At 59.5% G+C, this 51,971-nt stretch carries 36 protein-coding genes and 1 pseudogene; 17 read left to right on the top strand and 20 right to left on the bottom strand.

All coding sequences use genetic code 11. The features are described 5' to 3' along the window. Positions 1 to 401 precede the first annotated feature (401 nt). On the bottom strand, positions 402 to 2,159 hold the full coding sequence (locus JNB88_RS31650) for an ATP-binding protein (protein ID WP_220358925.1): 1,758 nt from the start codon (positions 2,157 to 2,159) through the stop codon (positions 402 to 404). Between the two features lie 180 nt (positions 2,160 to 2,339). Between JNB88_RS31650 and JNB88_RS31645 the strand changes: the two genes are divergently transcribed. Beyond that, positions 2,340 to 2,615 carry a DUF4242 domain-containing protein gene (locus JNB88_RS31645; protein ID WP_220358924.1) on the top strand — a complete coding sequence of 92 codons (276 nt, stop codon included), beginning with the start codon at positions 2,340 to 2,342 and terminating at the stop codon, positions 2,613 to 2,615. Positions 2,616 to 2,702: 87 nt separating this feature from the next. On the opposite strand, the gene JNB88_RS31640 is transcribed toward JNB88_RS31645, so the two are convergent. From JNB88_RS31640 to JNB88_RS31600, 9 genes are all read right to left on the bottom strand, one after another. Then, on the bottom strand, positions 2,703 to 2,861 hold the full coding sequence (locus JNB88_RS31640) for a hypothetical protein (protein WP_220358923.1): 159 nt from the start codon (positions 2,859 to 2,861) through the stop codon (positions 2,703 to 2,705). 50 nt (positions 2,862 to 2,911) lie between these two features. Continuing rightward, positions 2,912 to 4,087, bottom strand: coding sequence for an adenylate/guanylate cyclase domain-containing protein (locus JNB88_RS31635; RefSeq protein ID WP_220358922.1), 1,176 nt, complete (start codon positions 4,085 to 4,087; stop codon positions 2,912 to 2,914). 263 nt (positions 4,088 to 4,350) lie between these two features. After that, positions 4,351 to 5,346 (bottom strand): Ldh family oxidoreductase, encoded by a 996-nt coding sequence (locus tag JNB88_RS31630; RefSeq protein ID WP_220358921.1) that lies wholly within the window; start codon positions 5,344 to 5,346, stop codon positions 4,351 to 4,353. 1 nt (position 5,347) lies between these two features. After that, on the bottom strand, positions 5,348 to 7,333 hold the full coding sequence (locus JNB88_RS31625; RefSeq protein WP_220358920.1) for an oxidoreductase: 1,986 nt from the start codon (positions 7,331 to 7,333) through the stop codon (positions 5,348 to 5,350). Positions 7,334 to 7,508: 175 nt separating this feature from the next. Continuing rightward, complete coding sequence (locus JNB88_RS31620; protein ID WP_037137474.1) at positions 7,509 to 8,585, bottom strand: quaternary amine ABC transporter ATP-binding protein; 1,077 nt, start codon at positions 8,583 to 8,585, stop codon at positions 7,509 to 7,511. Then, positions 8,578 to 9,465, bottom strand: a complete 888-nt coding sequence (locus tag JNB88_RS31615; protein ID WP_037137476.1) for an ABC transporter permease — start codon at positions 9,463 to 9,465, stop codon at positions 8,578 to 8,580. The genes JNB88_RS31620 and JNB88_RS31615 overlap by 8 nt, the downstream gene beginning before the upstream one ends. A 99-nt stretch (positions 9,466 to 9,564) precedes the next feature. After that, positions 9,565 to 10,566, bottom strand: a complete 1,002-nt coding sequence (locus tag JNB88_RS31610) for an ABC transporter substrate-binding protein (protein WP_220358919.1) — start codon at positions 10,564 to 10,566, stop codon at positions 9,565 to 9,567. Between the two features lie 67 nt (positions 10,567 to 10,633). Further along, positions 10,634 to 11,428, bottom strand: a complete 795-nt coding sequence (locus JNB88_RS31605; RefSeq protein WP_220358918.1) for a pyrroline-5-carboxylate reductase family protein — start codon at positions 11,426 to 11,428, stop codon at positions 10,634 to 10,636. A 7-nt stretch (positions 11,429 to 11,435) separates the two neighbouring features. Beyond that, on the bottom strand, positions 11,436 to 12,065 hold the full coding sequence (locus JNB88_RS31600; RefSeq protein ID WP_220358917.1) for a TetR/AcrR family transcriptional regulator: 630 nt from the start codon (positions 12,063 to 12,065) through the stop codon (positions 11,436 to 11,438). Between the two features lie 144 nt (positions 12,066 to 12,209). On the opposite strand from JNB88_RS31600, the gene JNB88_RS31595 reads away from it, so the two are divergent. Genes JNB88_RS31595 through JNB88_RS31580 form a run of 4 tightly spaced genes read left to right on the top strand, consistent with a single transcriptional unit; the run spans position 12,210 to position 16,644 of the window. Beyond that, positions 12,210 to 14,246 carry an NADH:flavin oxidoreductase gene (locus JNB88_RS31595; protein WP_220358916.1) on the top strand — a complete coding sequence of 679 codons (2,037 nt, stop codon included), beginning with the start codon at positions 12,210 to 12,212 and terminating at the stop codon, positions 14,244 to 14,246. Between the two features lie 24 nt (positions 14,247 to 14,270). Continuing rightward, the gene (locus tag JNB88_RS31590; RefSeq protein WP_220358915.1) at positions 14,271 to 14,888 is read left to right on the top strand and encodes a dimethylsulfoniopropionate lyase; all 618 of its coding nucleotides are present in this window, start codon (positions 14,271 to 14,273) and stop codon (positions 14,886 to 14,888) included. An 18-nt stretch (positions 14,889 to 14,906) separates the two neighbouring features. Further along, positions 14,907 to 15,668 carry an electron transfer flavoprotein subunit beta/FixA family protein gene (locus JNB88_RS31585; protein WP_220358914.1) on the top strand — a complete coding sequence of 254 codons (762 nt, stop codon included), beginning with the start codon at positions 14,907 to 14,909 and terminating at the stop codon, positions 15,666 to 15,668. Between the two features lie 25 nt (positions 15,669 to 15,693). Beyond that, positions 15,694 to 16,644, top strand: coding sequence for an electron transfer flavoprotein subunit alpha/FixB family protein (locus tag JNB88_RS31580; RefSeq protein WP_220358913.1), 951 nt, complete (start codon positions 15,694 to 15,696; stop codon positions 16,642 to 16,644). On the opposite strand, the pseudogene JNB88_RS31575 reads toward JNB88_RS31580, so the two are convergent. From JNB88_RS31575 to JNB88_RS31560, 4 genes and pseudogenes are all read right to left on the bottom strand, one after another. Next, positions 16,641 to 17,130 (bottom strand): annotated as a pseudogene (locus tag JNB88_RS31575) (DUF1643 domain-containing protein). The gene JNB88_RS31580 and the pseudogene JNB88_RS31575 overlap by 4 nt on opposite strands. 58 nt (positions 17,131 to 17,188) lie before the next feature. Beyond that, positions 17,189 to 18,463, bottom strand: coding sequence for a M24 family metallopeptidase (locus JNB88_RS31570; protein ID WP_220358912.1), 1,275 nt, complete (start codon positions 18,461 to 18,463; stop codon positions 17,189 to 17,191). A gap of 51 nt (positions 18,464 to 18,514) precedes the next feature. Then, positions 18,515 to 19,603, bottom strand: a complete 1,089-nt coding sequence (locus JNB88_RS31565) for an FAD-binding oxidoreductase (RefSeq protein WP_220358911.1) — start codon at positions 19,601 to 19,603, stop codon at positions 18,515 to 18,517. Next, complete coding sequence (locus tag JNB88_RS31560) at positions 19,593 to 20,846, bottom strand: aromatic ring-hydroxylating oxygenase subunit alpha (protein ID WP_220358910.1); 1,254 nt, start codon at positions 20,844 to 20,846, stop codon at positions 19,593 to 19,595. Before JNB88_RS31560 ends, JNB88_RS31565 begins: the two co-directional genes overlap by 11 nt. A gap of 108 nt (positions 20,847 to 20,954) precedes the next feature. Between JNB88_RS31560 and JNB88_RS31555 the strand changes: the two genes are divergently transcribed. After that, positions 20,955 to 21,845 (top strand): LysR substrate-binding domain-containing protein, encoded by an 891-nt coding sequence (locus JNB88_RS31555; RefSeq protein WP_220358909.1) that lies wholly within the window; start codon positions 20,955 to 20,957, stop codon positions 21,843 to 21,845. 84 nt (positions 21,846 to 21,929) lie between these two features. Here JNB88_RS31555 and JNB88_RS31550 read toward each other — a convergent pair whose 3' ends face one another. The 5 genes from JNB88_RS31550 to JNB88_RS31530 are packed head-to-tail and all read right to left on the bottom strand — an operon-like array spanning position 21,930 to position 26,833. Beyond that, a complete protein-coding gene (locus JNB88_RS31550; RefSeq protein WP_220358908.1) occupies positions 21,930 to 23,393 on the bottom strand; it encodes an aldo/keto reductase in 1,464 nt (487 codons plus the stop codon). Positions 23,394 to 23,398: 5 nt separating this feature from the next. Next, positions 23,399 to 24,364 carry a branched-chain amino acid ABC transporter permease gene (locus tag JNB88_RS31545; RefSeq protein ID WP_220358907.1) on the bottom strand — a complete coding sequence of 322 codons (966 nt, stop codon included), beginning with the start codon at positions 24,362 to 24,364 and terminating at the stop codon, positions 23,399 to 23,401. Continuing rightward, entirely contained in the window at positions 24,361 to 25,272 is a 912-nt protein-coding gene (locus tag JNB88_RS31540; RefSeq protein WP_220358906.1) for a branched-chain amino acid ABC transporter permease, read from the bottom strand. Before JNB88_RS31540 ends, JNB88_RS31545 begins: the two co-directional genes overlap by 4 nt. After that, the gene (locus JNB88_RS31535; protein WP_338111066.1) at positions 25,269 to 26,027 is read right to left on the bottom strand and encodes an ABC transporter ATP-binding protein; all 759 of its coding nucleotides are present in this window, start codon (positions 26,025 to 26,027) and stop codon (positions 25,269 to 25,271) included. Before JNB88_RS31535 ends, JNB88_RS31540 begins: the two co-directional genes overlap by 4 nt. Beyond that, positions 26,024 to 26,833 carry an ABC transporter ATP-binding protein gene (locus JNB88_RS31530; RefSeq protein ID WP_220358905.1) on the bottom strand — a complete coding sequence of 270 codons (810 nt, stop codon included), beginning with the start codon at positions 26,831 to 26,833 and terminating at the stop codon, positions 26,024 to 26,026. Before JNB88_RS31530 ends, JNB88_RS31535 begins: the two co-directional genes overlap by 4 nt. A 108-nt stretch (positions 26,834 to 26,941) precedes the next feature. Between JNB88_RS31530 and JNB88_RS31525 the strand changes: the two genes are divergently transcribed. The 4 genes from JNB88_RS31525 to JNB88_RS31510 are packed head-to-tail and all read left to right on the top strand — an operon-like array spanning position 26,942 to position 30,371. Continuing rightward, positions 26,942 to 27,700: a GntR family transcriptional regulator gene (locus tag JNB88_RS31525; protein ID WP_051977203.1), complete on the top strand. Its 759-nt coding sequence runs from the start codon at positions 26,942 to 26,944 to the stop codon at positions 27,698 to 27,700. Next, a complete protein-coding gene (locus tag JNB88_RS31520) occupies positions 27,693 to 28,052 on the top strand; it encodes a TIGR04076 family protein (RefSeq protein WP_220358904.1) in 360 nt (119 codons plus the stop codon). The genes JNB88_RS31525 and JNB88_RS31520 overlap by 8 nt, the downstream gene beginning before the upstream one ends. Before the next feature lie 10 nt (positions 28,053 to 28,062). Continuing rightward, entirely contained in the window at positions 28,063 to 29,115 is a 1,053-nt protein-coding gene (locus JNB88_RS31515; RefSeq protein WP_220358903.1) for an aldo/keto reductase, read from the top strand. A gap of 23 nt (positions 29,116 to 29,138) precedes the next feature. Beyond that, a complete protein-coding gene (locus JNB88_RS31510; protein WP_420832237.1) occupies positions 29,139 to 30,371 on the top strand; it encodes an ABC transporter substrate-binding protein in 1,233 nt (410 codons plus the stop codon). A gap of 138 nt (positions 30,372 to 30,509) precedes the next feature. Here JNB88_RS31510 and JNB88_RS31505 read toward each other — a convergent pair whose 3' ends face one another. Further along, on the bottom strand, positions 30,510 to 31,328 hold the full coding sequence (locus JNB88_RS31505; RefSeq protein WP_037137520.1) for a helix-turn-helix transcriptional regulator: 819 nt from the start codon (positions 31,326 to 31,328) through the stop codon (positions 30,510 to 30,512). A gap of 183 nt (positions 31,329 to 31,511) precedes the next feature. On the opposite strand from JNB88_RS31505, the gene JNB88_RS31500 reads away from it, so the two are divergent. The 7 genes from JNB88_RS31500 (at position 31,512) to JNB88_RS31470 (ending at position 51,834) form a co-directional block, all read left to right on the top strand. Next, positions 31,512 to 32,603, top strand: coding sequence for an ABC transporter ATP-binding protein (locus JNB88_RS31500; protein ID WP_220358901.1), 1,092 nt, complete (start codon positions 31,512 to 31,514; stop codon positions 32,601 to 32,603). Between the two features lie 22 nt (positions 32,604 to 32,625). Beyond that, entirely contained in the window at positions 32,626 to 33,789 is a 1,164-nt protein-coding gene (locus JNB88_RS31495) for a polyamine ABC transporter substrate-binding protein (RefSeq protein WP_220358900.1), read from the top strand. A gap of 75 nt (positions 33,790 to 33,864) precedes the next feature. After that, the gene (locus tag JNB88_RS31490; protein WP_037137526.1) at positions 33,865 to 34,731 is read left to right on the top strand and encodes an ABC transporter permease; all 867 of its coding nucleotides are present in this window, start codon (positions 33,865 to 33,867) and stop codon (positions 34,729 to 34,731) included. Beyond that, positions 34,731 to 35,543 carry an ABC transporter permease gene (locus JNB88_RS31485; protein WP_220358899.1) on the top strand — a complete coding sequence of 271 codons (813 nt, stop codon included), beginning with the start codon at positions 34,731 to 34,733 and terminating at the stop codon, positions 35,541 to 35,543. The genes JNB88_RS31490 and JNB88_RS31485 overlap by 1 nt, the downstream gene beginning before the upstream one ends. 13 nt (positions 35,544 to 35,556) lie before the next feature. Then, positions 35,557 to 36,318 (top strand): SDR family NAD(P)-dependent oxidoreductase, encoded by a 762-nt coding sequence (locus tag JNB88_RS31480; protein ID WP_220358898.1) that lies wholly within the window; start codon positions 35,557 to 35,559, stop codon positions 36,316 to 36,318. Positions 36,319 to 36,808: 490 nt separating this feature from the next. Further along, a complete protein-coding gene (locus JNB88_RS31475; RefSeq protein WP_220358897.1) occupies positions 36,809 to 49,972 on the top strand; it encodes a peroxidase family protein in 13,164 nt (4,387 codons plus the stop codon). A 116-nt stretch (positions 49,973 to 50,088) separates the two neighbouring features. After that, positions 50,089 to 51,834 (top strand): type I secretion system permease/ATPase, encoded by a 1,746-nt coding sequence (locus JNB88_RS31470; RefSeq protein WP_220358896.1) that lies wholly within the window; start codon positions 50,089 to 50,091, stop codon positions 51,832 to 51,834. Positions 51,835 to 51,971: the final 137 nt, after the last annotated feature.

Here is a 51,971-nt window from a genome sequence, read left to right as displayed (position 1 = left end):
CTTGACCGGCAGACGCCGGATCAGGCTTACTTCAACGCGCTGACGCCAATGATGGTGGCGGCATAATCGAGGCGGAAATCCACTTAGCGAAACGCCCCAATCTGTTCAGACAAACCGAACCAGCTCTCCCACTGTGCTCAAGTAGTAGTGAAGCCACCCGCGCAATTGTCCGCCATTCCAGATGCTTATCCTGTGGAGATCCTGTGAATTGAGAGTGGATGGTCGCAATATCGAGACAACGTTCAGCATTGGTTGCGCTTCTGCCACTCCTAAGCCTGTTCAAGCTGAATCACCGGGCCACCACCTAGCTTAGCTAGCACGCTCCGGCAAACGGCATCATCGACAACGTTGGCATTACCGATCGCAGTTCTTGGGAAAGAGCGCGAACGAGCCGGCTCCCGCTATCGGATGTGACTACGCAGCAACGGCACAGTGGACGAGGTGCCATTGATCGATTTGTTTGTCATATGATTCTGCACCAACTTGAGATAAGTCGGCATATGCGCCCGTGTGGCCAACTGTATCAGATCTGACGCGTAGCGTTCGGTGCGCTCTTTTTGCGCCAACTTCCGGCTTAACTGCAATTGGTCGGAGACAATAGTCACCAAAAGCGCGGCATAGGAGTCGGTGCCCCGAGCGGATCTCGAGCGCGCCTCGCTAAGCCAGTTGGCCGCGAGCTCAGGCTCATCTGTCGCCATGTATGTGAGAGCAATAGTGCGCGCAGAAATGCCCTCCCAGCACGGATCTTCAATTCGGCAACTCAGCGCAAAGGTATCTTCCAAACCAAGCCTCAACGCCTTGGGATCATGCCGCTGCCTAAGCCTGGTCTCTGCAAGGAGCGCTGCCGGCCACGGCCTAAATGCCACCCATCGTTGTTCGTCGATCATTGCGAGTGATTTGACGAGCCAGCTCTCAGCAACGTCGAGCCTGCCTGCTCCAAGCAAGCCCCATGCTCCTAGAGCGAGCGACCAAATTTCACGCCGGCTGCTTCCTGCGGCACGTGCTTGGGACAGTGAGGTCTCATAGTGCCCGAGACCCTCTTCGATACGACCCCAATCGACGAGGTTGAAACCGAGGACAGAATGAAGGCCTGACAGGCTCTCGGTATCGTCGGCAAGTTCAAGGCCACGCTGGAGGAAACGGGCGGCCGAGGGTCGGCGACCGGCCAGCGCATCGACATAACCTAGCTCTCTCAAAGCCTTCGCGGCGATGACTTGTGCGCCGCTTTCTTCCGACAGTTTCACTGCTTGCCTTAAGTATAGCGCGCCCTCGTCGTCGTAACTGCGAATAGAATGTACCAGCGCAGTTCCAAGCTCGAAGGTTGCTGCGGCCGTAAGGTAGCGATCGGATATCCTTTCTGCGGTGGCGACCGATTGCCTGAGGCTATCGATCCCGGCGTCAACCGCTCCTGCAGACAGGGCCGCCAGTCCCGAATCCATCAAAGACTTCACAACTGCTTGAGGCCGAACGGTGGCGGGAGGAGCTGTGACACTTCGCCGAGCAGCACTCCAAAGCGCAGAGGATGGCCTTTCGCCCAATTCCGCAACGAAGGTACGTTCAACCTTCTCAATGTGCTCGCACGCGGCAGCGTGACGACCCGCGTTGGTGAGGCTCCGCACAAGCAAAATATGCGCACTCTCATCATAGGGCCTGCGCCTTGCCCCGATCTCGGCCAATCGAACTGCAGATCGATTATCGCCCAGTGAAAGCGCCTCGAGTGTTCGCTCTCGGATCAATTCTTCAATAGCGCCCGCTACACGTTCGCGCTCGATCAACAGCCACGTGGAGAACTCCAGACTGCAGCGCGGATCTATCCCCTCGAGAAAGACGCCGACATCCTGCACGGCAAGATCGGCGTGGTGAAGCTGCAAGACATCGATCTCCGTGTCGTCCGGCAGACCGGGGATGACTGGATCTCCCGTTAGGCATTTGTCCCTGCCAATTGCCTTGCGAATGGAACCAAGACACCAGCGCAACGCACCTAAAGGATCAACCACATCCGGGAATAGCTCACGAGCGAGAACGCCCCGCTCCAACGGGCGCTTGCTGAGCAAAACCCGTGCGAGCAGTGCCCAGGCTTGGTGTCCACGCAGCGATTGCTCGCCTCCATCCGCCCGGGTGATCGCCGGCTTCCCGATAAGACGGATCTGCAATGGCATGTCGACCCCTTTCCAGAAAATACCCTGAAGATGCCGAGAATACGTTTGACCCAGCGTGAGAGGGATATTTCACCGACACCTAAACTGTCTCACGGTTCGTCACACGTCGAGGTCGTTTACTTGGGGAGCAAGTGAAGACCGCAGCGGACGAACATAATTCACACCGAAAGGAAAGCAAACGTGCGCCAATTCATCATCGAAAGAACGATCCCTGGAGCGAGCGAGCTCAGCAAAGAAGCCCTCCAACAGATCTCAGCGAAATCCAACGACGTCGTGTCTGGGCTGGGTGAGCCGTACAAGTGGGTGACCAGTTACGTCGCCGGAGACAAAATTTACTGCATCCACGAGGCGGAGAACGCAGAAGCGGTTTATCGCCACGCAAGGGAAGGCGGGTTTCCGGCCGACAGTGTAACTGAGGTCAAGTCGACTATTGGGCCGCAGACTGCTGTTAGCTGAAGGTCATCGGCGGTTTGGCGGGAACACCATTCCCGCGCCGCCTTTGAATGGAGAAGCCCCACTCCGGCCGGGGCTGCTCTGTTACGATCAGGCATTGAGGCCGATCTGCGTCCATCCAGCGCCGGGTTCGATCGGGCGGTCATGGAGGATGCGAAAGGCACCATCGCTGAATGAAGCGCAGTCGAGAGCGCCGTCAATGTCGTTCTCGTCATTGTCTCTACAAGCAGCACTAAGATCGCTTGTCATAGACCCCAACCTGCCGGGTCAGGGAGCATTGGCCCTTCCGACATCAAATCTCATGTAGGCAATCCATAAACGTCGGCGGGCTTCGAAACGCCCTTCAACGAGAAGCTGCCAAGTCTTTCGAAGTCACCCTGGACGTTTGACGCAAACGAACCGGATGCCAGGAGACTGCGTCCTATGGAATCGCAAAGCTTCTCGATGCGCGCTGCTTCGTTGACCGCCTTTCCGATCGCCGTAAAATCCAGACGGCGCGTGGAGCCAACGTTCCCGTAGAAGACCTCGCCGACATGGAGGACAATATCGACCATGATTGCCGGCTCGCCGGCTGTCACTCGTTTCCGGTTGAGCGCATTGTTCGCATTCATAGCCATTTTGGCCGACGCCAAGGCACGTTCACATGCGTCGGAAGGGTTATCGATCCCTGTCGGAAAAATGGCAAGCAGGCTGTCACCCATGAATTTCAAGATCTCTCCGCCGGCCTGCTCCACCGGTTGCCCTATCGCCTCAAAATGTTGGTTTAGCCAGACAACGATGCGATCCGGTGCATATTGTTCATTCAGCGATGTGAAATTCTTAAGGTCAGCAAGCAGAATAGCGGCGTTTATAGCCGTTCCGTCGCCACGCTGCGTTTGCCCATTTAGTATACGACCACTTGTATGGCTACCGGTGTAAACTGCAAGCATATCGACGGCGATGCCCAATGCGGCAATGCGATAGCAGGCAAGTGCAAGAGCGGGCAGAAACCGGTCGAGATCGGCAATCTGCTTCTCCGAAAAGCCGTTGTGCCCGATACCGGCCAAGGAAAACCCGACGCCGCCAAGAGCCGTTCCTTCCGGAAAGGCAACAAGCTTCATCACGTAATCGGTAGCGCCACCGCCCGCTAGCTCCTGCAGCAGCGGGAAAGATTCCGTCCCGTCTTCAGACGGCAACCTCCACCGACCGTACAAAAGACCGTTCGAAAGCAGGTGCGAAATCGGCGACCTCAGAAACATCTCCTGGCCCGCGCCGTCGTGCCCCTGGATCTCCACCGAAATGCCCGACGACGGTGCCCATGCGACTGAGAAACCTCGCTGTAGCGGGTCGATCGAAGGCATGGCGATCGAAGCTCGAACAAGTGGATAGCCCATCCCGAGCAATCGCTCCGCAACGCCGGCGAGGATCTCTTGGATGCTGTCCGACGAGAGGCCCATACCGATGATCCAATCGACTAGCTCTTGCATCTCCTGCATTCTGGACATTCCTATCGGGGTTCAAACTTGAGCGATCGGCCGCGACCATCCTTCGCCCGATCGCCGAACGCAGCGCTCGGACGCGATGAGCCGACTGAATGAAACCTCTTCGAATTTAGTACACCGATCAAGTCACTGAGGACTTGGGTGGGCCCTGATCGTCGGCCAGTTGTCACCATTTTTTGTGGAGTAGGGGCCTCTGTCGCTGGTCTTGTCTCCGACCCATTATGATTCAATTGTGCGAGGGACGCTACGCGCTTTGGCTAATTGGCAATGGCGGCGATCTTTCGATATACGCCACGAGGGATGGCAAATTCTCCTGAAGTCTTATGATAGTCAACGCCCGTAACGCCCGGTATGTGCACGTCTTTTTCACGTAGGCGGCGTACTTGGCGAAGTGCCCGATCGATCCGCCCCTCAGTTCTCGCACCAGGCATGATTGCGATTACGGTTAGGCCAACAGCAGGCGAGGTGGTCCCTGAACGGAAATCCGGCGTATCAAGAGACCACGGCCCACCCGAAAGGCCCGCCGAAAGCATCTCCACCAATAGCGCGACATTTGCGCCCTTGCGGCCGCCGAAGGGCAGCAGGGCCCCTTCCAACGCCTTTTCTGCATCCTGAGTCGCGTTACCGTCAGCGTCGACAGCCCAGCCCTCGGGGAGCGCGTTTCCCTCTTCGGCTGCCCTGACTATATTGACGAATGCCGTGGCGCTGGATGCTTGGTCGATAATGATCGGTGGCGTGTCCTCGCCAAGCGGAAACCCGAATGCCATCGGATTTGTGCTATAGACGACCGGGCCTCCAGCTTGCGCGACCATCATTGCATTTGCGTTGGTTGCCGCCAGGCCAATAACACCCTCATGACAAAGCCGGCGGACGTAGTATCCAAGTTCACCAGTCGTGTAGCTGTTGGTCTGTGTAAAGACGGCGACCCCAAAGTTGCGAACAGCGTCGAGGAGCTCTGGGAATGCGACATCGAAGCCCAACTGTGCAATCCCGCGATCCGCGTCCGAGACGAGAAAAGCTGGAAAGGCCCGAGCCAAATGCGGCCTTGGCTTGCAATTTATTCGGCCCTCGCGAAAGCCTTCGAGATAGTCCACGAGGTGGGGAAATCCGAGAGTAGGTGGCCCGTAATTCGCCGCCGAAAGCGTAGCGTCCACGAGAGACCGTGCGCTAGAGATTGCAGCACCACACGCCAGGCATGCTTTCATGGCGAGCGCCTCGGCCTCCTCCTTTTTGAGCACGATCTCATCCGGCATATCAGATCTCCAATCCCGCTTTTCTACCTTCGTAGAAGGCATACGGTGCTTGCCGTGGTGCTGCGCAATCGCCTATCTGTCGTGCAGGAATACCGAGTTCGAAGAGGCTCGGCATCAGCCAGTCCATCGGTCGATTGGTTGTTGCCATGACTAGGCTGTCGGCCTCCAGGAAGTTGCGTTCACCGGTGTTGTGGTCCAGAACCGTGGCGCCGTTGCCGTGCCATTCGACGATGCTGACCTCCGTCGTCCACTGTACGCCGAGCTTTTTCAATGCCTGCCGCAGAGGAACATCGGCGGCTGTTCTTTGAAGCTCTTTTCCCACGAGAGGATCGGGCGTGGCGATTGTAACCTGGTGGCCGTCCTCGGCGAGCTTCCATGCCGTCCCGCAGCCCCGCCAGCCGCCACCTTCGTCGAGGAGAAGGACTCGCTTGCCTGGTCTTGCCTGCCTTGCCATGATTTCCTCGACGGTGAATACACCGCCTTTTTCGAGCCCAGGCATCACGTCAATTGTCGGTAGAGCCTTCTGAAATCCGGTCTCGGGGGAATAGGAACCGGTGGCTACAATCACCACGTCCACCTCCGACGGGTCGATGTCGTTTGCCTCCACATAACTGTTCAATCTAATGTCGACGCCGAGCTTCTCGAGTTGTCGCTCATACCAGGCAAGCAGATCGAGGATCTGGGCGCGCCTCGGTTGAAGCCCCGCAAGCAGAAAATTGCCCCCAAGGCGCGTGCCAGCTTCCGAAAGGACAACCCCATGGCCGCGTTCGGCCGCCGTCCTTGCCGCCTCCAGCCCAGCAGGACCGCCGCCAATGACAAGCACGCGCTTTGGATCAGATGTCTTGATAAAACGGTCGCCATTCCATTCAAACTCACGTCCGGCCGAAGGATTGATCAGACAGCTTATCCAGTAATCCCGGGAACGACGCCCCCAGCACATCTGGTTGCAAGATATACAGCCGCGAATGTCTTCAGGACGACCTTCGCTGGCCTTGCGTGCCAGGTGCGGATCGGCAATCTGTCCGCGAACGATCGACACCAGTTCTGAGGCGCCTTCGCCGAGGACCGTCTCGGCATTCTCAGGCGTTCTGATATGGCTTTCCGCGATAACGACCGCAGTCCTCACGACCTTCTTGAGACATGCGGCAAGATCGACGCCGAGTTTTTCAGGATAGATGAATGTCGGCATGAGTTTGTAAAAGTCGAGATACCCGCCCGACCCGCACGTGACATAGTCGATCAGTCCAAGCGCGTCGTGGAGCTGTACGATCTCAGCAAGTTCGTCCCTCTGCAGCGCGGCTTTGACATCCGGCTCGTCGCTGACTGCGAGCCCGATGATGAAATCATCCCCACAGCTCTCTCGTATTCGCGAAAGAATCTCGCGAGACATGCGTGTGCGGTTTTCGAGCGAGCCTCCCCACTCGTCTTCGCGCCGATTGCTCCATGGCGTCCAGAATTGATCGATCATCCCCAGGTAGGCTGCCCATATTTCGACACCATCAAAGCCGGCCGCGCGACATCGGCGCGCTGCCGCAACAAAGCCGTCGATCGTCTCCCAGATCTCGGCTTCGCTCATCGGATGCGACCCGTCGCTGTCGTGGTAGCTCGGCAAACCGGACGGCGACCAGTGCGGATGGAACGAGTTGTCGGAATCACCGTTTGCGCCAACGTGATAGAGCTGCTGGATCGCGACAGCCCCATTCTGCTTGATGGCTCGAACAAGCTTTTCAAAGTGCGGTATGACGGCATCGTCGGAATGACGGAAATTTCTTTGCGTCAGAACAGCGGCAGCATGGACAGGCATCGGTTCAACAACAATCATCGCCGCGCCGCCCATGGCTCGCTCCGCATAGTAGGCAACATGCCGTTCTGCCGGCACACCTTCGACGGCCATGTTTGCTGTGTGAGCACCAAAGACGATGCGATTGCGGAGAGTGTGTCCACGAATTCGGAGTGGACTAAAGAGGCGGGGGAACTTTTGAGACATCGTCACTCCCGGATGCAAGTTGTCTCTGGGATTAAACTGGGATGGTCTTCTCGGTGCCAATAAATAGTGGGTACGCCATTGGGCGTTTGGCGCCGCGACGCTAAGAACGCCAGGGAGCATAGGACCGCGCGATGAGGTCCCATGCCCGCGTCGAGAACATCAGCGCCGCAAAGCCTTAATGGACGAGCGCAATGGTATCCTCTCGTGTTGCGGCGATATCCGAATTGACCATCGCGCTCGCGAGCTGTCGGAAGGTGACCACGCCGACCGGGCGGGATCCTTGGCCGATGACGGTAACATCGCCATCGGGAACCGACGCCAGCAGGCGAACGGCCTCTTCGACAGTCGTCGTAGCATCAACAGTGATGCCGCTGACGGCAGCTCCTGGCCGCATTGGCCTCATGATCGCGCTGACCTGGACCACACGGCCGCGGTTGACCTCCTTTACGAAATTGGCGACGTACTCATCTGCCGGCCGCAATACGATATCCTGGCTGCTACCCTGCTGGATCACCTCACCATCGCGCAGGATGGCAATCTGGTCGCCCAACCTGAGAGCCTCATCGAGGTCGTGGGTAATGAACACGATAGTCTTCTTGATCTCCCGCTGGATGTCGAGAAGTACCGTCTGCATGTCCGTGCGGATCAACGGGTCGAGCGCGGAATAGGCTTCATCCATTAAAAGAACGGGCGCGTCATTTGAAAGGGCTCGCGCCAGCCCGACGCGCTGCTGCATGCCGCCTGAAAGCTGGTTCGGATATCTCTCCTCAAAGCCCTTGAGCCCGACGCGCTCCAGCCACCGCATGGCAACGTCGACGGCCTTCGAACGCTCCACCCCCTGGACTTCAAGGCCGAAGAGCGTGTTGTCGAGTACGTTGCGATGTGGCAGGAGCGCGAACTTCTGAAACACCATTGCCGTCTGGTGCCGGCGGAATTTGCGCAGCTCTGCCTCATCCATCTTGACCACGTCCACGCCATCGACCAGCACTTCGCCGGCGGTCGGGTCGATCAGTCGGTTAATGTGACGAATGAGCGTCGACTTCCCGGATCCGGACAGACCCATAATGACCTGGATGGATCCTGATGGCATTTCGATATTGATATCACGCAACCCGAGGACGTGAGCGTGTTTGAGGTTTAGTTCGGACTTGCTCATTCCGTTCTGAACCGCCTCGACATACGATCTCGCTTGGGGACCGAAGATCTTGAAGAGGTGGCGGATCTTGATCCCGCCGAAATTATGGTCAGCCATGAACGATCTCCCGATGCTTCTGGAGCCGTTTGCCATATGCCTGGCTGACCCGATCGAAGATGATGGCGATGCCGACGATGGCAAGGCCGTTGAAAATGCCCAGAGTGAAGTACTGATTGGCGATAGCCTTCAGGACCGGTTGCCCAAGCCCCTGGACGCCTATCATCGATGCCACCACGACCATTGCCAGCGCCATCATGATTGTCTGGTTGATCCCAGCCATGATGGTCGGCAGCGCGAGCGGCATCTGTACCTTGAAAAGCTTTTGGGAATTTGAAACTCCAAAGGCATCGGCAGCCTCAAGGACATCCTTGTCGACAAGCCTGATGCCAAGGTCGGTCAATCGGATCATCGGCGGAATGGCATAAATCACGACAGCGATGAGACCGGGAACGCGGCCGATTCCGAGCAGCATGACGACGGGGATAAGATAGACGAAACTCGGCATGGTCTGCATGACATCGAGGATCGGATGAACAACGCGCTGAAACCGGTCAGATCGCGCCATCAGAATGCCGATCGGCAAACCGAGCGCGATGGATAGGACCGTGCAGACGAAGATCATCGAGACCGTCCGCATCGTGTCTTCCCACATGTCGAAATAGCCGATGAGCAGCAGTGTCACGAGACAGCCCAGAACGATCTTCAGGCTGCGGCTCCCGAGCCAGGCAACAATGAGAACCATGACGGTAATGATTGGCCACGGCGTCTGGGTCATGAACCGGTCGACGGCAATCAGGAAATGCTGCAATGGGGAAAAGAAGTTCTCGATTGAATCGCCGTATGCCCTCGTGAAGGAGCGAAATCCATCGTCAATCATCTTCTTGAGGTCGCGAAGACTGTCGTCATTCATGTGCGGAAATTTGTAAAACCATTCCATTCGGTTCCCCTTTCTCTGAAAGAGCCGTGACAAGTCTTCTGGTTATTTTCCGGCTTCTGAGTTGGCGGCGCGTGTCAAAACGCGCCGCCTGTTCAACAATCAAAGCGAGGCTTCGATTTTCTTTGCAGCGTCTTCCGACACCCACTTTGTCCAGATGTCTTTATTTTCCTTCAGGAAGTGCTTTGCACCATCCTCGCCGCTCGCCTGATTGTCCGTCATCCATGCCATGAGCTTGTTGACGGTATCATTGCTCCATGAGCGCTTCTCGAGGTAGGCCATCACATCTGGCCCGGCCTTTTCCGAGAAAGGCTTTGCTACCAGTGTTACGATCGTGTCGACGGGCCATGCGTTCGGTTTTGGATCGGGGCAATCAGCAACCGTGTTGCAGCGTTTCCATTCAGCCGCATCTGCCGGAACGCCCGCTTCAAGCTTCACCATTTCATACTTGCCAAGCAGTGCGGTCGGGGCCCAGTAGTAGCCCACCCAAGGTTGCTTGCGCTCGTATGCTTTTGCGATTGACCCATCGAGGCCGGCGCCAGAGCCGGTGTCCACCAGCTTGAAGCCTGCTTTTTCACCGTCGAACGCCTTGAAGAGCTGTGACGTAACGACCGTACCACCCCAACCCTGCGGTCCGTTGTAGACTGCGCCCTTTGAGGAATCTTCCGTGTCCGGGAACAGTTCCGGGTGCTTGAGGACGTCAGGAATTGTCTTTAGATCAGGGTGGGCGTCCGCCAGATATTTGGGAATCCACCAACCTTGAATGCCACCATCGGGAAGCGGCGAACCAACCTTGATGATGCGCCCCTCATCCGTGCCCTTCTTCACGACCTCAGGAAGAAGGTCGACCCAGGCCTCCGGAGCGATGTCGGGCTCACCTTTCTCGGCCATTGATGTGATCGTCGGAACGGTATCGCCGACAGTGATTTCCGCCTGGCAGCCATAGCCTTCGTTGAGGATGATCTTATCGAGGTTCGACAGAACTTCGGCACTTTGCCAGTTCATGCTTGCGATCGTGACGTTGCCACATTCTGCAGCATTTGCGTATGAGGCTGCTCCCAGCAGCCCAAATGCCATGCACGTAGAAGCCAATAACTTGCTCATTATCGTTCCCTTTTTTTAGCGGCATGTATTTCTGAGCGAACCGCCGCGAAGCCCGCTTCAACGGTCGTTAGGAAGCATCTCCCATACTCACCGATTTCTTGAAAGCTGCGTCCAATCCATTGGAAACAGCCTCGTCGAATCCCGACGCGCGCATCGCCTCGATGCCGGCCGCGGTCACGCCGCGATATTCGAGAAAGCGGTCTACGACCTCGGTCGGACTATCCGGGTGCCGTTCCAACAGGCGCCCGGTTCCAATCAGCATCGTTTGGACAGCTCTCTGAGCAACCTCGGCAGACAAGCCTTGACCGATCGCGTGCTTCATCAATGCTGCGGCAAGGAGTGCGGGAAAAGCGGGTCCGGTGCCCGACATGCCCGTGAGGTAATCGATGTCCGATTCATTAGCCACCTCGTCTTCGATACCACAGGTGCAGAAGATCTTTCGGACCAGAGTGCGGTCATCAGCGGTGACGGCGGCCGTCGCCATCCAAGGTGTGTAGGAACACGAGACTTCGGCGGCAGCATTGGGGAGGGCCCTTACAACTCTTTCGGTCGCATGCCTTTCGATAAGCGCCGAGGCACGAATACCCGCCATGACCGAAATCAGCAGCTTTTGCTCCAGGTTTACACGAACCGAGCCCCAGTCTTCGGGTCGGACAGACAGGATTACGACATCTGAACGGTCAACAAGGAGTTGATTGTCCGTCGTCCAGTGCGAGGTGGCGAGGCGATCTGGCCAAGTGCGGCGATAGGAGAGCGTGAGGTCATCCGGATCGGCAAGGCCCGCGCGAAGGATAGACTCTGCGATGGAACCGCCAAGCCAACCTGCGCCGCCAATGATCCCGATCCGTACCTTTCCGTTCATCTCGTTCCTAGCCTGGTTTGTAGCCATGTCTTGCAAAGAACCGGTCAAGTTCTCGCTGCTGCGGCGTTTCCCCTGTGTAAATCGCGATATATTCGGGGATGCGTTTCATGCGCACACTCGTACTCTCGTTCGATTGCATCGAGATATAGCCGATCTGAACGAGGTAGGTCGTCCGGGCGCGGACGTCTGCGGTGATCTCGGTGTGCCCGAAACGTTTGAACATAGTGGCAAGCGCGTCCATCCGCTTTCGGTCCGCCTCATGAACCTCGCGAAGAATATCTTCAGACTGCAGGGCCCAGCTACGCACGGCAAACTCGAATTTGCTGTCAAAGAGCCGACTGTCCAGCCAGCAGTCGAAGACATTCAGCATCGCTTCCGCCAAAGTCTCGGCGTAGGCTTCCGACTGCCGTACGATTGAACCTGTATTCTTGTCCCGCCAGCGCGAGACCAGTCCGTCCAAGAGCTCTTCGCGATCCTTGAAGAACCAGTAGAAGCTTGTGCGCGACAAGTTGAGCTTCTTTGCAAGGGGCAGGATTTTTACGGAATCTATTCCGGACTCCAGCAGGGAGTCATAGGCTGCCTCGAGCCATCCCTCCTGCGATCCACGCCAGCCACTATCGCTCAAATTTTGATCCATACTCAATTCCTAGCAAATGGTTAAGGCCGGCACAATCGAAAATGTACATAGATGTCATCAAAAATGACTTCTCTGTTTTCGTTGTTGACACATGTGTACATTCCGCCTAGCGTTTCGGCCAATTCCCAATTCGGAGCACGACCGATGACGAACGATCCCCTGCTGCAGCCGTATCAGCTCAAGCATCTGACGTTACGCAACCGCATCATCGTGACATCCCATGAGCCGGCCTATCCCGAGGATGGCATGCCGAAGGGGCGTTACCGGGCTTATACGGTCGAGCGAGCCAAAGGCGGCGTCGCCATGACAATGACGGCGGGGTCCGCAGCCGTATCCAAAGACAGCCCGCCCGTATTCAACAACCTCCTGGCATACAAGGACGAGATCGTGCCCTGGGTAAGGGAGATGACGGACGCAGTCCACGAGCAGGGCGCTGCGATCATGATTCAGCTCACCCATCTTGGCAGACGAACGCGCTGGGACAAGGGGGACTGGCTCCCCGTGCTTGCGCCATCTCACCATCGCGAAGCAGCGCATCGCGCATTCCCGAAGAAGCTGGAAGATTGGGATATCGAGCGCATCATCAATGATTTTGCCGACGCCGCCGAGCGCATGAAGGCCGGAGGGATGGACGGCGTTGAGCTCGAGGCATATGGCCATCTCATCGACCAGTTCGCATCGCCGCTTACAAACGAACTCGATGCCCCTTATGGCGGATCACTCGAAAACCGAATGCGCTTCTGTATCGATGTCTTCAAGGCGATGCGCAAGAGAGTGGGCGACGACTTCATCCTCGGCGTCCGCTACACGGCAGACGAGTGTCTTCCTGGAGGTACCGGTCAGGCAGAGGGAATTGAAATCTCCCGCAGGCTACGCGACAGCGGCCTCATCGACTACCTGAACGTCATCCGTGGACATATCGACACTGATCCGGGTCTGACGGATGTCATTCCAATTCAGGGCATGGCCAACTCGCCCCACCTCGACTTTGCTGGCGAAATCAGGGCAGCAACCAACTTCCCGACATTCCATGCGGCAAAGATCCCAGACGTCGCCACGGCTCGACACGCAATTGCGGCGGGCAAGGTCGACATGGTCGGCATGACGCGTGCACATATGACCGATCCTCACATCATCCGAAAGATTGTAGAGAAGCGGGAAGAAGACATCCGGCCTTGCGTTGGTGCAAACTACTGCCTCGACCGCATCTATCAGGGCGGCATGGCGTTCTGCATTCACAACGCAGCAACGGGGCGCGAGCAGACGATGCCGCACATCGTTCCAAAGGCGGAGGTACGCAAGAAGGTGGTTATCGTGGGCGCGGGACCGGCAGGTCTTGAGGCTGCCCGCGTCGCAGGCGAGCGTGGTCATGAGGTGGTTGTATTTGAAGCCGCCAACAATGCCGGCGGCCAGATCAGACTGACCGCGCAGAGCGAACGCCGTCGCGAAATGATCAGCATCATCGACTGGCGCATGAGCCAATGTGAGAAATACCATGTGAAGTTTCACTTCAATACGTGGGCCGAAGCTGAGACAATCACAGCGGAAAACCCGGACGTCGTGATCATCGCGACGGGCGGATTGCCGCACACCGACGTGCTCAAGAAGGGAAACGAACTTGTCGTTTCCTCCTGGGACATCATCTCGGGAGACGTGAAACCCGGTTCCAACGTTCTTGTGTTCGACGACGCAGGCGACCATGCCGGTCTTCAGGCTGCCGAGTTCCTGGCGAAGGCCGGGGCCAAGGTCGAGATCATGACGCCGGACCGGTCGTTTGCTCCGGAAGTCATGGCAATGAACCTGGTTCCGTACATGCGCTCACTGCAGAAACGCGACGTGACGTTCACCGTTACGTTCCGCCTTGAATCGGCCGAGCGCAACGGCAACCAGATCGTCGCAAGGGTGGGGAGCGACTACGGCGGAGTGGAAAAGGAGAGGGTCGTCGACCAGATCGTCGTCAATCACGGCACCATCCCACTCGATGAGCTGTACTTCGAACTTAAGCCGCTTTCCCGAAATCTGGGTGAGACCTCCTACGACCAGCTACTCGCAGGCCAGCCTCAATCAGTTATCCGCAACCCAGAGGGCCAATTCCAGCTCTTCCGCATCGGGGACGCTGTCGCCGCAAGAAACACACATGCGGCTATCTACGACGGTCTGCGCATCGCGAAGGACATCTAAGCCGTTGAGGACGTGTAGACGCTCATGACGAATCGCGACCAAGATCTTCAGTATTTTATTGATGCATGCTTCGCCGCTTTCGACCAGACCGTAAGCGACCCCGAAGGACGACGTTCGATAGCCGAGATTTTCAGGCTGCTGGCACTCCTAGGCGAGCAGCGTGAAGGAGGTGGAACCAGGATGCCTGCCTGCGTCCACCTCCACAACGCCTTGCACGTCTCGCCAGCAACAGAAAGCCTTCGCCGGACACTCGATGCATTCCGGGCAATTGAACCGAAGATTACCTGGCGTCGACGTGAAGACACGACGGGTACGGCAAGCGAAAATTTCAACGACGGGCATGCCAACGGAATGATCATCGGACCAGGCGGGATCGAACTTCGATCTGACGTTTGGCTGGGGGTCACGCTGATGGCGCCCAAAACGAGATATCCTGACCACACGCATGCTCCCGAAGAGACGTATCTCGTCATGTCCGAGGGGGAGTTCCAACACGGAGAGTCATCGTGGTTTTCGCCAGGCGTCGGAGGGACCTTCTACAATCCGCCCGGTATCTGGCATGCGATGCGCTCCGTAGAAAAGCCGCTTCTTGCGTTCTGGGCGCTGCGCCCGTGCACAGGTAGGGCAAATTCGACCGATTAACCAACAGGTGCAGCAACCATGAAAATTCTCGTCCCCGTAAAGCGAGTGGTTGATTACAACGTGAAGATCCGCGTGAAGCCAGATGGCACGGGCGTCGAGCTTGCGAATGTGAAGATGTCGATGAACCCGTTCGATGAGATCTCGGTCGAGGAAGCGCTGCGGCTGAAGGAAGCCGGCAAGGCCGAAGAGGTGATCGTCGTTTCGATCGGTCCGGCCAAGGCCGAAGAAACGCTGCGCACCGCGCTCGCCATGGGTGCGGACCGCGCCATCCTCGTCGAGACCGACGATGCCGTCGAACCGCTGGCCGTTGCCAAGATCCTCAAGGGCATTGTCGACGCCGAACAGCCCGGCCTCGTCATAACAGGCAAGCAGGCGATCGATGACGACAGCAACCAGACCGGCCAGATGCTGGCGGCCCTTCTCGGCACGGCGCAGGCGACCTTCGCCTCGAAGATCGAGATCGAAGTTGCTGGCCCTGGGGGCAAGGCCCAGGTGACGCGTGAAGTCGACGGAGGCCTGCAGACGATCGAGGTCAAGCTGCCGGCGGTCGTCACATCAGACCTTCGCCTCAACGAGCCGCGCTACGCCTCGCTGCCAAACATCATGAAGGCGAAGAAGAAACCGCTCGACAAGAAGAGCCCCGCTGATTTCGGTGTCTCCACCACGCCGCGCCTGAAGGTCCTGAAGACCGAGGAGCCGTCCGGCCGCAAGGCAGGCGTCAAGGTCAAGTCGGTTGCCGAGCTCGTCGAGAAGCTTAAAGTCGAAGCCGGCGTGCTCTAAGGGTTCGAGAAAGGGAGATAGTACCATGGCCATTCTTCTTCTGGCTGACCACGACAACAACCACCTTTCCGACCAGACCGCCAAGACGCTGACGGCGGCATCGCAGATCGCCAAGGAACAGGCAAGCGACGTGCATGTGCTGGTCGCCGGTGCCGGCGCCAAGGCGGCGGCCGAACAGGCCGCCAAGCTCTCCGGCGTTTCCAAGGTACTGCTCGCCGAGGACGCAAGCCTCGCCAACAATCTGGCCGAGCCGCTGGCCGCCCTGATCGTCCAGCTTTCAGGCAGCTACGACACCATCATCGCGGCAGCAACATCGACCGGCAAGAACGTCATGCCGCGCGTCGCCGCCCTGCTCGATGTCGCGCAGGTCTCGGAAATCATTGAAGTCGTCTCGTCAGACACCTTCAAGCGCCCCATCTATGCCGGAAATGCCATCCAGACTGTACAGGCGACCGACGCCAAGAAGGTCATCACCGTGCGTACGGCATCGTTCTCCCAGGCCCCCTTCGGGGGGCAACCTGCTGCCGTTGAGGAGATCTCGACGGCAGCCCCTTCTTCATCGCAACTGTCGACCTTCATCAAGGACGCGCTGTCGGCCTCCGACCGTCCGGAACTGACCTCCGCCAAGGTCATCATATCAGGCGGCCGCGCGCTCGGCTCGGCGGAGAAGTTCAGGCAAGTCATCCTGCCGGTCGCCGACAAGATCGGTGCCGCCGTCGGCGCAAGCCGTGCTGCCGTCGATGCCGGCTATGCCCCGAACGACTGGCAGGTCGGCCAGACCGGCAAGGTCGTCGCCCCTGATCTCTACATCGCCTGCGGCATTTCGGGCGCAATCCAGCACCTCGCCGGCATGAAGGATTCGAAGGTGATCGTCGCCATCAACAAGGACGAAGAGGCGCCGATCTTCCAGGTCGCCGACTACGGCCTCGTGGCAGACCTCTTCGAAGCATTGCCGGAATTGGAGCGGTCAACCTAGCCGCATGTATGTGGCCTTGGCACTGTCTTGCCGGAAAGATAGAGGGGATGGGACGGCTGCCCACCCGCCGTAACCTCCAATGCGTAAAGCTTTGATGGTTCAAGCATGCGCGAAACGTCACGGGCTCGATCAAGGTAGGCGCCATGCCTTCCCCAAGCGCACACGACGAGGTCGCAGCATTCTAAAATCTCGCCCAAGTACCGATCGTTTTCTGGGCCCAACGGGGTCAGCGTGGCCGTAAATCAGTTTTGGTTTGGGCGATCGGAGCGCAAAGAGATTACCTATGATCACACCACCAAAGCCCCATGATTTCGCAAAGGAGATACATCGCCGAAGTGTGGGATCGATGATGGACGCGTCCGCGATGGAAGGGTTCAGCATCAGAAAGCCAACCGCTCCCTTCAAAGGATCCCACTGTCGTTCTAGCCGGTAGCGGTAGAACCCACATTCAGAAAACAGGGCAGAGGAGATTGTGAAGTCGCTCATTCACTTTCGTCCGTCACCTACTGATTAGGCCGACCACGTCTGCGAGTATCCAGTTCCCTCAGAATTCCTCCCACGGGAAAGTGTCTAGTCGTTCTGCTCCTTGAGAGGTAACAAGCACTTGTGTTTCAAGCTTGATGCTCTCCGAGCCTGCCTCCGCAATCAGGCTTTCGACATTCAAAACCATATTCTCTTCAATGACGCCATTGAAGTTCTGATCGAAATCAGGGTGAAGCAAGATGCCGGGCCATTCGTCTGCCATTCCTGTCCCGTGCACTGCCAAGGTATAGCGATAGGGCAGGTATTTTTCAGGAATGCGCCAGCTCTTTTCATTGAATTCAACGAAGGACGTACCAGGGCGAAGGATCGACAGATTGTGTTCGATCTGGTCCAGCGCCGCTGAGTAGAGTTCCTTTTGTTTGTCATTCATTGCGACATGTCCGCATGTCCATGAGCGCGAGAGGTCGGCGCAATACCCGTATGGCCCGATCATGTCTGTATCGAAAGAGATCATTTCCCCTGGCTTTGTGACGTAGTCAGAGCACTCGCGGTACCAGGGATTGGTTCGTGCGCCGGCGGTCAATAACTTCGTCTCAAGCCACTCGCCCCCACTTCGAGCGTTCTCAAAATGTAGCTCAGCCCAGATTTCCCGTTCGGTTCGCCCAGGCTCAGACACCTCGTACATTCGTGCCATGCCCGCTTCGCAGACACGAATGGTCCACCGCATCAATTCGACTTCTTCAGGACTTTTGATCGAACGCGCTCGTTCCGCCAGTTCCTGACCGTCCAGCAGTTCCAAACCACGTTTCCGAAGCTCCGATGCCGGCGCTGGCTCCAACCGGTCGACCGCTAGTCTTTTATTGCGCCCGTTGGACGTCAGGATGTCATTGATCTCGTCAGCCCACTCCTGCATCCGCGGCTCGACAAGATTGCCTGACGTGAAGAACAGGAAGGACTTTGACGTTCGGATTTCGTCGATGCCGGGGAGGCCGTCGTTCACATGCTCGGCGCCCTCGAATTCAAACATGATAGCAGGACCATCGGCCAGAATGAGCGCATATCGCGAGGGGTTGTGCATCGTCCAGATGCTCATGTTCGACGAGTCGAACGCGTAACGTATGTTAACGGGGTCGTATAAAAGCAGTGCCGAACAGTCCCATTCCTCCATTTTCGATCGGAGACGGTTCAACCGATATCGGCGGGCGCAATCAAGTGTCCGAGGCGAGACCGGACTGATGAGCGGGCGGTCGGCTCCTGCTGGATTAAGGTATCCCTGCTTGCGCTCGTCCTTGAACACCGAAGCGCGCCCGCCGGAAATGCTGTCTCTAAGCAGCATGGTCGATCCCTGGTTTACTGTCGATTGATAGGTGAGCGGCCGGTGACGACACTATCGGTCAATCACCAGGTCACCGAGCGGTTTGGAACAGCAAGGCAGGAAAAATCCGGCATCGATCTCTCTTTGCCTTATGCCGCCGTTGTGATTCATATCAACTGCACCAGAAACGAGCTTCGACTTGCAGGTGCCGCAGACACCGTTGGCGCATGATGACGGCAGCCGCACCCCGGACTTCTTGGCGCAGCCAAGTATCGTCTGGTCGGCGGCGACCTCTATTTTTCGAGATTGCTTGGCGAATTCGACCTGAAAAACCTTGTTTGGTTTCGGCACTTCAGTGCCGCCCGCCGCTTCCTCGATGATTGCGGCATCGAAGTTCTCCTCGATGTAGCGGTCTGCAGGCACACCGAGTCTAGCGGTGATCGAACGTGCTGCGGCCATGAACGGCGCCGGGCCACAGCACATTACCAATCTCTCCGTAATATCGGGCGCGGCGAGCTTGAGAAACTCAGGCGAGATACGACCAGTCAGCCCCGGCCAGGATGGTTCTCCATCGACGCTCTCGGGCAAGAATTGCAAGCGAAGCCCCTTCATACGTGCGGCGAGAAGACTCAGCTCGTTGCGGAAGATGAGGTCCGCCGGGGAGCGAGCGGCATGTAGAAAGATGACGTCGGCAGGCTCGCAGCGATCTGCCAGATCGCGCACAATAGACATTACCGGCGTAATGCCGGACCCGCCTGAAAGAAGCAGAAGCTTTGGCGCAGGAAGGCGAGGACAGACAAACTGTCCGAGGGGCCCCTGAGCCTTCACGATCATGCCGCTTTGCATGTTGTCGTGAAGCCAGTTCGAAATTCTTCCGTTCACGACCCGCTTGACCGTCACCGTGAAAGCATTGGAGCGGTGCGGTGACGAGGAGATGCTGTAGCAGCGTGCCTCTGCGTCGTCGCCGATCGGAAAATCGAAGAGAAAGTATTGCCCTGCATCAAAACTGAAGCGCTTGCCTTGCGCTGACGCAAAGGTGAAGCTCTTGACGTCATGGGTCTCCTGATGGACGTCTAGGCACACCAGAGTGTCGTCATGCTCGGGGTCCCATGTATCGCGCACGGCCGAACCGTCCCGCTTATGTACGAAATCAGTATCCATGTGCGCGCATCCGATCGATGTACCACGTTGCGAACTTGTCGAGGTTCGTCTCCGAAAATCGTGAGTAGGGGCCAGGACGGTAAGCAGGGTCAAGCGCGCCAGCATGAGAGCGTGCCACAAGGTCAGCGTCCTGATCGGTTGTTGCTATCCAGACGTCGGTGAGCTTGTCCTGATCGTAGTCGACGCCTTCGACCGCGTCCTTGTGGACCAGCCATTTCGTCCGGACGAGCGTCTTGCCCGCTGACAATGGAATGACGATGGCGACAACAGCATGATCACCCATGAAGTGGTTCCATGAGTTATGGCCCCAAAGGTGGGTGTCCCCCAGGTCCTTGCGTGTCATGTGACCGAGCAGTTTCGATGACGCTGCTGTAGCGTCATGGGTCTGGGATTCACCCGCTCCGGCGATAATCAGTCGTTGGGTCCGGAAGTTCGTGGCACAGTTTGAAAGTTGCTCGACGGCAGCAGATGGAAACCCGTTCGCCTCCCATGCCTTGGTCCGTTCCTCATACAGTCGAAAATGCTCTTCAGCCTGGGCGCGGTCCTCCGGGCTCAATGTTTCGGGGTCAAAGCCGAAGTCGAGGTCAACGAAGGATACGCAGAGCTCGGGGTGGTTTGCCGAACAGTGGTAGCACTCACGATTGTTCTCCATCGTCAGCTTCCAGTTGCCGTGCTCGACTACGTCAGTCTGATGAGCAACCCTCGCATTTCTGATGTCGTAGGGTGCAAGACGCTCGACCATCGTCCGTTCGAGGACGTCGATGTCGTCTGGCGGATTGTCCGAAAGGCAAACATAGATGAGCCCGCCGATCGACTTGAAGGTCACTGGTTTCAGCCCGTGACAATCCTTGTCGAAATCCTTGCCCATGTGGGGAGCGTAGCTGAGCTCCCCGGTGAGTTCATAGGTCCAGGTATGATAAGGACAGACGAGCTTTGAAACGATTGTGTTGCCGGCGTCCAACAAGCGGGAACCACGGTGCCTGCAGACGTTGTGCAGCACCCGGATCTCACCCTCGTCATCTCGCAGCAGGATAAGGCTCGTTTTGCCGATGTCGATGACAGCGGCGTCGCCTGCTTCCGGTACATCGCAGTCGAGACCAACGCAGATCCAGTGTTTGTGAAAAAAGACATCGATATCAGCTTCGAAGACGTCTTCACGCGTGTAGAGGCCAGCAGGCAACGAGTGCCCGTTCGTGCGAGCGTCGAGAAGCGCGGAGATTGACGAGGGAAGTTTGTTTAGCATCAGAGCCTCTTATACTTGCCTTGGTGCAGACTGCGCTTGCTCCTCAGCCTCTTCAACGGCATTAATTCTCAAGTTCGCATAATGAATTGTAATGTGGTGGAGCAGGAAATGCAGTTTCGCAGGCGCTTGCCGTCGATGACGGCGCTGATCATGCTGGAGGCGGTCCTTCGCCGGAAAAGCTTCACGCTTGCGGCTGGCGAACTCGGAGTGACGCAGGCGGCCGTCAGCAGACAGATTGCTCTCTTGGAAGACGAGCTTGGGCAGCCGATGTTCGTACGCAAGCATCGCGCGATCGAGCCGACCGCTGCATGCCTCGTACTCGGCGCCTCCCTGGCGCAGAGCTTCTCAAACATTTCCGATGCTATAGATGCGATCAAGGGGGCGGCGCAGGATGTAGTCACCATCGGTGCGACTGTGGCGTTTTCGTCCTTCTGGCTGCTTCCCCGGCTCGCCGATTTTCGCGCCCAGAACCCCGGCATTCAGATCCGTGTCATCTCCCAGGATGCAAAAATCGATCTCGACAGCGGTGCGGTCGATCTTGCTATTCGCTACGGGGTGCCGCCTTTTGCCGATGGGACTGTTATCGCCTCCCGAGGGGACGTGATAATGCTCGTTTGCTCGCCAGAATATCTCGCCCGTCGAGGCAACGGCCGACCATTGACCGTGACGGACGAGTTCATAGAGACGGATGCCGAAGACCGGTCCTGGCTCTCTTGGGGCCAGTGGCTCGCTGAACTTGGTGTGCACTTCGAGGTGAAGCCGTCTTTGCGTTTCAGCCACTACACGGAAACCATATTCGCGGCGCGCGCGGGCCAGGGGGTTGCCTTGGGTTGGGGCACCCTCGTTCAGACCTTCCTCGATGACGGCACGTTGGTCACGCTCGACGAAACGAGGCTGTCGCCTGAAGGCCGTTATAATGTTTTGCTGCCGTTGAAATCCAGAAGGACCGTGGCAATCGACCGAGCTTCTTCTTGGCTCACCGCTGCGCTTCACAAATGATCGTGTTGATCAGATCGCAACAAATGCGCGCCTGAAATCGTGCTGACGAACAGGCTACGAAGGTATCAGGCGCTCACGTCGCTGTTAGCCGCAAATTGCCTCCGCCTCGATCTCGACTTCATAGTCACCAACCAGGTTGCCGGCTTCGATCAGCGTATTGGCCGGCAAAACAGTTGAGAATACCCGGCCATGGGCGCGCGAAACCGGCTCCCATTGGCCCGCGTCGCGCAGATAGACACGCGTGCGCACCACGTCCTCCATACTGCCGCCAAGGGCGGAAATCGACGCCGCAATCTTGTCGAGAATGTAGGTGGCCTGCGCGCCTGGATCACCAGGTGCCACACAACGGTCGCCGCCGTGGGTTGCAGTCGTCCCCGAGACGAGAATCCGGTCGCCGATCCTGACAGCCCGGCTATAGCCGGCGATCGGTTCCCAGACGCTGCCTGAAGACACCCGCAACCGCTCGGGTCTGCCGGGCACCGGCTCTGCGGTATAGATCGATGGTATCGCGTCGAGATGGTGGCTCAGGTCGCCAGAGGCGGTGAGGAAAGGCGGCTTGCGATATTCGTCGCCGCAATCGCCGGGGATCGGGAGTGTGGTTTCGAAGGCGGCGTCGAGCAGGGCTTTGTCCTCGTCATCGAGGGCGAAGGAAAAGACGTTCAGATTGTCATCGCGATGTTCGCTTTCTCCAAGCCGCGCACCGATGATGATGGCAGCGACCGCCTCTTGCTCGAGCACCCAGCGGCTCGCCACGTTAGAGATGGAGACCTGATGTTTCCTGGCGATTTGGCTGGCCGCACCCAGGATGGCCTGGAATGGCTCCCAGCCGCCGGCGGCATCGATGAAACGCTTGTATTTCGAGCGGCTCCAGTCGGCAATCTCGATGGGTTCGGACTTGCCCAACCATTTCTCTGAAAGAAAACCGCCGCAAAGCGTGCCATAGGCAAGCAGTTTGACGCCAGTTTTACCGCAAAGGTCGGACAAGGCCCCGGCGGCCCGGCGGTCGACAAGCGAGAATGACACTTGGTTGCTAGCGATCTGGATGCCGTCAGCAAGTGCGACAGCGAGATGAGCGGCATCGAAATTGGTCAGGCCGAGCGCCGAGATCAGCCCTTCTTCCTTCATCCGTTGCATCTCATGCAGGGCATCCAACCAGGCAGGATGTTCAAATGTCCACCAGTGGAACTGCAGGAGATCGATCCGGTCCGTATCAAGTCGGCGCAAGCGTTCCTCGACGCCCTTGCGGACGACCTCGCGCGTCATCGGCCCCGGTTCTGGGCACCATTTGGTAAAGGCGACGGGCCGGTGCTGTTCATCTGGATAACGGGAAAGCAGCGTTCCGGTAATCAACTCGGCCGAACCATAGTGGTCGGCCATATCGAACGTGTCGAAGCCTTTTTCCGCATAGGCCTGCAGGGCATCGGCGCCGATCCGCGGATCAATTGTGGACCCGTCCTTCTCCATATCGGCAACTTGCCACAGGCCGCAGACGAGGCGGCTGATCGACAGCCCGCCAGAAAGAAGAACACGTGCGGGAGACTGGATCATGACGGTCATTCCTCGGATTTCGGTTTTGTTCGTCCGACGCGCATTGCTCGGCCTTGGCCGAGAATGCCGCTTGGACGAAGGAGCAGGATGAGGCAGAGCCCAACCCCGATAGCAACGATCTGCAGCGATGAGGCGCGAGCCTGCTGTTCGGGCGGCACGAAGGCTGAAACGGCTGCCGCCGTCAGCGCCCACAGACCCCAGACCAGAATAGCACCAAGAATGGCACCGCGATTGTTGCCCGAGCCGCCAACGATCAGCATGGCCCAGACCTGGAAGGTCAAGATCGGCAGGTAGTTATCAGGTGCGATGAAGCCGATGAAATGGCCCTGGACCGCGCCGGCAAGTCCCATGATCGCGCCGCCGATTGTGAAGGCCTGCAGACGAAAGCGGATCGGCCGCTTGCCCAGCGCCTGAGCGGCCATCTCGTCCTCGCGAATGGCCCGCAAAACGCGCCCCCAGGGGCTTTTTGCCAGATGCTCAAGCCCCAGATACAGCGCCAGCACGACACAGGTCGTCAGTGCCAGATTGGCCAGGCTGAAGGCGAGCGGGTCGGAGGCGAGGCTGCCGAAGGGGCGAGGGATGAAGCCGATGCCGAAAGCACCGCCGGTAACTGGCTGGATGTTCAGTACGCAAAGCTGCACGGAAACGGCAACGCCGAATGTGGCAATCGCGAGATAGTCCGATCGCAATCTGATTGTCAGCGCCCCGACCAGCCAGGCTGCGATGCCCGCCGCTAGCGCAGCACCCAGCCAGCCGATGGCGATCGGCAGGTCGAATCCACCGAAGCGATCGGGGGTTTCGGGCGTCGTCAGGAGTGCCGAAACATAGGCGCCAATCGCAACGAAGGCTGCGATACCGACATTGAAAAGGCCGGTCTGGCCCCATTGGACATTGAGCCCGAGGCACATGATCGAATAGGTCAGCCCCATTGTCAGGAAAAAGGCGCCGTAGGCGAGGATATCGATGTTCATGCAGCCCTCCCGAACAGGCCGCGCGGGCGAACAAGGAGAACGACGACGAGGATGACGAAGGAGACGGCGGCGCGCCATTCGGCGCCGACAAGTTGCACGGCAAGCGATTCCGACAGGCCGACGATCAGGCCGGCAAGCATCGCGCCTGGCACGCTACCTATCCCCCCGAGGATCGCCGCGGCAAACAGCGGTAGAAGCAGGTCATGGCCGAGATACGGCCGGATCTGCACCAGAAGTCCGGTCATGATACCGGCAATGCAGGCAAGGGCCGCACCGAGGAACCAGACGACACGGATCACCCGACGGACATCGACGCCTGCGATGCCGGCAAGAGCCGGGTTCTCGCTGACGGCCCGCATCGAGCGCCCGATATTCGTCCTTGTCATCAGCACATGGATGGCGACTACTGCGATGAGGCTGAGACCGAGCGACAAAAGCTGGTCCGGCGTGGCACGCAATCCGCCGCCAAGTTTGACGGCGATCTGCAGCGCTTTGGAGTAATATGCCGGTTTGGAGGTGAAGATGAACTCGAGCAGGCTGCGTAGCGCCAGCGATGCACCGAAACTGGCCATGACGGGGATGATGATGGCACTGCCGCGCCGACGCAGGCGACCAAACAGCAGTGCGTCAACCGCAAGTGCCAAAAGGCCGGTGAGAAGAATGGCGAAAATCGCGGCGATCGGCAAAGACCAGCCAAACGAAAAGGGTGCGATCGGCTTCACAAGTGTCGTCGACAGCATGCCGAGCGCACCGCTGATCGCCATCGCGATATAGGCACCCCAGGAGAGAAGTTCGCCATGGGCGAAGTTGGCGAAGCGCAGGATCGAGTAGGTGAGGGTGACGCCGATCGCGCCGAGCCCGATCATGGCGCCCGCCACCAGACCGTCCATCAGAAATTGCGGGTTCATGACTGTCCGGCCCCTTTGGAATGATCCCCCGCGTGCGCGGTGCCGAGATATAGTTTTGCAACAATCGGATCATCGAGCAGCGAGGCCGCGACACCCTCGTGGCGGATCTGGCCCTCGACCAGGATGATCGCACGGCTGGCGATCTTGATGGCCGCCTTCACATTCTGCTCGACGAGAATAACCGTCACGCCCGTGGCGTTAATCTGTGCCAGCATGTCGAAAACTTCCGAGACGATCTTGGGCGATAGCCCGGCCGACGGCTCATCGAGAATGATGACCGGGGGATCGACGATCAGGGCCCTTGCGACCGCCAGCATCTGGCGCTGACCGCCTGAAAGAGCGCCGGCCAGTCGAGAGGGCGCAGTCGCAAGATCGGGAAAGCGTTCGTACAGTGCCCTAATCCTGTCCCCCCTTAGGGGCTTTGGCAAAACCGCTGCGGAAAGTTGCAGGTTTTCGTGAATGCTCATCGTCGCGAAGATGTTTTCGGTCTGCGGGACAAAGGCAAGGCCTTGCGTGATCTTGCCGTGAGCGGGAACGCCGGTGATGTCCCGGCCTGAAAGCGCCACGCTGCCGCTATGGACCGGCACGACACCAGCGATCGCCTTGACGAAAGTTGACTTGCCAGCGCCGTTCGGGCCGAGAAGAACCAGAAGCTCGCCTTTTGCAACGGATAGATCGACGCCGCGCACGATCGGCAGGTCCGGCTCATAGCCGGCCACGAGCGCGCGGGTCTCGAGTGCAGGGATGCTGCTCACGCCGCACCTCCCAGATACGCTTCGATCACGGCTGGGTTCCTTGCAACCTCTTCCGGTGTGCCCTCGGCAAGCGGTCGACCGAGCGCCATGGCCACGACGCGCGAGCAAAGGCGCGCGACCATGTCCATATTGTGCTCGATCAACAAGATCGACTTGCCTTGCGCGTTCAGTGTGATCACCCGCTCCATAATGGTTTCCAGGAGCGCCGGATTGACGCCGGCAGCCGGTTCATCGAGCAGGATCGCCCGCGGATCGGCCATCAGTATGCGAGCCAGTTCGAGCAGCTTGCGCTGGCCACCGGAGAGGACCTTGGCCGGCTGATTTTCGAGGTGCGAAAGCGTGACGAATTCCAGGAGCGTCCGGGCTTTGTCCACCGCGGCCTTTTCCTGCCGACGGACGAAGCCTGGGCGCAGGAAATTTGCAAATAGCCGTTCACCGTGCTGCGACTGCGCACCGGCAAGCACGTTTTCGAGCACGCTCATCTCCAGGAACGGGCGCGGGATCTGGAAGGTGCGACCTACCCCGGTTGCGATGCGTTTTTCCGGACTGTCTTGCGACACATCGCGGCCGGCAATCCATATCTCGCCGGAGGTCGGCTTGAGTGAACCGGCAATCAGGTTGAAAAGCGTTGTTTTGCCAGCGCCATTTGGACCGATCAGCCCAACCATCTCGGAAGGGCCGAGCCTCAGCGACATCTCGGCGACAGCGGTCATGCCCTGGAACCGCTTGACCAGATTGCGGGCCTCAATGACCGCTGCCGGGGAGGCGAGCGCATTTTGGACCGTATCGGTTGGGGACTTGGGCATCGGCGAAGAAAGGCTCTTGATTTGATGAATGATGTTTGATCAAACTTTACCAGCTGATGAAAAGCAACCGGAAAAACGGACTTGGCGGCTGGAATGCGGGAGAAGTGGATGGCGGATCATGCACGACAGCCGCGAGAGCGCGGTGATAGCTCCACCATGCGGGACGTGCTGTCGCCGGTTGGCCGCGAAACGCTACATGATCGGGTTTATAATGAGCTCCGCCGCTCGCTGATCAACGGCATGTTCGACGCTGGCGATGTTTTGCGTATCGTCGATCTCGCCGAGCGCCTGCAGACAAGCACGATGCCAGTTCGCGAGGCGCTGGGCCGGCTTGTCTCGGAACAAGCGCTCGAAGCGCTTCCGAACCGTTCGGTGCGTGTGCCGCTGATTACCCGCGAGCGGCTCGACGACCTAGCAAGGGCGCGCATCCTCATCGAAGGGCAGATGGTGGTTCTCGCCCTGCCTAATCTGACGGCAGACGATTTTGCCATCCTCAAGAAGGTTAACCTCGATTGCGACGCAGCCTTCGAGCGACATGGCAAAGATATCGGCCAGGTCACCTCCGAGCTCAACCAGCGTTTCCATTTCCATATCTACGAAGCCGCCGGCTCAGCAGTGATGATTCCGATCGTCGAGAGTCTCTGGCTCCAATCAGGCGCGATCATCCGCAAGGCTGCCCATATACATGACGAACATGGCGGGCTGGCCGCGACCGACCATCACTGGGCACTGATCGAGGCGCTGGAACGGCGTGATCCGACTGCCGCCCTGCAATCGCTTTCCAACGATATCAGCCGTTCTTTCGACCTGATCCGTGGACGACTGGATCAAGACGAGGGCCTCGCGAGACAGGTGGACAATGACTAAGCGCGACGACGGTTTCGATCTTTTCGACTTGCGCGTCGATGTGATCATTCCCCAAGGCGGAGCCGTCTATTGTGGGGCAAAGCCCGGCGATTATTTTGAGTTGCGTGGGGAAATGCTGCATCTGCCGCCGGGGCAGGGGATCTCGATCTACTCCCTGTCGTCCGTCCTGCCCCTTCTCGCCGCCAAACAGCGCCCGACGCATGCGAATGACTGGATGACGACCGATGCTGATATCGCCTGTCCCGATCCGAATTGCTCGAGCCGGCTGAGGATCACCCGCACGGGCATCCGACGCTTCAGCCATGCCGAGACCACCGCGGTTCCCTTGAACCCTCCATTGAATGAGAAATAGGCAAGACGACATGCAACGCATCACTATCGCGCCCGACTACGAGATATCCCGTGTCATCCGCGGCGGCTGGCAGATGGCCGGCGGGCACGGACCGATCGATGCGGAAACGGCAGTGGAGGATATGGTAGCGTTCGCAGATGCCGGCATCACCACGTTCGATTGCGCTGACATCTACACCGGCGTCGAGGATCTGATCGGCCGTTTCCGGCTGCGCTATGCGGACCTGCGTGGGCAGGAAGCCCTGTCGAAAATCCGCGTCCACACCAAGTTCGTGCCTGATCTCACCGTTCTGCCGACGATCAGTAAAGCCTATGTGGAGGGTGTTATCGACACGTCCCGCAAAAGGCTCAATCTCGACCGTCTGGACCTCGTGCAGTTCCACTGGTGGGCCTATGATATCCCCGGCTGGCTTGACACCGCTGTCTGGCTGAAGGAGTTGCAGCAGGCCGGCAAGATCGACAAGGTAAGCGGTACCAATTTCGACGTTGCCCATATCGAGGCAATCATCGGTGCAGGCGTCCCCATCGCCTCGCTGCAGCTGCAATATTCGCTACTCGACCGTCGCCCGGAAAAGCGGATGGTAAAGCTTGCGGCCGAAAGCAATTTCGCGCTTTTCTGCTACGGCACGGTGGCCGGCGGGTTCCTTGGCGACCGTTGGCTCGGCAAGCTGGAACCGGAGCATCCGCTCGAAAACCGCTCGCTGACCAAATACAAGCTGATTATCGACGATTTTGGCGGCTGGGATCTTTTCCAGACCCTGCTTTCGACGCTTCGCAGGATTGCCGACCGGCATCAGGTGGATATCGCAACCGTTGCCAGTGCCGCGATGCTGACACGGCCTGGCGTGGCTGCGGTGATCGTCGGCGCCCGCAACCGAGATCATCTCAAATCCAATCTGGCGATTGCCGATATCCGGCTGACGGATGCCGACCGTGCCGAGATCGACGGCGTCCTTTCCGAGGCAAGACAGCTCGAAGGCGATGTTTACACGCTGGAGCGCGACCGGGAGGGGCGCCACGGCAGCATCATGAAATACAATCTCAACAAAGGGGAACAACGATGAGAAAATCACTTCTGCTTTCTGCGATGGTCGCCGGCCTTGCAGCATCCACCGTCTCGAGTTTTGCGGCCGAGTGTGACATCACTGTCGGCCTCGTCATGGAACTGACAGGCCCTGCAGGCGAATATGGCCAGGCCGGCGCGAAGTCGGTCGCCATGGCGTTCAAGGATTTCAATGACGCCGGTGGTGTCGGCGGGTGCAAGATCGTCGCCGATACACGCGATAGCCAGAGCCAGGGCAATATCGCCGTCGATCAGGCGACCCAGTTGGTGAATATCAAGAAAGTGCCGGTCATCATCGGCGGCATCATCTCGTCGGTGTCGATCCCGATCCTGACCTCCGTCACTGCCCCGGCCGGTGTCGTGCAAGTTTCGCCCGCCTCGTCCTCGCCAACGCTGACAGCACTCGGCCGCGATGGCAAGACCAACGGCGTTTTCTTCCGCACCATCACGTCCGATGCCCTGCAGGGCACAGCTGCAGCCAAATTCGCAATGGATCAGGGGCTGAAAAAGATCGCCATCATCAACGTTAACAACGACTTCGGCGTCAACATGGTGAAGGAGTTCACCACGGCCTACCAGAAGCTCGGCGGCACTATTACCTCGACCACGCCCTATAACGAAAAGCAGTCGAGCTATGCATCGGAAGCCAGTGCTGCCATGGCAGGCGAGCCGGATGCACTCTACCTCGTCAGCACGCCGGTGGACGGCGCAACGATCGCTCGCGCATGGGTTTCGGGTGGCGGCGCCCAAACCTTCCTCTTGAACGACGGCATGAACTCGAAGGACTTTATCGAGAGCGTGGGCGCGCAATATCTCGAAAATGCCTACGGCACCTCTTCGGGCACCAGCCCGACCGCGTCGACCGAATATTTCAACGCCAATTACTCGGCTTTTTCCGGCGGTATCTCACCGTCTGCGCCCGCCGCTGACCGATCCTACGACGCAGGTGCGATCGTGGCGCTTGCCATCGCCAAGGCAGGAAAGCCGGATGCTGCTGCGATCAAGGCAGCCATGCCTGAAGTCGTTGCAGAAGGCGGCACGCCGATCCACGCGGGCAAAGCCGAATTCGAAAAGGCACTCGGCCTCATCAAGGCAGGAAAGCCAATCAAGTACGAAGGTGTCATTGGTCCGGTGAGCTTCGACCAGTATGGCGACATCACCGGCCCGTTCCGTCTGTGGAAGATTGCCAATGGCGAGGTCACCACGGTCGGTGAAATGAGCGCCGAGGATGTCGGCAAGATCAAGGCTGGCCAATAACGCAAAAGACCCGGCATGAGTTATTGACTTATGCCGGGTCGTCCATCTCGCTGCCGCTGTTTCTCATGCTCGTCGCAAGGTGACGGGCGCAGACCAAAACGATCGACCGAGTGCCGATCGCATGGGCAGGGGTGAAAGCTATTTCTCCGCAAGCGACCTCAGATAGATTGATAGGAGCTGCGTCTGCGAGGAAATGCCAAGCTTTCTATAAACATTGCGCCGGTGCACCTTCACGGTCCCCGTAGAGATCGCAAGCTTTATGCCGATCGATTCCGACGAGTGCCCCTGAAGAACGAGATCGACAATCGCCGTCTCGCGGCTCGTCAGGCTGAGATCGCGCCAAACGATATCCGTCGGCGGAATATTGCCCGGCTTACCCCTTGAACGGCGGCTCTTGTCGCCAGCTCTCAGCTGTGCATCAAAACGCGGCGCAAGCCTTGCCCAATAGTGCTTCACCATGCGTGCGACCAATGGCTGGGTCTTTTTCAGCAACGTGAACTCTGCGGGAGTGAACGATCCGGTCTTTTCGATGCGCATCAGCGAAAGCACGACAGTAATGTCATCGTCGGTCTGGACAAAAAAACCGACCTCCTCCGCCAATCCCGTCTTGATGTAATAGGTACGGTAATACTCGCTTGAGAAAAACCTGTCCGGGGCCAATTCCCGCATGCGGAAAACGTCCTGACGGCGCTCCCGCGCAGTATGATAGAAAGGATCGAGCAGGTAGGGCCCAGCCTGATAAAGTGTGACGAACACCACATGTTCCTCAGGGCTGAAGGTGCTGTAGAGATCGATCGGCCGCTCGTTACCCCGATAGGCGAAGACAACGACGTGATCGAACCGCACCAACGCCGCCAACATTTGGCGAATAGTTTCGCCAATCTCCATATCGGCCATCGCAGGTCGGCCAATCATCGTACCGAAGGCGCCAAACAGCGCTTCCAGGTCAGTGCTCATCTGGCAGGCTCCTTTGCGCCACGATAGTCCCGATCGATATATACCTTCCACGAAGCATCATTCGTCAAAATACCCCTCTCGGGGTATATACCTCGCCAGAAGCTCCGGCTTACTCTTTCCTCAACGACGGTGGCAATAGGGCGACGAAGATCGCCAATTCCAAACCAACCGCAGGGAACAGACGTGGCATCCGCTTCGACGAACGACATCGAATTCCGTTCGGTCACCAAGAACTATGGCGCCGTGACCGCCGTAACGGACATCAATCTGAATGTGCCAAAGGGCGCCTTCCTCGCGCTGCTCGGTCCTTCCGGCTGCGGAAAGACAACTTGCCTGAGGATGATCGGCGGCTTCGAACAGCCGAGCGAGGGCACAGTTTTGATCGACGGCCGCGAGATGAATGGCGTTCCAGCGTATCGGCGCCCCGTGAACATGGTGTTCCAGCACTATGCACTCTTCCCGCATTTCAATGTCGAGCAGAACGTCGCTTACGGACTGAAGCAGATGCGCCCGAGAATCGAGGCGCGCGAGATCGACCGCCGGGTAGCAGAGGCGTTGGAGATGGTCCGCCTCAACGGCTTCGCCAAGCGCCGCATCCACGAAATGTCGGGCGGTCAGCAGCAACGCGTGGCGCTCGCCCGAGCTATTGTCAACCGCCCGTCCGTACTCCTGCTCGACGAGCCGCTCGCTGCGCTGGATAAGAAGCTGCGTTCCGCCATGCAAATAGAGCTGCAGACCCTGCAGCGCGAACTTGGCATTACCTTCGTGCTCGTCACCCACGACCAGGAAGAGGCACTGTCAATGGCCGACGTCGTCTGCGTCATGAGCGCCGGGCGCATCCGCCAGCTTGGTTCGCCGCAGGAAGTCTACGACCGTCCGGCCGATCTCTTCGTCGCCGATTTCGTCGGTAAGACAAACCGGATCGCCGCAACCGTAGAGGCCGATGGTACGACCCTGCGAGTGGCCGACGGTTCGGCGATCGCGTCGGCCAAGCGGCTGGCCCCGGGCACGGCGATTGCCGCACTGCGTCCCGAGGCAATCCATCTGACGCGCGGTCAGGCAACCACCGGCGCAGCGTTCAAGGGAACAGTGACGCACCGCATCTTCCTCGGCTCGTCGGCCGAATATGCGGTCAACGTTCCCGGTCTCGGCGATTTCCTGATCACCGCCGACCGCCGCAGCATGAACGAGACCGAACTCGTAGAGCCGGGCGAGGAGGTGTTCCTCGGCTTCGACCCCAAAGCCATCCATGTCTTTCCAGCATCGAATGCATAAACCAAAACAAGGGAACAGCATCATGAGCAAGGATTATAAGGACAATCTGCCAATCTCTGCCGAAGGCTTCATGGACGAGTTCATGCGCCTGAAGCGCGGCTCCATCAGCCGTCGACATTTCCTCGGCATCACCGGTCTCGGCCTCGCGACCGCCGTGATGGCGCGCTTCCCCGGCGCGCTGTCGACGCCAGCCTATGCCGCCGGCGAGCTCGGTACGCAAATGTCGATCGCCACCTGGCCGAACTATCACGATCCGGCAACCTTCGAGAATTTCAAGGCCGCGACCGGCGTTGCCGTCGAGGTCAATGTCTTCGGCTCGAACGAGGAAATGCTGGCGAAGCTGCAGGCCGGGGCTTCCGGCTGGTCGCTCTACGTGCCGACCAACTATACCATCTCGACCTATCACAAACTCGGCCTGATCGACGAACTCGACCTTTCCAAGCTGCCGAATTTCAGCCAGGCGACTGAAAGCCCGCGTTTCACCAAAGAGGGCCAGATCGACGGCAAGACCTACGCCGTGCCGAAGAACTGGGGCACGACCGGCTTCTCGGTCAACACCACGAAGATCAAGACCAAGCTTTCAAGCTGGAAGGACTTTTTCGAGATCGCCCAGACCGAAGGCGACGGCCGCACGATGGTCCACGACTACCAGTTGACGACGATCGGCAGCGCGCTGGTCTCGCTCGGCTACGACTTCAACTCGATCAAGGCCGACGAACTCGCCAAAGCCGAGGAGCTTTTGATCAAGGTCAAGCCGCATCTCTTCGCCATCAATTCCGACTACCAGCCGTCAATGCGCTCCACCGATGCGTGGCTGACCATGTGCTGGACCAATGACGGCGCGCAGCTGAACCGCGACATGCCGGAGCTTGCCTATGTGCTCGGCACCGATGGCGGCGAGATCTGGACTGACTATTACGCCATCCCGAAGGATGCGCCGAACAAGGCCGCCGCCTACGCGCTGCTCAACTACCTCATGGATCCGCAGAACGCCGTGAAGGAGCATATCGCCAACGGCGCGCCGACCACCGACAGCCGTGTCATTGCGCTGCTGCCGAAGGAGGTCACCACCAACAAGATCGTCTATCCGGATGAAGCCGCATTGACGCCGTTGGAATTCGGCGCCGCCGTGACCCTCACCGATCCCGGCCGTGCCGAGCTTATGGCGCGCTTCAAGTCGGCCTGATCGCTCATTAGCCGTTCCGGTCTCCGCATTTGGCGGGGGCCGGACCGCCTCACGGACTTTCGGAAAAGAAGACGCATGCCCCTGACCCTTGCCACGAAACGGCGCCTCGTCACTGCTGCCCTTGTCGGGCCGGCCAGCATCTGGCTGTTCGTCTTCCTGGTGCTTCCCTTCATCGCCATCATCATCTTCGCCTTCGGCGAACGGGCGCCGGAGGGCGGCTACCAGGCGGCATTCACCTTTGCGCAGTTCGCCAATCTGGGCTCCAGGTCCGCCGCTTTCGTCAATACGCTGATCCTGGCACCGATCGGTGCTGCAGCCTGTCTACTGGTCGCCTATCCGGTTGCCTATTATCTGGCGGTCAAGGCAAGTCCGAAGCGGCGTCTGCTGCTGGTCTCGCTTGTCGTCGTTCCCTTCTGGACAAGCCTTCTCGTGCGCACCTATGCCTGGATGTACCTGCTCGGCGCCCGCGGTATCCCCCATCTTCTGGAATTCTTCGGCATCGAGAATGTCAGACTGATCAATACACCCGGGGCCGTGCTTTTGGGGATCGTCTATGGCTACCTGCCGCTCATGATCATGCCGATCTATGTCAGTCTTGAGAAACTCGACCAGCGCCTTTTGGAGGCGTCCGCCGATCTCGGCGCCAAGCCGGTCTCGACGTTCTTCGGCATTACTCTGCCACTGTCGCTGCCCGGTGTGATGACCGGAGTGGCGCTTGTGACGATCCTGCTGCTCGGCGAGTATCTGATCCCGCAGTTGCTCGGCGGCGGCAAGGTGTTCTTCATTGGCAATGCACTGGTCGATCTCTTCCTGCAATCGCGTAACTGGCCGTTCGGCTCGGCGATTGCGGTGACGCTGGTCGCAGTCGTCGTCATCATCCTGCTGGTCGCCATGCGCATCGCCTGGCGCGTCGCCGGCACGCGTCAGGTGGATCTCGTCTGATGCGCGCGCTGGTTACCTTCGTCTATCTCTTTCTCTACACGCCAATCGCACTGGTCGTGTTGTTTTCCTTCAACTCTGGGCGCAATGCCAGCGAGTTTGTGGGCTTCTCGACGCAGTGGTACGGGCGGGCACTCTCCAACACATTCCTGATGGATGCTTTGCAGAACAGCCTGATCATCGCCTTTACCAGCGCGGCACTGGCCGCGATCTTCGGGACGATGGCGGCCATCGGCATGGAGCGGCTGAGTGCCAGGATGCGCGCTCTTTTCGACGGGCTGTTCGCTGCTGCCATCGTGGTACCGGGCGTCGTCATCGGCATCGCGACGCTGGTGGCACTGGTCGAGGTCTTCGGTTTTATCAACCCAGCCATCGCCGCGATCTGGCCGGGCGATCAGCCGCCGAGGTTGGCACTTGGATACGGATCGATCATCGCGGCCCATGGGCTCTTCACCATGGCGCTGGTGACGATGATCGTCAAAGCGCGCATCGCCAGCCTCGGACGTGACATCGTTGAGGCATCGAGCGATCTCTATGCGACGCCGCTCACGACCTTCCGGCAGATCGTGCTACCGCAGATCATGCCGTCCATTCTCGCCGGCTTTCTGCTCGCGTTCACCTTCTCCTTCGACGATTTCATCATTGCCTTCTTCGTCGCCGGATCGAACACAACGCTGCCGATCTACGTCTTCGCTTCGATCCGCCGCGGCGTGACGCCGGAAATAAATGCGATCGCGACGATGGTCTTGATCGCATCACTCGTCCTCATTCTCATCGCGCGCTTCCTGATGCGCGAAAAGACAACGACAAACTGACCGGGGAGATGTCATGATACTCAAGGATCGCGTTGCAATCATCACCGGGGCGGGCTCGGGTATTGGCCGGGCAGGTGCACTGATCATGGCGCGCGAGGGTGCCCATATTGTCGTCGCGGACACTAATCTCGCCAATGCAGAAGAAACGGTTCGCCAGATCGTCGAGACGGGAGGGAGTGCCGAAAGCCTTCCGGTCGACGTCACCGACGACAAAGCGCTGGAAAATGGCATTTTGTCTGTCGCGGCACGATGTGGACGCATCGATATTCTGCACAATCACGCAGGAGCACAGGTCGCTGGCGACCTGGAGGAAGTGCCTGTGGAAGGGTTCGAAAAGTCGTGGAGCCTCAATGTCCGGGCGCATTTCATGGCGTCGCGCTTTGTCATGCCCATCATGAAAAACGCAGGAAAGGGCGTGATCCTCAATACCTCTTCGTCTTCAGGTGTGCTCTACGACCGCGAGATGATTGCCTATACGACGACCAAGCACGCAGTCATCGCTATGACCCGGCAGATGGCCGGCGACTATGCGAGGTTCGGCGTTCGCGTCAATGCACTCTGCCCCGGTTGGGTCGATACGCCGTTCAATGAGCCATTCATAGCCCAGATGGGCGGGCGCGCTGCGATCGAGGACTATATCGCAAAAAAGGTTCCGCTCGGGCGTTGGGCAAACGTTTCCGAAATCGCCGAACCTATCCTCTTTCTTGTTTCAGACCGGTCTTCCTATATGACTGGACAAATCCTCGTGGTCGATGGCGGCGAAACAATCGTCTAAACTCGAGTTTTAGGCGCAGGCTATCAATACTGCGCCGGATTTGCAGCCCTTTGGATGCACGACGGAGCAAAGCCGATCGGTGTTCGGTAGCGCGTGCCACCTACGTCACCAAGGGCTAGGGTCCGACATTCGGTACCTGCTAGGCAAAGCGACCGCAGTTGACCAGAGAGGCTGCCCACTACAGGGTTCTGCTGGGTGTCGAAACACCATCATCCTAGATCGGAAAACTGAGACTTTGGTCTGAGACTAAAGACTCGAAGATAGTGCGACTATAGTGCAATCGACCACTAGACTGTGGTCTCGCTGATCGTGCGACTTAGTGTACTCGCGTACAGGTGCTCGAACTCGCATAATCACCAAACAATTGGCCCGGGGGGGCCCATCTAACAGTCCTGGACATAGCTCCGGCAGCGTACCCAGTCGGCAACGCACTTCACTCGTGCGGGGGCGAAGCTTTGTCAAAGGCTCAAGGCAACTATTGGAGGGTGGCATGGTACAATTTATTCGCTCTGACCTGGAATTCATCTTGCAACAGATCATTATTGCGGAGCGAAATGCTGCGGGCGAAAGCCTGTCTGACATCTTGCCAAGCGCCCAGTTGCCATTCGGGCTGCGGACAGTCGATGGCTCGTTCAACAATCTGGCCCATCCCGAATTCGGTGCTGCGGACCTGGCGTTCCCGCGCTTGACTGACGCCTCGTTTCAACCGGCGGAGGCGGGCACCAGCTACGCTGTTCCGGGCGCCCTGGTCGTTGATTCTGAACCGCGAACAATTAGCAACCTGATCGTCGATCAGACAAATAACAACCCGGCAGCGCAGGCCGCAGCTAGTCAGAACCCGGGATCAAGCACCGTCATAAGCCCCGGGTTGGATGGGATCTTCGGCACAGCAGACGATGTCCCCGTCAATTTCATTCCAAACATCACACCCGATGTGGGTCTGTCGGCACCGTTCAACGCCTGGATGACCTTCTTCGGACAGTTCTTCGACCATGGTCTCGATCTGGTGACCAAGAGCCAGAGCCAGACCGAAATCGTCTTCATTCCATTGAAGGAGGATGACCCGCTCTTTAGCACAGCGCCTGGCGCCCTGAACTTCATGGTCCTGCAACGTGCTGCCGGAGGGCAGGCCGCGACCAACACGACTTCGCCCTTCGTCGACCAGAGCCAGACCTACGCCTCGAATGCCTCACATCAGGTGTTCCTGCGTGCCTATGAGCTGAATGCCAATGGCGATCCGGAGGCGACCGGCGCACTGATCACCAACCGCGACCTTGGCGCTGATGGCCGGTTCGGAACGGCTGATGATCTCGAGATTGGCGGCATGGCGACCTGGGCTGTTGTCAAGGCGCAGGCGCGTGACATTCTCGGCATCAATCTCACCGATGCCGATGTCGGCAATGTGCCAGTACTGGCCGTTGACGCCTATGGCAATTTCTTCCGGGGACCCAATGGGTTCCCCTTGGTCATGATGACCGACGGCAGCTTCACCGAGGGTAATCCGGATGCTCCGATCAGCCTTGCGGGCGCTGCCCGTACCGGCCATGCCTTCCTCAACGACATCGCGCACAGTGCCGATCCGACTGGCAAGACCCCAGATGCAGATGGCGTCGTCAACACTGGCCCGCTTGCTGCCGGCGATTACGACAACGAACTTCTCGACGCGCATTACATCGCCGGTGACGGCCGTGTGAACGAAAATATCGGCCTTACTGCCGTACACGCCGTATTCCACTCGGAACACAATCGCCTTGTCCAGCAGACCAAGGACGTAGCCTTGGCGACTGGCGATGTCGCCTTCCTGAACCAATGGCTCGATACGCCGCTGGATCCAGACACGACAACATTCCCGCTGACGCAGGCCCAAATCGATGCACTCGACTGGAATGGCGAACGCCTGTTCCAGTCTGCGAAGTTCGGCACCGAAATGCAGTACCAGCATCTGGTGTTCGAAGAGTTCGCCCGCACTGTCCAGCCCCAGGTCGATGAATTCCTGGCACCAAACGGTTATGACACCACGATCAACCCGGCGATCCTTGCGGAGTTCGCCCACACGGTTTACCGGTTCGGCCATTCGATGCTGACCGAGACGGTCGATCGCTACGACCCTAACTTCAACACCGTCGGCGGCGACCCGCAGCTCGGCCTTATTGCGGCCTTCCTCAATCCGCTGGCCTATGCCGCAAGCGGCGTGACGCCCGAAGAGGCGACCGGTGCGATCGTACGTGGCGTCACCCGCCAGGTCGGCAACGAAATCGACGAATTTGTCACCGAGGCGCTGCGTAACAACCTGCTCGGCCTGCCACTCGACCTGCCGGCACTGAACATTGCACGCGGCCGGGATACCGGCATTCCCTCGCTCAACAATGCGCGGGCCGAGTTCTTCGCCATGACCGGCGACAGCCAGCTCAAGCCCTACATCAGTTGGGCCGACTTTGCCGGCCATCTGAAGCATGCCGAATCCCTGATCAACTTCATCGCCGCCTATGGCACGCATACGTCGATCACCAGCGCAACAACACTGGCTGGCAAGCGCGCGGCTGCAACCCTGATCGTCCTTGGCGGCGCCGGAGAACCGGGGGACCGCCTCGACTTCCTGAACGCGACTGGTGCGTTTGCCGGTGGCTCGCTTGGCGGCCTCAATGATGTCGACTTCTGGATTGGCGGCCTTGCCGAAGAAAAGATGCCGTTTGGTGGCATGCTTGGCTCGACGTTCAACTTCGTCTTCGAGACCCAGCTTGAATCGCTGCAGAACGGCGACCGCTTCTACTATCTGTCGCGCACAGCCGGCATGAATTTCGCGGCCGAGCTGGAAAACAATTCGTTCGCCAAGCTGGTCATGCTGAACAGCGATGCGACGCACCTGCCGAACGCGATCTTCACGACGCCGAACTTCACGCTCGAAGTCGATCAAGCCCGACAACACACCGGGCTCGGTCTCGATGGCCGCGCGGATCCGACCGGCGGCATCGAGATTAATGGCATCGAAGTCGTTCCGCTCGTCATCCGCGATAATCCGGCGACGGCGACCGCCGACACGAACTACCTTCACTACACCGGCGAGGATCACGTCGTCCTCGGTGGCACCGAGGGCAACGACATCATCATCTCTGGCGACGGCGACGACACGCTCTATGGCGATGGCGGCAACGACCGACTGGAGGGTGGCTATGGCAATGACACCATCCTCGGCGGCGCTGGCGACGACATCATCCAGGACCTGGGTGGCGACGACCGGCTCGAAGGCGGCGAAGGCAACGACGTCATCCACGCCGGCAACATGATGGTCGGCGGTGCTGGCAACCTCATTCTGGGCGGCGCTGGTAAAGATTACATCGTCACGATGGAAGATATCTCGACCACCTTCGGTGGACAGGGTGACGACTTCATTTACAGCGCCAAGACCAGCCTGCCACCGACCGGCAACGAAGGTGACGACTGGATCGAGAAAGGCACGCAGGACGGCGCCCCTGGCGACAACTTTGCACCCCTACTGGCTGACAACGTCATCGGCAACGACATTTTCATCGGTGGTGGCGGCTTCGACGAATTCATCGGTGAAGGCGGCGACGACATCTTCGTCGGCAGCGACGCTCAGGACAAGATGGACGGCATGTCCGGCTTCGACTGGGTTACCTACAAGAACGACAACCAGGGCGTCACCGTCGACCTGACGCTGGCCGCACTGGCCCAGCCCCACGGCGAAACGCCTGCTGCCAACACCGGCGTTGTCCAGCCCGTGGCTGCCTCACCGGCTTCAATCCTCGACCGCTTTGCCGAGGTAGAAGGGCTGTCCGGCTCACGCTTTGCCGACATCTTGCGCGGCGACGATGTCGACGCGGTCACGATCCTCAACCATGGCGGTGCCACGGGCGGCGTGCTGACCAACGTCGCCCTGATCGACGGGCTATCAGCACTCTTGAGCCAGGCCGGGCTCTCGCCTGCGGGCTTTGCCACCGGCAACATCATGCTCGGCGGCGCCGGCAGTGACCTGCTCGAGGGCCGCGGCGGCGACGACCTGATCGACGGTGACCGGTGGCTGAATGTGCGCATCAGCGTGCGGGCGAATGCCGATGGCACGGGCGCGGAGATCGCAACTTTCGACAGCATGGTCGCTCCGCAACTGCTGCAGAACATGCTGAACGGCGTCTGGAATCCCGGTCAACTCGTGGCGGTGCGCGAGCTGAAAGACGATGATAACAGCTTCGATACCGCGATCTTCTCCGGCAACAGGGCCGACTACACTGTCACGACAACCAATGGCATCACCACCGTCACCGACAATGTCGGCACGGATGGCACCGATACGCTTGTCAATGTCGAGCGGCTGCAATTTGCCGATCAGACCCTGACGCTTCCGAACGGCATCGGTCAAAACATCAACCCGACCGGCCAGCTCGCCCTCCTTGACGCAGAAACCAACGCAGCCGACAACACACCGACCTCAGGACAGCTCCTGCGAGTCTCGATCGCGGGGGTAACCGACGCTGACACCGGGCCCGGTGCCGTCAACGGCATTATTCCAGGCTCCATCTCCTATCACTGGCAGTTCGAGGCGACCCCTGGTTCGGGCATCTTCGAAGACATCATCCTGCTGCCACTGGGCGATCTGGCTTTCCAGAGCGCCGATGGCACGACGTTCCGGGTCACCCCCGATCTAGTCGGATCGTCCCTGCGCGTGAAGGCGATCTTCACAGACGGCCATGGCGTTACCGAGACAGTGTTCTCGGCTCCGACGGTGGCGGTCGCTGCGGGGGCTCCAGCTCCCACACCAGTCGCCCCGATCCAGGTCGCCGATGCAACAGCCGGCGGCGAGGGCATCATGCTGGTGCGCTCCGACCTCAACTTCATCCTCGACCAGATCAAGATCGCGGAGGCGAATGCTCTCGGTACGCCACTGACCTCGCTGCTGCCAAATGTGCGTGTGCCGCTCGGCCTGCGCACCGTCGATGGTTCCGGCAATAACCTGCTGAACCATAACCAGAGCGAAACCTTCGGGGCGGCCGACAATACCTTTCCGCGTGTGACCGAACCTGTGTTCAAGCCAGCACAGGGTGGCACCTCCTATCAGGACACAACCGATACCTTCGTCATCGATTCGCAGCCGCGCACGATCAGCAATCTGGTGGTCGACCAGACCATGAACAACCCTGCTGCGATCGCAGCGGCGCTACGCAATGCCGGATCGGAGAATATTGCGGCGGATTCCGCGGCAGTCACGACTGCCTACCAGGCACTCAACACGGCGAAGGCCGGCACCGACCAGGCGGCGATCACGGCAGCGCAAGCCAACTTCGATGCAGTTGCAGAGAGCCTTGGCCTGACGGTCGTCACCAGCCCCGGCCTCGACGGCCAGTTCGGAACTGCTGATGACAAGCAGGTCTTCGAAATTCCGAACATCGCCCCTGATGCCGGACTGTCCGCGCCGTTCAATGCCTGGATGACCTTCTTCGGTCAGTTCTTCGACCATGGTCTCGACCTCGTGACCAAGGGAGGCTCCGGCACGGTGTTCATCCCGCTCCAGCCGGATGATCCGCTCTTTGTCCCTGGTAGTCCAACAAACTTCATGGTCCTCACCCGGGCCACTAACCAGCCAGGTGCGGACGGGATTCTCGGGACGGCCGACGACATTCATGAGCACACGAACACCACCACGCCTTTCGTCGACCAGAACCAGACCTATTCTTCTCATCCATCGCATCAGGTCTTCCTACGTGGCTATGAGCTCAACGCCGATAATGAACCGGTGGCAACGGGCCGTCTGATCACCAATCGCGATTTGGGCCTCGACGGAAAGTTCGGTACTGCCGACGACACCGAAATCGGCGGCATGGCCACCTGGAAAGTGGTCAAGGCCCAGGCACGCGACATCCTCGGCATCAATCTCACCGATGCCGATTACGACAACGTGCCGCTGCTGGCGACCGACGCCTACGGCAATTTCATCAAAGGGCCGAACGGCTTCCCACAGGTCGTGATGAAGGGGCTGGACGGGATTGGCGGAACCGCTGACGACATTCTAGTAGAAGGCGATCCGCTTTCGCCGATCTCCCTGACCGATGCAGTACGCACCGGCCACGCCTTCCTCAACGACATCGCGCACAACGCCGTACCGGTCTTCAGTGGCGGTGTCCTTGTTCCCGATGCCGACACGGATGCCGGCAATGCCGTTGCCTTCGGGCCGGGCGGCAACAATCTCGAGTATGACAATGAGCTTCTCGACGCGCATTACATCGCCGGCGACGGCCGCGTGAACGAGAATATCGGCCTCACCGCGGTCCACGCGATCTTCCATTCCGAGCATAACCGCCTGGTTGAGCAGACCAAGAATACCGTGCTGGCGTCGGGTGACGTCGCCTTCCTGAAGGAGTGGATCATCCTGCCAGAGGGCGAAGACATTGGCACGTTCCCGACGACAGCAGACGAGATCGCGGCCCTGCAATGGAACGGTGAACGCCTGTTCCAGACCGCTAAATTCGGTACGGAGATGCAGTATCAGCATCTGGTCTTCGAGGAGTTCGCCCGGACCATCCAGCCGAATGTCGATCTCTTCTTCGCGCCAACCCAAGTCTACGACGTAGACCTCGATCCGTCGATCGTCGCAGAGTTCGCGCACACGGTTTACCGCTTCGGTCATTCGATGCTCACCGAGACGGTCGACCGCTTCGATCCGAATTTCGATGTCGTCGGCGATCCAAACAGCGCCAACGCGGATCAACAGCTCGGCCTGATTGCGGCCTTCCTGAACCCGCTTGCCTTCGCAGCCAGCGGCACCGATCCGGAAGAGGCAGTCAGCGCCATCGTCCGCGGCGTCACCCGCCAGGTAGGAAACGAAATCGACGAGTTCGTCACCGAAGCTCTGCGCAACAACCTGCTCGGCCTGCCGCTCGATCTTCCCGCGATCAACATCGCGCGCGGTCGTGATACCGGCATTCCATCGCTGAACGAGGTGCGCCGGCAGATCTTTACGGCAACCGGCGAGGTGCAGCTCAAGCCCTACACCAGTTGGGCGGATCTGGTTCAGAGCCTGAAGCACCCGGATTCGCTGATCAACTTTATTGCCGCTTACGGCACGCATGCCGAACTGCTGGCGGCGGACGTCAATACCATGGCCGAAAAGCGCGCCGTGGCGACGGCCCTCGTCCTCGGCGGTTCGGCAACGATCAACGCCGGCACAGCCAGTGAACGCATCTTCACCGCTGACGAGGCAGATCGCCTCGCCTTCCTGAACGCGACCGGCACCTATGCCGGTGGCTCGCTTGGCGGCCTCAACAACGTCGATCTCTGGATCGGCGGTCTCGCCGAGGAAAAGATGCCGTTTGGTGGCATGCTGGGCTCGACCTTCAACTTCATTTTCGAAAACCAGCTCGAAAAGCTGCAGGATGGCGACCGCTTCTATTACCTTGAGCGCACCGCAGGTCTCAGCTTCAACGCGGAACTCGAGAGCAATTCCTTCGCCAAACTGATCATGGCGAACTCGACCGCCACGCATCTTCCTGGTGTCGTCTTCACGACCCCTGGCTTCACGCTCGAGGTCGACCCGACGAAACAGCATACCGGGTTGAATGAGGCTGGGCCGGATGGCATTCAGCTTGATGACCCCAATACATTGGTGGACGAAAGCGCCGACAACGTTGTGGGAGCTGATGGCATCGCGGGCAATTCCGACCCGACAAACGGCGATCCTTTGCTTCCCCTCGTTATTCGCGACAACCCGGATACTGCCGGGCCTGACAGCAATTATCTCCGCTACACCGGAGACCAGCATGTCGTTCTCGGTGGTACCGACGGCAACGATATCATTCTGTCGAGTGAAGGCGACGACACCGTCTGGGGTGATGCCGGCAACGACCGCATCGATGGCGGCGACGGCAACGACCAGCTTCGGGGCGGATCCGGCGACGACATCATCACTGACACGGGCGGTGACGACAACATCCAGGGTGGCGACGGCAATGACGTCCTCCATGGCGGTAACGGCGTCAACCTGATCATCGGCGGTTTCGGCAGCGACTTCATCGTCACCGGCGAGGACGCATCCGAGGCAATTGGCGGCCAAGGCAACGACTTTATCCTGGGCAGCAAGGCCAACGAACAGGATATGGGCAACGAAGGCGACGACTGGATCGAGAAGGGCACCTCAGATGGAGCGCCTGGCGACAATTTCGATCCCCTCGGCAATGACCCAATCATCGGCAACGACGTCTTCATCGGCGACGGCGAGAACGACAAGTTCAACGGCGAAGGCGGCGACGACATCATGGCCGGCAAGACCGGCCTGGGTGACCGCTTCATCGGCGGCTCCGGCTACGACTGGGCGATCTACAAATACAACGACACCGGTGTCTATATCGACATCTCCGATCGCTTCTTCGATCAGCCGGCGGTGCCGGGAGGATCGACCTCGCTCAGCCGCTTCGACTTTGTCGAAGGTCTCTCCGGTTCGAGATTCGGAGACGTTCTCCACGGCGATGACTCCGATGCCACGACCCTGCCAACCGCAGGCGCTACCGGCAGCGTGCTGACCAACATCGACCTGATCAATGGCTTGCGGGCACTGCTTCCCCCCGGCGCGACCTTCTTCGATGGTGGCAACATCATGCTGGGCGGCGGCGGCAGCGACATCATAGAGGGCCGCGGCGGCAACGACATCATCGATGGCGACCGGCACCTGAATGTGCGCATCAGCGTGCGGACCAATATCGATGATCCGGCTACGGAAATCGCCTCCTTCGACAGCTTGGAACCCATGGTTCCGTTCATGCTGAACGGCACCTATAATCCCGGCCAACTCGTCGTCGTTCGCGAGATATTGACTGGAACGGCAGCCTTCGACACAGCCGTGTTCTCAGGCAGGCTTGCCGACTACTCGGTCACAACGGTCGGCGGTGTGACGACGGTGACGGACAATGTTGGCACCGACGGCACCGATCGGTTGACGAACATCGAACGGCTGCAGTTCTCCGATGGGTCTTTGGTCCTCGGCGGCACGAATGCCGCGCCTTCCGGTGTGATGTCGATCCTCGATGGGGGAGGAACACCTGTCGAGACCGCTGCAACCGGTACGGTATTGACGGTTTCCTTGGACGGTATCACGGATGCCGACAATGAAACCACCAACAATCCGACCGGGACAATTGCCGGACCGGTCGACTATTTCTGGCAGGTCGAAACTGTTCCCGGGACAGGCGTCTATGAGGACATCCTCACCTTCGGCGCAGGCGAAGTCGAACGTGCCCATGGCACGAGCTTCAAGGTCACCGATGCGGAGGCCGGACTTAACCTGCGTGTGCGTGCCATCTATCAGGATGGCAACGGAACGCTCGAGCAGATCTACTCGGCACTGCCGTTAGTACCCGGCGTCGGCGTTACCCTGGTTGGCACGCGTGCCGCGGACACTTTGACCGGCACGGAGTTTGCGGACACGATTACCGGCGATCGTGGCGATGACACGATCCTTGGCCTTGGTGGCGATGACACAATCGACGCCGGCCGCGGGGCCGATACTGTCGACGGCGGCGATGGCGACGACACCATCCTTGGTGATCGCGACAACGACACCCTCAATGGTGGGGCCGGGGACGACAACATCGACGGCGGTCGTGGTGATGACACCATCAATGGCGGCCTTGGAAATGATGCGATCCTTGGTGATCGCGGCAATGACCTGATCATCGTTGGTTCCACCGAGGGACGTGACATCATCGACGGCGGCCGCGATACAGACACCGTCCGCATTGTAGGCGACGCAAGCGCGGAAGCCTTCCGGGTTTATGCCCGTGCCAATGCGATTGCGGCCGGAATCACTGTCGCGGCAGCCACCGAGATCGTGGTCACGCGGGGCACCGCGGTGGTCGCCGAACTTGCCAACATCGAGGAGATCCAGATCACCGGTGGCGGTGGTGGCGATACCTTCCAGGTCATCGGCAATTTCGCGGCGACAACGTTGTTCACCAACACGATTACGATCGATGGTTCATCAGGTGACGATACGGTCGACATTACTTCGCTGACGTCGGCGCATCGGATCGTCTTCACTTCCAATGGTGGTCACGACACCATCATTGGCACCCTGCGTCCGCAGGATGTGATCAAGCTTGCACCTGGTGCGACATTGGCCGACTACACGTCGACGACGGCCAACGGCATGACAACGATGTCGAACGGGACCCATTCGATCACGTTCGCCAGCGCGGGCACGCCGACCTTTGAGGCCGACGCCGGCAGTGGCGGCGGTAGCGGTGGAAACGGCAATGGGGATAATGGTGGGGGAGGTGACACCGGCGGAGGAGGCAACGATGATCCGGCAGGCAACGGCGCCTTCCATCTGACTGCCAGTGACCTCACAGCCCTGAAGAACCTGGTGAACGGCCTGGAGGGCGGCGAAGATAACGATGCGGTTGGCATCCGTGATCTCGAAGGCACCGGCAACAATCGCGCGCACCCAAACTACGGGTCCGCCGATCAGCCGTTCATCCGTCTGACGGATGCGCATTTCGGTGATTACAACGACAGCACTCACAACCGCGATATCAACCCGCTTTTCAACGGGCTGGACCCGCGCGCGATCAGCAATGCGCTTGGCGCCCAGGAGGCAAACCTGGCTCCCAGTGCAGAGCATGCCAACAGCTTGTTCACTGCCTTCGGTCAATACTTCGACCATGGTCTCGACTTCCTGCCGAAGGGCGGCAACGGTACGATCCAGATCGGTGCACCGGGCGCCGGACATACGCCCGGCACCGACAACCCGGCGGATCTGACGCGCGGAACAGTGGCCGGCTTCGATGCCAATGGCATTCCGGAGAACCTCAACAAGACCTCGCCCTTCGCCGATCAGAACCAGGCGTACGGCTCCGATGAGCTCGTCGGTCAGTTCCTCAGGGAAGGCGACGGCAACGGTGGATTCAGCGGCCGACTCCTGGCCGGTGCGCCCGATCCGTCCAACCCGAACTTCAACCTGTTGCCCAACCTGCGTGAACTGATCATGCACCACTGGGCCAACAACACGGTCTTCACGGCAGCTTCGTTGCCGGGCGGCCACATGGCCTTCCGCGACTATTTCGCCGGGCTGGTCGATGCAAACGGCCACATCAATGAGGCAATGTTGCCGCAGATGAGCTCGAATTTCATGGGCAGCGGTTTTGCGCTGCTGCTCGACACCAACCCGTTCGTCAGCCTGCTCGATCACTATGTAGCAGGCGACGGTCGGGCCAACGAGAACATCGCCCTTACGGCAATCCACACCATCTGGGCCCGCAACCACAACTTCCATGTTGCCGGGCTACTCGAGGCTGGCTTCACCGGCACTGCCGAGGAACTCTTCCAGGCCGCCAAGGTGATCAACGAGACCGAATACCAGCGCGTCGTCTACACCGACTTTGTCGACAAGCTGCTGGGTGGCATGAAGGGTGATGGCGAGCATGGCTTCAATGAGTACAACCCCGACGTCGATGCCCGCGTATCGCACGAATTCGCAACCGCGGCCTATCGCTTCGGTCACTCGTTGATCGGCCAGAACCTGACCGTGATGGATGCACAAGGCCATCCGACCCAGGTCGCGTTGTTCGACGCCTTCCTCAACCCGACGAACGACGCCAGCGCGTTCACAGCCCCATTGCCTCCCGGCTACGTGCCGCAGCCGGGCTATGAACAGCTTGGTATCAACGGCGTCCTTGCCGGTGGTGTCGTGCAGGCGGCAGAAGAGGTCGACGTCAACATCGTCGATGCAGTCCGCAACGATCTGGTGCGTACGAGCGCTGACGTGTTTGCCTTCGACGTTGCCCGCGAATGGGATGTCGGCCTCGGCTCGATGAACCAGATCCGCGCGGATCTCCTGGCATCGACCGATCCCTATGTGCATGAGGCGGTCGGCTTTGCCGGCGACCTCACGCCCTATACCTCCTGGGAAGACTTCCAGACCCGCAACGGCTTGTCGGATACGGTCATCAGCCAGTTCCGTCAGGCTTATCCAGACCTCGTACTGCAGGCAGGCGACATCGCGAAATTCAAGGATATCAATCCAAACATAGAAGTCACGATCCAGCCGGATGGAACCGGCGTGGTCAAGGGCATTGACCGTGTCGACCTGTTCGTTGGCGGCCTTGCAGAAAAGCACATCAACGGCGGCGTCGTTGGGCAGACCTTCTGGGTGATCCTGCACGAGCAGCTGGACCGCATCCAGGAAGGCGATCGCCTCTACTATCTCGAGCGCGTGGAAAATCTCGACTTCTACGACATCGTCGAGGAGCAGGGCTTCGCCGCAATCATCGCTCGCAACACCGGGCTGACCAACCTGCCGGAGAATATCTTCGGAACGAACCCGCAGGACGATCAGGACGATGACGACGACCAAAACCAGGGCGGCGGTGATGATGACGGCAACACCGGCGGCGATGACGATGGCCAGAATGGCGGCGGTGATGATGGCGACGACGACGACGATCAGAACCAGGGTGGCGATGACGACGACGATGGCGATGACGACGGCCAGAATGGCGGTGGTGATGACGGCGGCGGCGACGACGATCAGAACCAGGGTGGCGATGACGATGATGACGGCGACGACGACGGCCAGAATGGCGGCGGTGATGACGGCGGCGGCGACGACGATCAGAACCAGGGTGGCGATGACGACGACGATGGCGACGACGACGGCAGCTCGGGCGGCGGCGATGATGACGACAACTCCTCCGGCGGCGATGACGACAACTCGTCTGGTGGGGACGACGATGACGACGGCACAACGCCGTTGCCGGTTGCGGCACGGACGTTGATCGGGACAGTGGCTGCGGATGTGCTGCTTGGTGCCGGTGGTGCCGATACGATCCTTGGTGGTGGTGCCGGTGATATCGTGGTCGGCGATGCCGGGTCGGATATCCTCAAGGGTGAGGACGGTGACGACGTGATCACGGCCGGTGACGGCGACGACAGCGTCACCGGTGGTGACGGCAATGACGAGCTGCATGGCGGGTCGGGTGACGACATGCTGTTCGGCAATGCCGGTCGCGACATGATCCATGGTGAGGGCGGCAACGACTTCATCGAGGGCGGCGCCGGTGAGGATCAGGTCTGGGCCGGTGCCGGCAACGACACGGTGATCGCGTCTGCCGGCGACGGCGACGACCAGTACTGGGGCGGCGACGGCAACGACACGCTGGATTATGCGGTGGCGACGGCGAACCTGACGGTGGACCTCGGCAACGGCTTCATGCAGCGCGGCCAGGTGTCCGGAGGCACAACCGGGACGGATGTGGTCTACGGCTTCGAGAACGTCGTCACCGGCTCCGGCCACGATACGATCACGGCCACGGCCGCGGTCAACATCATGGACGGCGGGCTTGGCAACGACACCTTCCGCTTCCTGTCGGCGGGAGCTGCAAACGGTGACACGATCCACGGCTTCCAGCCTGGCGACAAGATCGACTTTGCGGCGATCGACGCCAATACCGGGGCGGCGGGCGTGCAGCACTTCTCGCTGGCATCGGGTGGTTCGCTGACGGCGGCCGGCCAGGTTGTGGTCACGCATGAGGTGCTTGATGGCAACGAGTTCACCGTCATCCACGCCAATGTCGACAGCAACACCGATGCCGACTTCGTGCTGATGCTGAAGGGCAACTACAACCTGACGGCCAGCGACTTCAACGGCGTCTCCTGAGGGGACGAGCGCGCCTCCCCGACCGGGTGATCCCGGTCGGGGGCTTTGTTGTTCAATGCGCAGGATCCGATGCCTGGTGATGGCCAGGATCCGCGCCGCTGATGTGGGGGCATGCGATGACGAAGAAGAAGAGCGAGCCGCAGTACAAGATCACGGGATTGCGCGGCATCCTTGTCTATCTGTTCGGACTGTCCGGGATCATCAACATCCTGGCGCTGACCGGCGCCTTCTACATGCTGCAGATCTACGACCGGGCGCTGACCAGCGGCTCGATCTCGACGCTTGTGGCGCTGTCGATCCTGGCGATCAGCCTCTACCTGTTCCAGGGGATGTTCGACATCATCCGCTCGCAGATCCTGATCAGGCTCGGCGCCCGGCTGGATGCCGAGCTTGCGCCGATTGCCCACAAGGTGGTGATCGAGATGCCGCGCTACGGCTACTCGACCTCGGAGGCGATGGAGCGCGGCCGCGACGTCGACACGCTGCGCGGCTTCCTGTCGAGCCAGGGTCCGGTGGCGCTGTTCGACCTGCCGTGGATGCCTGTTTATCTGGTATTCGTCTGGCTGCTGCACCCGATGCTGGGGATCCTGACGGTCGGTGGCGCGGCGGTGCTGACGGTGCTGACCATCGTTGCCGAGCTTTTGACCCGGCGGCATTCGCAATCGATGATCAAGGCCTCGGTGGCGCGCAATTCGGTGGCGGACTCGAACGCCCGCAACAGCGACATCATGCATGCGATGGGGATCACCGGCCGCGCCGTCGAGCGCTTCGAGAAGGCCAACCGCCGCCACCTCGACTGTCAGACGAAGACGTCAGACATCGGCGGCACGCTGTCTGGACTGTCGAAGGTGCTGCGGATGATGCTGCAGTCGGCGATCCTCGGCATGGGCGCCTATCTGGCGATCCGCGGCGACCTGTCATCAGGTTCGATCATCGCCTCGTCGATCGTCACGGCGCGCGCGCTTGCCCCCGTCGATCTGGCGATCGCCCAGTGGAAGGGCGTGGTCGGTGCGCGTCGCAGCCATCAGCGGCTGAACGAGACGCTGGCGGTGCTGAACGACAAGAGCGGCTATGTCGAGCTGCCGGCCCCGCACGAGAGCCTGACGGTCGACAACATCACGACGGTGGCGCCGACGAGCGGCGCGGTGCTCTTGAGCGAAGTCAGCTTCACGCTGAAGGCCGGGCAGGCGCTTGGTCTGATCGGTCCGTCGGGTGGCGGCAAGACGACGCTGGCGCGCTCGATCCTCGGTATCTGGCCGGTCCTGCGCGGTTCGGTCCGGGTCGACGGAGCCGACCTCAGCCAGTGGAACGAGGCCTTCTTCGGCGAGCATGTCGGCTACCTGCCGCAGGACGTGGCGCTGATGGAGGGGACGATTGCCGAGAACATCTCGCGCTTTGCCGAGACACCGGATGCGCGCAAGATCATCCGTGCGGCCAAGGCCGCCGACATCCACGAGATGATCGTGCACCTGCGCGACGGCTACCAGACGGAGCTCGGGCCGCACGGCACGGCGCTGTCGGCCGGCCAGCGCCAGCGCATCGGCCTGGCCCGCGCCCTCTATGGCGATCCCTTCCTGGTGGTGCTCGACGAGCCGAACTCCAACCTCGACGCCGAGGGCGAGGAGGCGCTGACCAAGGCGATCGCCAAGGTGCGCGAGCGCGGCGGCATCGTCGTCATCGTTGCCCATCGCCCGAGTGCGCTGGCCGCCGTCGACATGGTCGGCCTGGTGCAGAACGGCCGGCTGGCCGCCTTCGGACCGAAGGACGAGATCATCCAACCCGCCGCCAAGCGTCCGCTGGTCGTCGGCAAGACGCCGCCGGCTGCCGGTCGCGACCGGATAGCCAACGCCGCCGCCGAATAGCGGCCGGCGGATGACAGGTGGGATTGAGCAGGGATAGGAGGTGGCATGAAAGTGCCGCATCCTTAGAAGGAACGGATCACTGAGATGCAGATGGTTATCGAGGAACAGTCACGCTTCCAGCCTTTCGGCTTATCCTG

It is taken from the genome of Rhizobium cauense (assembly GCF_019511525.1).
GTDB classification, from domain to species: Bacteria; Pseudomonadota; Alphaproteobacteria; order Rhizobiales; family Rhizobiaceae; genus Rhizobium; species Rhizobium cauense.
Note: the sequence above shows the minus strand (reverse complement) of the source record. Positions and strands in the feature narration are given on the sequence as shown.

What these genes read in the sequence shown, in the direction of transcription:
- JNB88_RS31650 (WP_220358925.1), bottom strand. Translation starts at nt 2,159, where the DNA reads ATGCCATTGCAGATCCGTCTTATCGGGAAGCCGGCGATCACCCGGGCG.
- JNB88_RS31640 (WP_220358923.1), bottom strand. Translation starts at nt 2,861, where the DNA reads ATGACAAGCGATCTTAGTGCTGCTTGTAGAGACAATGACGAGAACGAC.
- JNB88_RS31635 (WP_220358922.1), bottom strand. Translation starts at nt 4,087, where the DNA reads ATGCAGGAGATGCAAGAGCTAGTCGATTGGATCATCGGTATGGGCCTC.
- JNB88_RS31630 (WP_220358921.1), bottom strand. Translation starts at nt 5,346, where the DNA reads ATGCCGGATGAGATCGTGCTCAAAAAGGAGGAGGCCGAGGCGCTCGCC.
- JNB88_RS31625 (WP_220358920.1), bottom strand. Translation starts at nt 7,333, where the DNA reads ATGTCTCAAAAGTTCCCCCGCCTCTTTAGTCCACTCCGAATTCGTGGA.
- JNB88_RS31620 (WP_037137474.1), bottom strand. Translation starts at nt 8,585, where the DNA reads ATGGCTGACCATAATTTCGGCGGGATCAAGATCCGCCACCTCTTCAAG.
- JNB88_RS31615 (WP_037137476.1), bottom strand. Translation starts at nt 9,465, where the DNA reads ATGGAATGGTTTTACAAATTTCCGCACATGAATGACGACAGTCTTCGC.
- JNB88_RS31610 (WP_220358919.1), bottom strand. Translation starts at nt 10,566, where the DNA reads ATGAGCAAGTTATTGGCTTCTACGTGCATGGCATTTGGGCTGCTGGGA.
- JNB88_RS31605 (WP_220358918.1), bottom strand. Translation starts at nt 11,428, where the DNA reads ATGAACGGAAAGGTACGGATCGGGATCATTGGCGGCGCAGGTTGGCTT.
- JNB88_RS31600 (WP_220358917.1), bottom strand. Translation starts at nt 12,065, where the DNA reads ATGGATCAAAATTTGAGCGATAGTGGCTGGCGTGGATCGCAGGAGGGA.
- JNB88_RS31595 (WP_220358916.1), top strand. Translation starts at nt 12,210, where the DNA reads ATGACGAACGATCCCCTGCTGCAGCCGTATCAGCTCAAGCATCTGACG.
- JNB88_RS31590 (WP_220358915.1), top strand. Translation starts at nt 14,271, where the DNA reads ATGACGAATCGCGACCAAGATCTTCAGTATTTTATTGATGCATGCTTC.
- JNB88_RS31585 (WP_220358914.1), top strand. Translation starts at nt 14,907, where the DNA reads ATGAAAATTCTCGTCCCCGTAAAGCGAGTGGTTGATTACAACGTGAAG.
- JNB88_RS31580 (WP_220358913.1), top strand. Translation starts at nt 15,694, where the DNA reads ATGGCCATTCTTCTTCTGGCTGACCACGACAACAACCACCTTTCCGAC.
- JNB88_RS31570 (WP_220358912.1), bottom strand. Translation starts at nt 18,463, where the DNA reads ATGCTGCTTAGAGACAGCATTTCCGGCGGGCGCGCTTCGGTGTTCAAG.
- JNB88_RS31565 (WP_220358911.1), bottom strand. Translation starts at nt 19,603, where the DNA reads ATGGATACTGATTTCGTACATAAGCGGGACGGTTCGGCCGTGCGCGAT.
- JNB88_RS31560 (WP_220358910.1), bottom strand. Translation starts at nt 20,846, where the DNA reads ATGCTAAACAAACTTCCCTCGTCAATCTCCGCGCTTCTCGACGCTCGC.
- JNB88_RS31555 (WP_220358909.1), top strand. Translation starts at nt 20,955, where the DNA reads ATGCAGTTTCGCAGGCGCTTGCCGTCGATGACGGCGCTGATCATGCTG.
- JNB88_RS31550 (WP_220358908.1), bottom strand. Translation starts at nt 23,393, where the DNA reads ATGATCCAGTCTCCCGCACGTGTTCTTCTTTCTGGCGGGCTGTCGATC.
- JNB88_RS31545 (WP_220358907.1), bottom strand. Translation starts at nt 24,364, where the DNA reads ATGAACATCGATATCCTCGCCTACGGCGCCTTTTTCCTGACAATGGGG.
- JNB88_RS31540 (WP_220358906.1), bottom strand. Translation starts at nt 25,272, where the DNA reads ATGAACCCGCAATTTCTGATGGACGGTCTGGTGGCGGGCGCCATGATC.
- JNB88_RS31530 (WP_220358905.1), bottom strand. Translation starts at nt 26,833, where the DNA reads ATGCCCAAGTCCCCAACCGATACGGTCCAAAATGCGCTCGCCTCCCCG.
- JNB88_RS31525 (WP_051977203.1), top strand. Translation starts at nt 26,942, where the DNA reads ATGGCGGATCATGCACGACAGCCGCGAGAGCGCGGTGATAGCTCCACC.
- JNB88_RS31520 (WP_220358904.1), top strand. Translation starts at nt 27,693, where the DNA reads ATGACTAAGCGCGACGACGGTTTCGATCTTTTCGACTTGCGCGTCGAT.
- JNB88_RS31515 (WP_220358903.1), top strand. Translation starts at nt 28,063, where the DNA reads ATGCAACGCATCACTATCGCGCCCGACTACGAGATATCCCGTGTCATC.
- JNB88_RS31510 (WP_420832237.1), top strand. Translation starts at nt 29,139, where the DNA reads ATGGTCGCCGGCCTTGCAGCATCCACCGTCTCGAGTTTTGCGGCCGAG.
- JNB88_RS31505 (WP_037137520.1), bottom strand. Translation starts at nt 31,328, where the DNA reads ATGAGCACTGACCTGGAAGCGCTGTTTGGCGCCTTCGGTACGATGATT.
- JNB88_RS31495 (WP_220358900.1), top strand. Translation starts at nt 32,626, where the DNA reads ATGAGCAAGGATTATAAGGACAATCTGCCAATCTCTGCCGAAGGCTTC.
- JNB88_RS31490 (WP_037137526.1), top strand. Translation starts at nt 33,865, where the DNA reads ATGCCCCTGACCCTTGCCACGAAACGGCGCCTCGTCACTGCTGCCCTT.
- JNB88_RS31485 (WP_220358899.1), top strand. Translation starts at nt 34,731, where the DNA reads ATGCGCGCGCTGGTTACCTTCGTCTATCTCTTTCTCTACACGCCAATC.
- JNB88_RS31480 (WP_220358898.1), top strand. Translation starts at nt 35,557, where the DNA reads ATGATACTCAAGGATCGCGTTGCAATCATCACCGGGGCGGGCTCGGGT.
- JNB88_RS31475 (WP_220358897.1), top strand. Translation starts at nt 36,809, where the DNA reads ATGGTACAATTTATTCGCTCTGACCTGGAATTCATCTTGCAACAGATC.
- JNB88_RS31470 (WP_220358896.1), top strand. Translation starts at nt 50,089, where the DNA reads ATGACGAAGAAGAAGAGCGAGCCGCAGTACAAGATCACGGGATTGCGC.